Here is a 57,671-nt window from a genome sequence, read left to right as displayed (position 1 = left end):
TTCACGGCCGGCTTCGATGAACTCGTCCCAGGTTGTGGGGACGTCGATGCCGTGCTCATCGAAAATGTCCTTGCGGTACATCAGTCCGGTCGGGCCGGAGTCCTGCGGAATCGCATACAGGGTGCCGTCGAAGACCACGGACCCCCATGCGCTGGGCGTGAAGTGGTCCTCCAAGTGGCCTGCCACCTCGGTCAGGTCACTGAGACGGTTGTTGACGATGTGGCCTGGGAGCGAATGGACCGACATCTGCACCACATCGGGAGCGGTGCCGGCGTCGATCGCGGCGGGAATCTTGTCACCGTCGTCACCGGTCATCCGGAAGAAGTCGACCTGGATGTTCGGGTTCTCGTCGTTCCACTGTTCGACGGCTTCCTCCAGACCGGGCACCCAGCCCCAGAACTCGATGGTGACGGGGCCCTCATCGGCCGCGGTGCCGGAGTCGTCGTCGCCGGAGTTGTCGCTGCCACAGGCGGCGAGAAACAACGCCGATCCCGCGGACAGGACGAGCGCGGTTCCGAGTCGGCTCTTCAGGTTCAGTCCCATGCGTGATGTTCCTTTCTGATGCTCCACCCGAAGGTGGCTCGTGGCAGGGCGCGGCGGCCCTGCTCTGGTCAGGGCGTTCTTCCGGGCTCGCGGACGACGACGGCCTCGCCCGCCGCCACCGTGACCGGACCGTCCAGTTCCTGCCTCTTCAACACGTCGGTGCCGGTGAGGACGGCCGAGATCGGCTCGGAGGTGTGGTTGAACAAGAACAGGTAGTCGCGATTGCCCGCGCGGCGGCGGAGCACCTCGACGCCGCGGCCGGCCGCTTTGTGGACCGGCTCGACGCCGGCCTCGGTGCGGATCCTGTCGAGGTGCCGCTCCAACGCGTCGTCGGCCAGCCGGGTCGAGAAATAGTGAGCTACGCCGGCGCCCAGACGGTGGCGGGTAATGGCCGCCGACCCGGCTGGAATCACCGGGTGGGCTCCAGTGTCGTATCGTGCGACGGCCTCGGCCCCGGTGAGATGGACGAGCTCGCTCCAGGAACCGCACTCGCTCGCGTCGTCCAAGGTCAGGGAGTCTTCGGCGGCTAGTGGAACGTGTTCTTCGACCCGGATGCCGAGCGTGGCCGCGAAGGCACCTGTATAGCCGCCGGGCCGGACCCACAGGTGCTCGTCGGTAGTGCCTGAGAAGTGCCAGACGACCAGGTGCCCGCCGGCGCGCACGTATGCGCCGGCGGCCGCTGCTTGTGCGTCGCTGACGGCCAGCATGCTGGGGATCAGGATGAGGTCGTAGCGGCTGAGGTCGCCGTCGGGATCGACGACGTCGGCGTTGATGCCCAGATTCCAGAGGGCGGTATGAGCCCGGCGCACGGCTTCGAGGAAGCCGGTGTCGGATGACGGCATCGACCGGGTCTCCGCGGCCCACCAAGCGTCGGCCTGCCAGAAGATCGCCACCTTGTGGTCGTTGACCGGGCCCTGGGAAGGTGGCTCGGCGAGCTCGGCCAGCTTGGCCAGGTCCGCACCGAGTTCGGTGATCTCCCGGAAGATCCGGCTGTCCGGGCCGGCGTGGGGGACCATCGCCGAGTGGAAGAACTCGGCGCCTACCTGGGGAGAACGCCATTGGAAGAACAGCGAGCCGGTCGCGCCGCGTGCCAGGTACTGCAGTGTGTTCCGCCGCATCCGTCCCGGTTCTTTCACATGCATGCGGCCGCCGGCGTAGTCGTAGATGAGGCTGGTGGCCTGCTCCATGAGCAGCCACGGCCGGCCGTCGTTGAAGCTGCGGGCCAGGTCGGCGCCGAAGGCGACGTGGATTTCACCCTTCGGGCCGCGTTCGTCCAGGTAATGGTCGATCGACACCTGGTCGATCCGCCGGGCGAAGGCCCACTGGTCATAGTTGTTCCAGGTGGGCAGTATGAAGTTGGTGGTGATGGGGATGTCCGGCGTCGTCTCGCGGAGGATCGCCACCTGGTCGTCCAGGCATTGGGTGAGCACGTCGGCGCTGAAGCGTTTGAAGTCCAGTACCTGCCCGGGGTTGGGCAGGTACTGCGTGGCTTGCGGGGCGAAGATCTCTTCCCACCGGCCGTACCGTTGTGACCAGAAGGCGGTGTTCCACGTCCGGTTGACCACGTCGAGGCTGCCGTAGCGCTGCTGGAGCCATGCCCGGAACGCGTCGTCGGTGACGGGGCCGTAGGAGACGGTGCCGTACTCGTTGTGGACGTGCCACATGGCGAGAGCCGGGTGGGTGGCGTAGCGTTCGGCCATCGCGCGGGCGATTCTTCGGGCTGCGGCCCGGTACGCGGGTGCGGCGGGGTTGTAGGTGTCCCGGCTGCCGTGAATCAGCCGGACGCCCGCCGGGGTGACAGGCAGCGCTTCGGGGTGCGCGAGGGTGAACCAGGGCGGCGGCGACGCGGTGGGGGTGGCAAGGACGACACGGATGCCGTTCTCGTGGAGCAGGTCCATGATCCGGTCGAGCCAGCCAAAATCGTAGACACGCTCGGCCGGTTCCAGCATCGACCACGAGAAGACGCCGACTGTGGCGGTGTTGACACCGGCCGCCCGCATCAGCCGGACGTCCTCGTGCCAGGTCTCTTCCGGCCATTGCTCGGGGTTGTAGTCGCCGCCGAATGCGAGACGGTCGTGCCACCTGGCCAGCCGCTGGCCGCTGGGGTCAGCCGGCATTGTTGGCCGCCCGTGCGGCTACGACCCGGACGCTCGGGCGTCGAAACGTTTCGATGACTAGCATGCGGCTCTCCGTAGGTTGCTGCGGCTCAGTTGGTATGGGGGCGAGGAATGGACCGCGCCGGCGGCGGCCCGACGGAACCGTTCGCGAAGTAGCGCGGCGCGAGTAGTTCGACTACCGGCTCATGCCGTTTACTGAAAGTGGTCATCAAAAGGTCGATGGCGCGGTCTGATGTCTCTGCCGGGACCAGCGGTATGACATCAAGCGGCGGTGTGAACCGCGATGTGTCGAAGGTGGAAGCGGCCGAGATCACCGACAGCTCGGCTGGAATCCGTACGCCCCGGGCAGCGAGATGCTCCAGTGTGGTCACCTGGCTGGGTTCCGCACACTGCATCACCAGGCCGGTGGGGCGAGGTTCGGCCGCTAGTGCGGTGTCGATGGCAGCGCGTACGTCGACCGGGTTCTTGGACGACTCGACGAAGATGCAGTCGACGCTCCGGGCCGCGGCATGGGTCAGAAGGGCGTCCCGGAAACGTCGTGGATAGTTCGAGCCACGCTCGTAAACGGCATGCGGCTCGCCGAGCAGGGCAAGTGAGGTGTGTCCGTTGTCGGCCAGTTGGTCGACGGCCAGGCGAGCTGCCGCCTCGAAATCCAGGTCGACGCAGACGAGGCCTGCCGTGTTGCCGGGCACCCCGATCAACACGGCAGGGATGTCGAGGTCACGGATGAGATCGACGCGGTGGTCGTCGATGGCGACATCGAGGACGACGATGCCGTCCGCGAGCTTGCTCGAGGTGACCCGGCTCAGGCCTCCGGTCGCTTCCTCTTCGGTGAGCAGGATGACGTCGTAGTCGTATCGGCGCGCGGCTGTCACGACCGCAAGGACGAAGGCCATGTGAGCTGGCGCCGACGTCTCCGCATGCAGCGGGGCGGTCAGGGCGAGTAGTTGGGTTCGGCGTCCGGCGAGCATCCGTCCGCGGGCATTCGGCTGGTAGCCGAGTTCTTTCGCGGCCTTGGCGATCCGGGCCCGGGTGGCCTCGGAAACCGGGCGCTTACCACTGAGCGCGTAAGAGACGGTGCTGATCGACACGCCGGATACCCGCGCTACGTCGTGGATCGATGCCATGCCGAACACTCCATCGCCGAACGCCTGACCGCCGAACGCTTGACGCACATTATCGAAGCGTTTCGCCTACGTTTCGGAGGAACCTACGCCAGTTTGGCGTCGCGCGCAAGATAGTCGCGCAAGGGTTACTGGCTTTCAGGTCGCCGGCAAAGCCTGTGGCCTTGCCCTACGCATGTGGCGCAGGGCGCTGGGTGCACTCTCCTGAGGGTGGCGACGCGGACGGCGCTGAGGCCGCTCAGCGCGTCTTCTTCGCCCGGGCGGCGGAAGAGGTAAGCGGGAGGCCGTAATGTGGGATCGTTGTCACAATCCCCTCCTGGGGCCTGTCAGTGAGGTACCCGTATGCGAAGGAGCTCCGATGAACGAGGACTCGATGCCGGCGGCGTCTGTAAGTCCAGTCGCTGACCCGTCGTCACTGGAAACCCTGGCCCGGCCGCGCGGCGGCCTCGCCATGGTCGCCATGGACCAGCGCGAGAGCTTGCGGGCCATGTTCGAGCAGGTCACCGGTGATCGCCCGTCGACGAGCGAACTCACCGAGTTCAAGCTGGCTGTTGCCCGGGAACTCGGGCCGTGCGCGTCGGGCTTCTTGATCGACCGGGAGCTCGGCTTCGACGCTGTGCGCACGCAGGGGGTTCTCCCGGGATCGTGCGGGCTGATCCTCGCCGTCGATGCTCTCGAGCAGTCAGTTGGCGGGCCGGTGGAAGAGACGCGGCTCGACCCGGATGCGGTGGCTGCCGCGGGCGGATTCGACGGTGTCGCGGCGATCAAGTTGCTGGTGATCTGGCGCCGGGACAGCCTCCGTGAGCAGCGTGTCCGGCTGGCCCGCGACTTCATCGAGCTTGCTCGCAAGCACGGCGTGCTCAGCGTCCTGGAACCGGTGGTGCGCGCGACGCCTGCGGAGGCCGAGCGCGGTTGGGATCTCAACACCGCGATCCGTGAGGCCGCCGCGGAACTGTCTGCTCTGCGCCCAAGCCTCTACAAGGCGCAAGTCCCGAGTGCCGGGCGAGGTGAGCTGGCCGAGCTGGAGGACGAGTGCCGTGCACTCGACGAATCCGTCATCGGGCCATGGGTGGTTCTCTCCCAGGGGGTCCAGCTCGAGCGTTTCCCGGATGCCGTCGCTGCCGCGTGCCGGGCCGGTGCTTCCGGTTTTCTGGCCGGCCGGGCATTGTGGAGCGATGTTGTCGGGCGGCCGCTGGTCGAGCTCGAGCAAAGGTCATTGCCACGTCTGCGGCACCTTGTCGATGTGGTCGACGCGCATGCCCGCCCCTGGTGGCAAGCATGACGGGGCCGGCGCGCCGACTGGGTCTGGTGCACACCGTTCCAGCGCTGGCGCCCGTGTTTCATGATCTGATCCTCGACGCTGCCGGCCAGCTCGACGTGGCGGTCGAGCTGATTCATCTCACCGATCCGTGGCTGCTTCATGCGGCGATGTCCGCCGGTGTGACGCCGGACGTCCTGGTCCGGCTGGACTCACACGTCGCCCACCTTCGATCGCAAGGGGCCGCGGGCATTCTGGTGACATGCTCGTCGCTGGGGGAGGCGACCGAAGAGATCCCAGCGGCGCACAGCGGCACCCCGGTGATACGGATCGACCAGGCGATGGCCGACCACGCCGTCGAGCTGGCCGGCGACAATGGACGCATCGCCGTGCTCGCCACTGTGGACAGCACTATCGGCCCGACGGTGCGGCTGCTCAGACGTAGTGGCACGCAGGCAGGGATGGCCATGAGCATCGAGACCGAGACTCTCACCGCGGCCGGCCAGGCGCGCGCGGCCGGAGACGATCAGCGGCACGACGCGCTGGTTGTCCAGGCGGCCGTGCGGTGGGCCGTGCCGGAGCGGGCCGACGTCGTGGTGCTGGCGCAGGCTTCGATGGCCCACCTGGCGGACGAGGTGGCCGATGCGGGACGTGTCGCGGTGGTGAGTTCCCCGCGGCTGGCGGTGGGACGCCTGCTGGCCCGTCGCCACGTGTGAGACGGACTCCGTTTCAGATTCGTTACGTACATGCATTGACGCGAGTCACAGGCATGGGTACGTTCTCATATGAAATCGTTGCCACATTGTGGGCGCCGCACGCCAGGCGCCTCCCCAGACATGGAGGACAGCCCATGAGACCTGCACCCGTCCGGTGGTTGGTTCTGGTGGCGGCCGCAGGTTTGACCCTCGCGGCATGCGCCAGCGGTACCGGGAACGACAACGCCGGCGACAATGACAATCCGGACGACAGCACCGTTGAAGGCAGCTCTGCATTCGATCCGGACGCCGAGCTCAGCGGCAACATGACGATCATGGGCTTCGCTCTCGGTGATGAGATCGCCGAGATCCGCTACGACGACGCCGTAGCAGCCATCGAGCCGGTAGACGTCAGCCTGGCCGAGGGCGAACTGGACATCCAGCAGTTTCTCTCCGCGATGGCCACCGGCGAGCCGCCGGACCTGATCCGGCCCAACCGCGACCAGATCGGAACGTTCGCCTCCAGGGGCGCGATCATGCCGCTCAACGAGTGTGTCGACGGTGAGGGCATCGACGTCTCGATGTACCGCGAAGCCGCTGTCGAGCAGGTCACGTTCGAAGGCCAGCTCTACGCGATCCCCGAGTTCAACCAGGTGCAGATCACCATGGCGAACGCGGATCTGCTGGACGAGGCCGGTCTGACGCTGGACGACGTCGACGGATCCGACTGGGAGGCGATCGAGGCGGCCACCGAGGCGATGTACGAGCAGGACGGCGGCCGGCTTTCCGTCATCGGCTTCGACAGCAAACTCCCCGAGTTCCTCCCGCTGTGGGTTCGCGCCAACGGCGGGCAGCTGCTCTCCGACGACGGCAGGACGGCCCACCTTGATGACCCCAAGGTCGTGGAAGCGCTCGAGTGGGCCGTCGGCATCTATGAACTGCAGGGTGGCTTCGGCACCGTGAAGGCGGTCCGGGACTCCGCTGACTTCTTCGGCAACGGCAACCAGTTCGCCGCCGGCGAGCTGGGCGCCATGCAGTTCGAACAGTGGTACGTCAACGTGCTCAACGACGTCTCACCGGACGCACCACTGGCGTTCACCACGGCCAAGGACCGGCAGGGCCAGCCGATCGCCTACTCCTCCGGTTCCGCATGGGCCATCTCGGCCGACGCCGACAACCCGGAGGCGGCCTGCCGGTTCATCAAGACCATGACAGCCCCCGAAACCTGGATGAAAGCGGCGCAGGCACGGGCCGACGCGCGGGCCGAGGACGGCAAGCCGTTCACCGGGCTGCTCACCGGCAACGCCGTGGCCGACCAGGAGATCTACGACGCGTTGGTGGAGCCCAGCGGTGACGCCAAGTGGGACGCCGCGATCGAGGCCACGTACGAGGCCAACGAGCACACCACGAGTCTCCCCGCCAACCCGGCCGACGCGGAATTCAAGACCGCCTGGCAGGACGCCGTCAACCGGGTCCTGAACGGTCAGCAAGAGCCGCAGGCAGCGATGGAACAAGCCCAGCAGGAAGCGCAAAGCGCTCTCGACGAGGCTTGGGCCGCCTGGGACGAGGACTAACGGCATTGACAGCCACCACAGCCGCTTCGCCTGGAGCGCCGAGTGACACCTCGGCGCTCCGGGCGAAACGGATCAGCCGCAGGCGTAACACCCGCGCCGCCCTGCTGTTCATCAGCCCGTGGATCATCGGCTTCCTGGTCTTCACCGCATGGCCGATCATCTACAGCGGGTACCTGTCGCTGACCAACTACGACGTCATCAACGATCCCGAGTTCATCGGGCTCGACAACTACCAGCGCATGCTCGAGGACCCGAAAATTCGCCTTGCGCTGTGGAACACGTTCTACTTCACGGTCCTGCAGGTTCCGCTTTACGTGATGGTGTCGCTGGCGCTTGCCCTCCTGCTTTACAAGGCCGGCCGGTCGGCCGGCTTCTTCCGCACGGCGTTCTTCTTGCCGAAGATGACCCCGCCGGTGGCAGTCGGGATTCTTCTCCTGCTGCTGTTCAACGGGCAGGACGGCTTGATCAACACTGTGCTGGGCTGGGTCGGTATCGACGGCCCGGCGTGGACGACGGATCCCACGTGGGTGAAACCCGGCCTCATTCTGATCAGCTTGTGGTCGGTCGGCTCGTCGGTGATCATCTTGCTTGCGGCCTTGCAGAACGTGCCGCAGGAGATGTACGACTCCGCACGGGTCGACGGCGCGAACTGGTGGCAACAGACGTTCAAGATCACGCTGCCGATGATCAGCGGTGCGATCTTCTTCATCTTCATCGTGAACACCATCGCCGCGTTCCAGACATTCACCGAGGCCTATACCGCGTACTTCGGCGCGGGCAACACGACCTACAGCAATGACGCCGCGCTCTTCTACGTCATCTACCTGTTCCAGCAGGGCTTCGAGTTCCTCAACATGGGTTACGCGTCCGCCATGGCGTGGCTGCTGTTCCTCATCATCATGGTCTTCACCGCCGTGCAGATGACGATCAGCAAGCGCTTCGTCTACTACGAAGGGGAGCAGCGATGACGGCCGGCGCGATCGGGACCGAACACGTCGACGATGCCGGCGCGCCCGATGCCCCCAGGCCTGCGCAGGCGAGGGTTCCGCCGCGGCCGAAGAAGCGCAAGATCACGCTGAAGACGATCCTGCTCTTCACCGCGCTGGGCGCCGTCACGCTGGTGTTCATCTACCCGTTCATCTGGCTGCTCAGCGCGTCGTTCAAGCCGCAGGGTGAAGTCTTCGACAACAAGATCCTTCCCGAGACGTTCACCTTCGACAACTACATCAACGTCTGGCAGCAGGCGCCGATGTTGTTGTGGCTGTGGAACACCATCTTCGTCACGGTGCTGGCGGCCGTCGCGGTCACCATCTCGAGTGCGCTGGTGGCCTGGGGGTTCTCGTACTTCCGATTCCGGGGCCGGAACTTCCTGTTCGGCATCGTGCTCGCCACGATGATGCTGCCCGGCGCGGTGACGATGATTCCCCAGTTCCTCATCTGGAACAACCTGGGCATGGTCAACACGCTGACCCCGCTGTGGGCGCAGAATCTCTTCGGTAGCGCGTTCTACATCTTCCTGCTCCGGCAGTTCTTCCTCGGCCTGCCCCGGGACCTCTTCGACGCGGCCAAGATCGACGGCGCCAACAACTGGACGATCTTCGCCCGGGTCGCGGCTCCGTTGTGTAAACCGGCGCTGATCATCACGCTGATCTTTGAGTTCCAGGCCGCCTGGACCGATCTGATGCGGCCGCTGATCTATCTGCGCGACAGCGACAAGTTCACGGTGCCGCGGGGTTTGAAGTCGTTGCTCGATCAGTACGGATTCGGTGGCAACTGGCACTGGGAGATCGTGGTGACCGCGAGTGTGATCACCACTATTCCGATGATCATCTTGTTCTTCCTGGGGCAGCGGCACTTCGTCCAGGGCATCGCCACAACCGGCACCAAGGGGTGACGTGCCGGCTCTGCCAGGCCGAACGTGATGAAGACGACGATCGATCTCAGCGGTCCGGCCTGGTCCGTGCGCGAAGCTCTGGGTGACACCTGGCGGTGGTATGTCGACAAACCGGTGACCGCGCGAAACAACGTCGGGGAGGCCACCGCGAGGGCCGGGCTGGCGCCAGGCTGGTTACCCGCGCGCGTGCCTGGTTCCGTCATCGGCGACCTGTCTCGCGCCGGTGAGCTCCCCGATCCATACGTCGCGCGCAATTCGCGGTGCGCCGAGTGGGTCGCCGCCCGCTCCTGGGTGTATCGCCGCGAGTTCGGCGCACCGGCCCCGGCACCGGGAGAACGGGCCGTGCTGTGCTTCGACGGGGTTGATCCGGGTGCTCGCGTCTACGTCGACGCCGTCGAGGTGGGCACACTCGACGGGCTGTACCGGCCCGGCCGGTTCGACGTCACCGAACTCGTCGCCGATGGCGGTGCACACCGGCTCGCGGTGGTGATACCGCCGGCGCCTCCCGGCGAGCCCCAGGTAGGCCGCACGGACCGGGTGACACGGCACGCACCGCGCATGGGTTATGGCTGGGACTTTTGTCCACGACTCATCCACCAGGGCATCTGGCGCGATGTCCGCCTCGAGATCGGCACTGTGCATCTGAGCGATCTGCGCGTCCGAGCTGAGCTCGACGCGGATCTCGGGAGTAGCCGGGTTCATGTCGCTGCCGTGCTCGAGGCCGCGGACGGCGCGTCACCGGCCGTGAAAATCGCCGTTCGTGACCCGTACGGGGTCACGGTGGCCGACACGGATGCGAGTGTCGTCGACCTGGACGCCGACAAGAACAGTGTGGCGTCGCCTGCGCCGCGCTCCCACCGGTTCACCACGGTCGTACACGTGTCGGCGCCGTTGCTGTGGTGGCCGAAAGGGATGGGCGAGCAGCGGCTGTACACGGTGGAAGTACGGGTGTCCGATACGGCCGGCCAGGCTGTCCAGCACACGACCACGGTGGGTTTCCGGCACGTCGAGATGCGGCCCAATACCGGTGGTCCCGCTGGAGCCCTGCCCTACACCGCCGTGGTGAACCACCGCCCGATGGAGCTGATCGGCTGGAACTGGGCACCTGCGGACGCGCTCTACGGCGAGATCGATCAATCCAAGGTGGAGCACCTGATCGACCTGGCGGCACGTTGCGGTGCCAGGATCCTGCGGGTGTGGGGCGGCGGGCTGATCGAGACTGAACAGTTCTACGACGCCTGCGACCGCGCCGGGCTGTTTGTCTGGCAAGAGTTCTCTCAGTCCAGCTCCGGCATGCAGAGCGCGCCGTCAACGTCTCCCGGCTTCGTGGAGCACCTGCGCGAGGAGGCGCGTGTCGTCGTTCCCAGCCGCACCCATCACCCAGCTCTGCTGATGTGGGGCGGCGGAAACGAACTCGAGGACGACCACGGCCCCCTGAACGAGACCCGGTCGCTCGCGCTCACCGCCCTGCGCGACGAGGTGGCGCGCCTGGACCCTGGACGGCATTGGGTTCCGACGTCACCAACCGGGCCTGTGTTCCATAACCGGCTCGACGTGATCGACGTGCGGCCGGACGACATGCATGATGTTCACGGGCCTTGGGAGCATCAGGGACTTGAGGCGCACTACACGCTCTACAATCAGGGCCGGGCGCTGGCCCACACCGAGTTCGGCGTTGAGGGGATGGCCAACCGCAGGTTGTGGCGTTCGCTGGTGCCCGCCGCGGACCGTTGGCCGACCGGCCGCGACAACCCGGTTTATCGGCACCTGGGCGATTGGTGGAACAACACCGAAGTGGTCCAAGACTGCTTCGGCGGGCGCCTGCGTACGCCGGATCAGGTCCGGCGGGCCAGCCAGTTCCTCCAGGCCACCGGGCTGGCCTACGCGGTGGAAGCGGACCGGCGGCGCTGGCCCAGAAGCTCTATGGTCATTCCGTGGCAGCTGGCCGAGTCCTATCCGAACGGATGGTGCACGGCCGTCATCGATCATTCGGGTGAGCCCAAGCTTGCCTATCATGCGGTGGCCCGCGCCTATCTGCCTGAGCGGGTCACGGCGAGGGTGGACAGGATGGCGCACGACGGCGGCCACGCCGCCGTCGAAGCATGGATATGGTCCGAGCCTGGGCGTGCGGAAGGTGGACAGGTCACCGCCAAACTGCTGACCAGCGCAGGCGGGGAGGTGGCTGCAGAAAGCTGGTCCGTGCCGGGACGAGTCGACCAGCCGGGTGCCGCCGGAATGTTGATGGCCGATCTGGCGGGAGTGGGCGATCTCGGCGACCCGGTGCTGTTCTGGGACCTCGAATGGCGGGCGGCCGACTCGTCGTTGATCGACCGGGAGCGGGTCGTGCTGTCGTCCGGCCCGAACCTCGCTCCGATGCTGGACCTGGGCCGTGCCGAGCTACGGGTGGACGTCACGTCACGGAGCGACGATGCGAGCACTCTGGTGCGGGTGGAGCATGCCGGCGGCCCGGCCGTCGTCGGCCTTCAGCTCAGTGACGACCGACCTGCGGGACTTGCGGGCTGGGCCGTCGTCGACCTCGATCCTCGCCCGCTGTTACCCGGCGAAACGCGAGAATTCGCAGTCACGTGGCGCTCGGCCCCGCCATCCCGGCGACTGCTCCTGGAGTCCTGGAACACCGACCCCTTGATCGTGGAGGACATCGCATCATGACCGAATCGACCGGCACCACGGACGTGGCGTTCTCGCCGGGCTTTCTCTGGGGCGCCGCCACCTCGTCGTACCAGATCGAAGGAAGCCTCGATGCTGACGGCCGTGGGGAGTCTGTCTGGGACGTCTTCGCCCGGCGGCCAGGCGCGATCGAGGACGGCGGCGACGCCTCCGTGGCGTGCGACTCGTATCGGCGCTGGCCGGAGGATATCGACCTGATCAGCCGGATGAACCTCGGGGCGTACCGGTTCTCGGTGGCGTGGTCGCGGATCATGCCAGAGGGCCGGGGGCGGGTGGAGAAACGTGGACTCGATCACTACGAACGTTTCGTCGATGCACTGCTCGAACGGGACATCGTCCCGGTGCTCACGCTGAACCATTGGGACATGCCGCAAGCGCTGATGGCCGACGGCGGCTGGGCCGGGCGCTCCAGCGTCGACGCATTCGCCGAGTACACGGTGGCCGTCGCTGACCGGCTGGCAGACCGGGTGCAGTGGTGGATCACCCAGAACGAGCCATGGATCATCGCGCTGCTCGGCTACCGCCTGGGGCTGCACGCACCAGGTATTCGGGACCTTGGCGCGTCGGTGGCCGCGGGACATCACGTGATGCTGGCGCACGGGGCGGGAGCCGACGTCCTCCGGCGCTATCCGGGTGTTCAGGTCGGTGCGGCCTTGAACCTGCTGCCCTGCGTACCTGCGTCGGACGACGAGCGCGACGTCGCCGCGGCCTGGGCATCGGACGGTTACTGCAATCGCTGGCACCTCGATCCCTTGTTCGGCAAGGGGTACCCGGCCGACATGCGCGAGCACTACGAGCGGGCACTCGGACGGGAGCTCACCGAGATCCGTTCCGGCGACGAGGCCGCGATCGCCGGGCGCAGCGACTTCCTCGCGGTCAACTACTACACCCGCCGGGTGATGGCGGCGGCCGAGCCGGACGGCGCGGACCAGCCCTTCCCGTGGCGGGTGGTCTCGCCTCGGGAGCAGGTGCCGCGCACCGACGAAGGCACCGAGATCTCGCCCGGCACGTTCCGCGACCTGCTGCTCCGGCTGCACCGCGAGTACGACGGCGTACCCTTGATCATCGCGGAGAACGGCGGCATCTTCGCGGACACGCCGATGCACGACGGCCGGATCCGCGATGTCCGGCGGCAAACCTTCCTCCGTCAGCATGTGACCGCGATGGCCGAGGCGGCGGCGGCCGGGGCCGACGTCCGTGGCTACCTGCACTGGTCCCTGCTGGACAACTTCGAATGGGCACTCGGCTACCGGCCTCGGTTCGGCCTGGTCCACGTGGACTACCGCACCGGCGAGCGCACCATCAAGGACTCCGGACTCCTGTACGCCGAGCTGGCTCGCACCGGCCGGCTGCCTGCTGCGGGCTTCCTGCAGGGTGCCGCCGGCACCGCTCCGAGCAGCGTCAACCCCTGAAAGGCGCGGATCCAGATGCCACAGAGCGATCTCAGTATGCCCCGCGAGGCGACCCGGACGGAGAACAGCGGCGTCGAGTGGACCCGCTCGACGTCCGGTTTCACGGTCACCGGGGTGGCGTACGTTCTCGACATCGACCATGGCCAGCCGCGTGCCGTGCTCCAGGACCGGGCGGCCGACGGCCCCGGAAAGGTCTGGACCGAGCTCTCGCTGCTCGGCAGCCTCGACCTGATGGGCACCCGAGACGAGTCGTACGACATCCAGCCGGCGCGGATCGCCGACGCGTCCGAGGGCGCCGTCGAGTTCGTCGTCGAGATGGCCGGCCATACCTGGGCTGAGAAGGCTGTTCATGTGCGGTGTAGCGCCACCGAGGTGGTGTTGTGGATCGCGGCGTCCGGGCCGCGGGCCGGACGCCGCGACGCCGGAGCGAACCGGCTGGTCGAGGTCACGTTGCTGGGCGGACGGGCCATTCTTCCCAACGGCGCAGGCGGGACCTTCCGATCCTCGATCCGGTTCGCTTCGCTGTTCAGCCCTACGCCCACCGAGCCTGTTCACGTGGTACGCCCAGCCAGCGCGGCGTCGTCGCTCGGTGTCGTAGGTGATGCGTCACCGGGGCGCTTGCACGGCATCTTCTCGCCGCCGCCGCTGTGCTGGGCGCTGGGCGATCAACCCGCGACCGGCGCTGCCGACGTTCCCGACGGCCGTTGGTGGGGAATGTCTGTGCGTGCGCCGGTGGCCGAGCTCACGATGACCTCCGCCCAGTACAGCCCACTCGACGGCGGATTCTGTCTCCGTCTGGACTACGAGGGACACACCCGGATTGGCCCTGGTACCTGGCGTAGCCCGGAGGTGGTGCTGCGGCCGGCAGCCACGCCGTGGCAGGCGATCGCCGACTATCGCGACGACCTCGTCGCCCGTGACCTCGCGCCGGATCTACCGGAGCCGCCGCCCCGATGGTGGGCTGAACCGATCTTCTGCGGCTGGGGCGCACAATGCGCGCGCGCCGCCACGATGCACGCTGACGAGCCCGGATCCGACGGTGCCGGCTTGGTGGGCGGAGCGACCGTAGTGAAAGCGGCGGATCTTGCCCGCCAGGACGTGTACGACGAGTTTCTGTCCACCATGGGCAGGGCCGGCCTTGATCCAGGCACGATTGTGATCGACGACCGGTGGCAGGCGTCGTACGGGACAGCGACCATCGACCCGGCCAAGTGGCCGGACCTGCGAGGTTGGATCGCCGACCAGCACCAGGCCGGGCGCAAGGTCCTGTTGTGGTGGAAGGCATGGGACCCCGAAGGTGTCCCAGTCGAGGAATGTGTCCTGGATCCGGTCGGCCGGCCGGTGGCGGTCGACGTCGCGAACCCGGCATATCTCGACCGCTTGACCCGGATCGTGACACACCTTCTCGGCCCGGACGGACTTGACGCGGACGGGTTCAAGGTTGACTTCACCCAGCGAGCGCCCTCGGGGATGTCGCTGCGCGCACATGAGGGAACGTGGGGAATCGCAGCGCTGCACACGCTGCTAGGCACCATCCACCGCGCCGCGAAGGTGGCCAAACCGGACGCGTTGATCGTGACTCATACGCCGCACCCTTCGTTCGGGGACGTCTGTGACATGGTCCGGCTCAACGACGTGCTGGAATGGGATGCTGGCTGGGCCCAGGTGCCGGTGGTGGACCAGTTGCGTTTCCGGCACGCCGTCGTCGCCGCCAGCCTGCCCGGTCACCTGCTGGACACCGATCAGTGGCCCATGCCTGACCGCGCCTCATGGCGCGCATACGTCGAGGCCCAGGCCGCCCTGGGGGTCCCAGCGCTGTATTACCTGGAGGCCATTGACAACTCCGGAGAACCGCTGACCGCAGCCGACCTGGCCCTGGTGGCCCGGACGTGGAAGGAGTACCGCGATGAGCGGACATGACGTCGTGGTCTATGGCGCGACCTCAGGTGGCGTCTGCGCTGCTGTCGCCGCTGCCGAGGCAGGTGCCTCGGTGCTGCTGCTCGAACCCGGCCGCCACGTCGGCGGGATGACGTCAGGCGGGCTCGGCTACACCGACGTCGGCGACGTCCGGGTCGTGCAGGGCATGGCCGGGCGGCTGCGGCGGGCCATCGCCGAGCACTACGGCGTTGCCGTGGGCCACTATGCCGGACCCGAACCACACGTCGCCGAGAGCATCTACCTGCACTGGCTGGAGGCATCCGGCGTGGAGGTCTGGTTCGGATCGGTGCTGGGCGGCGTTCGATGTGCCGACGGGCGGATCACCGAGGTGGAACTCCTCGGCGGGCGACAGGTAGCCGGCGGGGTCTTCGTGGATGCCAGCTACGAAGGAGACCTGATGGCCGGGGCCGGTGTTTCCTACGCGGTCGGCCGTGAAAGTCGTGCCCTGTACGCAGAGATTCATGCCGGGCGGCAAGAACTGGTGCCCGGCCGGCACACCGTCCCCGCGTGGATCTCGCCGTTCGCTGGCGACGCCGAGGGCTTCGAAGGCGGGCCGATCGTGCCTCAGATCCACGATCGTGAACTGGACGACGTGGGCGAGGGCGACGGTGGTGTGATGTCCTACGGCTATCGGGTCTGCCTGACTCAGGCAGCGGACCGGATTCCCTTCACACCCAGTGAGAGCTACGACGACGCCTATTGGGAGCTCGGCCGGCGGATCTTCGACCGCTGGGACAAGGACGGACTAGAGGTCCGGGCCGGGCAGCTACTGGGCCTGGAACAGAACCTGCCCAACGGAAAATGTGACGGCAACTCGATCGGGCCGTTCTCACTGAGTGTCCTGGACGGATCCGCCTGGGAGTACCCAGAGGCCGACCCGGCCGGCCGGGAGCGGATCCGTCTGCATCACGTGAACCATGCCAGGGATTTCCTGTACTTCCTGGCCAACGACCTGGCGGTGCCGGCCGGCGTACGCGACGAGATATCCCGGTGGGGATTACCCGCCGACGAGTTCACCGACACCGATCACCTCCCGGACCAGCTGTACGTCCGGGAGGCCAGGCGGATGCTGGGTGAGTACATCCTGACCGAGCATGATCTGTTGGGTGTCGCGCCGCGCCGGCAGCATGACACCGTGGCGATGGGTTCGTACCACATCGACGTCCGTGAGGTGCAGCGTGTGTGGCGGTGGGTACACGAACACCCCCGTCCCATCGGCATGGTCTTCACCGAGGGATATTTGTCGGTGCCGGTGCGGCCGTACTCGATCCCGTACCGGTCGCTGGTGCCGCGCTACTCAGAATGCATCAACCTGATCGTGCCGGTCTGCCTGTCCGCGTCACATGTGGCGTTCTCGTCGGTGCGCATGGAGGTGCAGTACCAGATGCTGGGCCACGCCGCTGGGCTGGCGGCCGTCGAGGCATCCCGGTCAGGCCGACCGGTGCAGTCGATCGACGTTTCCCGGCTGCAGAACACCCTGCGAGATCAGGGCCAAGCGCTCGCTATCTAGTGTCACGGACCGGAAATCCGTGCGCCTGGATTTGATGCCCAGGCGGCGCCTCGCTGCGTAGCCGTCGTCGATCGATGCACCACATCGACCTCCTTCGGCGCCTTGCGATGCATCCACCTGGAAACCAACTCGGACGCGGACTTCCGGTCCGCGACACTAGCGCCCTGCGTGGGGAGTCGTTTATCGTCGGATCAGTAATGACAAGCACTGTTTATCCTGGTGAAGGTATTGAACAGAAACTTATGTTCGATTAACATTAAGGGTATGAGTCAGAGCCACGAAGACGCCGCGGTCCGGGTGAATACACCCGGACAAGCCGCGCGTGCGGTGGCTGATGATGTCGATGCGGCGTGGGTTCGGTTGATCGAATCGGAATTCGCCGGTGACGCTGAGTGCGGCGCCGAAGGCGTATCTGAGCCCGAGCGGCCGTGGACGGATCCGGAAGACTCGCTTGGGGCTTGCCCGAGTGATCCGGACGCAACAGCTGCACCGGGTGTGCGGGCCGGGCAGTTCGGCCTGGGGCCGGAGGCGGATAGCTCTCGGTTCGCCACGATGGTCCCGGGCACATCGCTGGCGATGGCGCTGGAGGCATTCCCGCTGTCCCAGTTGGATGTCCATGAGGTGGCTGACGCTGTGGCCGCGTGGGAACGGATCGTCGCCTGGGCGAGAGCCAAACAAGCCGAGGCAGCGGCCGAGCTGACTCGGCGTCCGGAAATCCGCCCGGACAATCCACACGGATTCGGGGCGTTGCATCCGGTCCCGGTGGCTGCGGGAGCGTTGTGTGCGGTGCGGCCGTGGACCAAGCCCCAAGCTGAAAAACTCGTCGACCACGCCGTCACTTTGGTGGAGGAATGCCCGAACGTGCATGCCGCGCTCGCCCAGGGTCGGCTGGATGAGTCCAAGGCCCGTATCTTGACGCGCACGTTGAACAAGTGTGGCCCAGGCGTCGCGGCCCTGATCGAGAAGGCCGTGTTGCCGTTCGTGCACGGCTGGACCGATGTGAAGCTGTCCCGCGTGGTCAACGAACTTCTCCACGAACTCGACGCCGCCGGTGCGAAACATCGGCACCGCGAAGCCCGTTCCCGCCGGGACGTGTGGGTCGAGCCGGCGGACGAAGGCATGGCCTGGCTCGTCGCCTACCTTCCCGCCGAAGAAGCGGCCGCCGTCCTGGCCGCCCTGAACGCTGTCGCCGACGCACGAGATGGGACCGATGGTCATGGCGCCGGTGGTGCTAGTGCCGACGGTGATGGCGCCCGCGGTGAAGGCGCCGGCGGTGAAGGCGCCGGCGGTGAAGACCCTGATATAGGTGCCCGCGCCGAGGACCCGGCCGCGTCACGTGACGCCGCCGCGCCAGCGGCGGGCTCGAAGCAGGGTTCTCGTACACGGGCGCAACGTCGGGCCGATGCGTTGGCGTCATTCGGGTGGTCTTCACTGGCCACAGGTCATCTTGGTGGACACGAATGCGCCGAGTGCGGCGCCGCTACCGGAACTCGGCTGGCCACTATGCATGGACGACCGGTCAGCGTGAATATCACCATTCCCATGACCGCCCTGCTCGGGCTGAGTGAACACCCCGCCCATCTCGACGGATACGGGCCGATCGACGCCGATGCCGCCCGGGCGTTGGCCGCTGCCGGTTTCTGGCGTTGGGTGGGCACCGCTCCGGCCGGTGGGCACGCCATCGATTACGGCACTACCCGATACTCGCCGCCGCAAGAGCTGGTGGACTTCGTTCTACTGCGAGACCGCGAGTGTATGGCACCCGGTTGTCATCGTCCGGCGATGCGGTGCGAGATCGACCATCGGCGGCCGTGGCCCTACGGACCGACATCGGCCTGCAATTGCTCTGCCCTGTGCAAACCCTGCCATATGCAGAAACACCGCGCCGGCTGGCACGTCAAAGATCTCGGCAACGGTCGCCAGCAATGGACCAGCCCCACTGGCCACACCAGTGTGGTCCAGATTCCCCGCATTGCGCCCGACGCGGCAGACACCCCCTCGCGCAACGGCAGCGATACCCAGCGTCACGGCGTTCACGACCCGCCGGGAAGTCCTCAACCGTCTGGGACCACTCCGCCCGACACCCCGCCCTTCTAAACGCATCAGCTCAGTGAACCGTGCGATGTCACCGAGACTCGAGCACGCTGGCGACGAACGGCGCGATGATGCCCTTCAGTACGTCCGCCTCGTGAGCTTGAGCTTCTACCAGGGCCTTCTCGGCCGTGGCCCGGGTCTCGGGCGAAGGCGATCTCAGATGATCCAGGGCGGCCAATCCGGCTTGCCCCATCGCCGCCTGTGCGTCAAGCCAGGGCCGGATCTCGGCGACCAGCCGGGCAGCGTCGTCGGTGGCCGGCTCTGGTGGCTGGACCATCACGGTGAACATCGCGCGCAACTCGTCTGAGGCCAACGCGGGTTCCCGACGCACGTCGTCGAACAGGGCGGACAGCCGAGGTTGGCGCGGCGCTGATGGCGGCCACGAGCTAGCCGCCTCGATCAGCATCTCGACCATGGCGCCACCGGCCAGGGCCGAGCGTACTCGGCGATGCGCGGCAACCGGATCGTAGGCGGACGGATCCCACGCCCACTCGGCTACCGTGGCGAGCGCGATCTCGGATGCGGCGGCCTGCGGCATGGGATTGGCCGTGATGCCCACTAGGGCCGACCCCGCGATGTCGGCGGTACGGCCGGTCAGCGGACCGAGGAAGAGCCGGGCCGGGTCGAAGTCATTGACCGGGAAGTTGTCCCAGAGCAGCAATCGGTGCCCATAGCTTTCCGCGGCCGCGTCGATGTCCTCGCGGCTGATCTCGCCGACGACGACGTCATGCCCGGTCCACCACACCAGTACCTCCGGAGGCAGTTCCTTGGCCAGGAATTGCCGGTACGGCGAAGGCTTGGTGCCCGCGTAGTCGGTCGGCACCATCAGTAGGGGCCCGTCGTTGCCGTGCCGGTCCAGCACAGCCTCGATGACGTGCCGGCACACGGAGGCGTGTGCGCGGGCGGATGAGCCTGGGGCCGCCCCGAACACGGAGACGTCCACGTCATGGGTCAGCTCCGGCTCGATGTCATCGAACAGCAGGCCGATGTGTCGCACACCGATCGCCCAGACCTGTTCCAGTTTGGCCACCAGCCGGTCGAGCTCCGCGGCATCGCTGTACACCATCGACAGGCCCGGTGAGATCGTGAAGACGAATCGCAGCTGAGCGGATTGGGCGGCGCGGACCAGTTCGGATAGCCGGGCCAGCTCGCGCTCCGGATACGGCTCGCGCCACCGCTCCCGGTGGAATGGGTCGTCTTTCGGCGCGTAGACGTAGGTGTTGAGGCCGTGCCGCTCGGCGAATCGCAGGTGCGCCAACCGGTCGGCATGCGACCACGGTGGTCCGTAGAAGCCTTCGATGGTGCCCCGCCAGTCCAGGGCGGGTGTGCCAGATGCCTTTCGCTGCATTGTGGGAACGATACCATTGAGCCATGTCTGCTGCAGTCGAGGAAGTGGCACCCGGGATCTTCCGAATCAGGGATACCTGCAACGTCTATGTGATCCGCAACGAGTCCGAAGGTGTAAGCCCGGCCACCGGCGTCGCCGTCGACTTCGGTGATGGCACGGTTCTCGATCACCTCGACGAGATGGGCATCGAGCGCCTGACGCACATTCTGATGACCCATCACCACCGCGATCAGGGCCAGGGACTGCCACGTGCGGTCGAAGCCGGTATCGAGATCCACGTTCCCCCGGTCGAACAGGACCTGTTCGCCGCAGTGGATCGGATGTGGGCCGGCCGCCCCATCGCCAACGACTACAACCTTCGCCAGGACAAGTTCTCTCTCCTGGACCCGGTCCCCATCGCGGGCACGGTCCCGGAGTACCGGATGGCCACTTACGGTGGCATCGACGTCCGGGTGCTGCCGACTCCGGGTCACACCACCGGGTCGGTGACGTACGTCGTCGCCCACCGGGGCCGGGAGATCGCGTTCACCGGTGACCTCATCTACGCGCCGGGGAAGGTGTGGTCGCTCGCGGCGACCCAGTGGTCCTACACCGAGAACGAGGGCCCCGCGATGGCCGTGCTCAGCTGCTTGCAGCTCATCGACGAGCCGCTGGACCTGCTGCTGCCGTCCCACGGCGAGCCGATGGACGACCCTCGGTCCGCGCTCAGCTTGCTGGCCGAGCGGATGGGTCGTTATGTCGACTCCCGGCGGCCGCACCCGTGGGACCTGCGCGACCGGCTGGATAATCCGTTCGTCGAGCTGACGCCGCATCTCTTGCTGAACCGGACCAGTAACGCGTGTTCGTATGTCCTGTTGTCCGACGCCGGAACCGCGATGGTGATCGACTACGGCTACGACATGACCACCGGGCTGCCCGCTGGCACCGACCGCGCGTCGAGGCGGCCGTGGCTGGCATCGCTGCCCGCGCTGCGGCGGCAGTACGGCGTAGAGAAGATCGAGGTCGCCCTGCCCACGCACTATCACGACGATCACGTCGCGGGGATGCCGCTGCTGCGCGAGGCGGAGGGCACGGAAGTATGGGCACCGGCGAATGTCGCGCCCATCCTCGAACATCCAGAACGTTACGACCTCCCGTGCCTCTGGTACGACCCCATTCCGGTCGACCGGGAGCTGCCCGTGGGGGCGGCTTTCCATTGGCGGGAGCACGCGATCACCGTGCATGAACTCCCTGGGCACACTCTCTATGCCGCGGGTTTCGAGTTCGAGGTGGACGGCGTCCGGGTGATGGTGACCGGCGATCAGCAAGATATCCAGGGCGTGCCCGGCGAGCGCCGGGAGATCCTGAACTACCAGTACCGAAACCTGTTCCGCATCCACGACTTCCAGGACAGCGCGGCGCTGTATCGCAAGGTCGCACCGGGGCTGATGGTCAGCGGGCACTGGAAGCACCGATGGGTCGACGACGCCTATCTCGACCTGCTCGCCGAACAAGCGGACGAGGTCGTGCACATCCATCATGAGCTGTTGCCGCTCGACGAGTTCGATCTCGGAGCCGACGGCAACGCTGTCACCATCCGGCCGTACCGCAGCTCAGTGCCGGCCGGGGGGCAAGTGCGCTTCGAGGTCACGGTGCGCAACCCGTTGCCCGGTGCCACGGACGCCGCGATTCATCCGGTGCTTCCCGAGGGGTGGTCTTCCGTCCCGGAGGTGGTGATCCTTAAGCTCGGACCGGGCGAGGTGACAACTGCCTCGGTTGATGTCGTAGCCGGTGATTCCGTGCAAGCACGGGCGCGGGTGGCGATGGATGTGACGTTCGGCCGTCTACGCTTGGGCCAGCATGCCGAGGCCTTGGTCAACGTCGTCCCGGCAGAGTAGTGCGCCGGGTGGGACCACTGGAGGCGAAGATGGCGCAGGATACGTACGACGGTTCCGTGGCGCCGGCTTCACCGGTGCGCCGGGCCACGATCAAGGATGTAGCCGAGGCCGCGGGGGTCTCGCGGTCTACGGCATCGCGAGCGCTGACCGGGCGTGGCTACGTCGCCGAAGGGGTCCGGTCGCGGGTCCTCAAGGCTGCGAAGAAGTTGCGGTACGTGCCGGACGCCACCGCACGGCACCTCAAGCAGCAGGTCAGTCTGTCGATCGGCGTCCTCGTGTCGGACCTGCGCAACTCGTTCTACGCCGAACTGGCCGCCGGCGCCGGTGAGGCCTCACGCGCCCACGGATACAGCATGATGCTCGCTGACGACGGCGGCTTGGTCGACGACGAAGCCAGCGCGGCCGAGGCGTTTGTGGCCCTGCGGGTAGCCGGTGTCGTCGTCACCCCGGTCTCCCGTGCCGTATCCGACTATCTGCGCCGGCACGGGATCCCCGTCGTGGAGGTCGACCGGCAGTTCGCCCCTGAAGAGTGCGACGCCGTGGTGGTCGACAACCGCGCCGCTGCACGCCGGGTGACCGAACAGCTCACGGAGCTCGGGCATCGCCGGATTGCCCTGTTCATCGACGAGACCGACTGGACGACCGGGCACGACCGGTATCGCGGATACCGGGAGGCTCTCGACGCCGCCGGGATCGAGGAGGACCCGTCTCTGGTCGTTTCCAGTGGCTGGGACGTCGAGACCGCCTACAACGCCGCGCTCCGGTTGCTCGGCACCGAGGACCGCCCCACCGCGGTGTTCGCCGCCAACAACGTGCTGGCCGAAGGCGTGTGGCGGGCGGCTGCCAAGGTGAAGCTGGGTATTCCGGCGGATCTAAGCGTCGTGAGCTTCGACGACGCGCCGTGGATGAGCATGGTGGAGCCCGGGGTCACGGCGGTGGCCCAGGACGCGTCCGCACTGGGCCGCGTGGCGGTCGAGCGGCTGATGCGGCGCATCGCCGACCCGGCTGATGCACCTGTGGCGGACGTGATCCCGGTGGAGATCATCCAGCGTGGATCCACCGCGCCGCCTCGAGAACGCGGATGACGCGAGCCTGCCCTTGACCCGTCGGATGCCGCCGCCGGATGTCGATTCCCATGTAGCGGTGATCGTGAGCAGATTACTGCCGCAGAACGACGACAGCGATCCGCTCACGATCACCTGATCACGGCAATAGATTGCTCACGATCACCGCCGAACAGGATGCAAGCACACGGCGTCGCCTGGGAACGATCCCGCGTGTTTGACCGGCGCGGAGGCGACCTCTAACATGTCGTGTGGGAACGATGTCACATCGGCCAGATGTTGCCAGCCGGTCCCTCCACAGGACCAACCGGAGGACGAATGAGCGCAGGAGAACCCGCCGTTTTGTCACTCGACATCGGCGGCACCAAACTCGCTGTGGGGGTGGTGACGTCCGACGGGGCTGTCCATGGCCTCCTGGTGGAACCGACCCGCCGGGAACAAGGCCCAGACGCGATCATCTCGAGGCTGTTCGGCATGGGGCGAAGCGCGATAGCGCGCGCAGGACTGGAGGTGGCCGCGGTCGGGATCTCCTGTGGCGGCCCGTTGGACAGCACTCGCGGCATTCTGCTCTCCCCGCCTCACCTTCCGGGATGGATCGATATTCCGCTCGGTGACATGGCGCGGGCCGAGTTCGGCGTGCCTGCGTTCCTGGAGAATGACGCCACGGCCGCCGCACTCGGCGAACACCGCTTCGGTGCCGGCAAAGGCGTGTCCACCATGCTTTATCTCACGATCTCGACCGGAGTTGGTGGTGGTTCCGTCATCCACGGCAAGCTGCATCGTGGCGCTGCCGGGAACGGCGGCGAACTCGGCCACGTGGTGGTCCGTCCGGGCGGGCGCATGTGCAGTTGCGGCCGCAGGGGATGCCTGGAGGCGTACGTCTCCGGGACCTCTATCGCCGAGCGCGCCGCGGAGGCGCTGGCCTCCGGCGAGGTGTCAACGCTGGCCGATGCCGATCCGTTGACCTCGGTGGAGGTGGCCGATGCAGCCCGCGCCGATGACCAGTTGGCGCGCAGGATCTGGGACGAGACCACAGACGTCCTGGGACAGGCCGTGACCGACCTGGTCAACATCTTCGAACCCGAGCTGGTCATCCTGGGCGGCGGAGTCACCCGGACCGGCTCGATGCTGCTGGAGCCCGTAGCCGAGGTGGTTGGCCGTGATGCCATGCCGCCTGCGGCCAAATCCGCGCAGGTGGTGCTGGCCGGACTGGGTGACGTGGTGTGCGTCGCCGGTGCCGGCGTCGTGGCATTCGACGCACTGACCGGAGCGAACCATGGTTGACAACGTCCGCACGTCCGGCTTGGACACGCCATCCGGCGAGGCCGGCATCGAAAGCCAGGTCGACGACCATATCCGCACGGCGCAGGCGTTGCCGGGCATGTTGCCAGCGATCCGCGCCGTGGCAGAACAGCTGTGCCGGCACTTCGCTGCCGGAGGAAGGCTGTATACGTTCGGCAACGGTGGCAGCGCCGCGGACGCACAACACTTCACCGGCGAACTGATCGGGCATTACAAGCGCGACCGCCGCCCGCTCCCCGCCGTCACGCTCACCACGGACGCTACCGTGGCGACGTGTATCGCGAACGACTACTCGTTCGACGACGTGTTCGCGCGGCAGGTGAGTGCGCTGGCCAGGCCCGGTGATGTGGTCGGCGCCTTCACCACGAGTGGGCGCTCGGCTAATATCGTCGCCGGTCTCGCCACTGCCCGGAAACAGGGCGCCACCACGGTGCTCTTCGGCGGCGGCGACGGCGGACCAGCACTCGAGCACGCCGATCACGCACTGCTGGCGCCGTCCACCACTACCGCGCGCATACAGGAAATGCACACGCTCATGCTGCATCTGATCAGCGAGATCGTCGATGTCTGGGCCGAGGAGGGACCGTCCTGATGACTACCGAGCGCCCGGTCGCGACACCGGACCGCACCCTGCACATGGTGGGCAACGCCCATCTCGACCCGGTCTGGTTGTGGCCATGGCAGGAGGGGTACCAGGAGGCGAGGGCGACGTTCTGGTCCGCCATCCATCGAATGGACGAGTACCCGGACTTCGTCTTCACCTGCGACCAGATGGTGCTGCTCTCCTGGGTGGAGGAGTCCGACCCCGAACTGTTCGAGCGGATCCGGGAACGGGTGGCCGAGGGCCGCTGGGTCAACACCGGGGGCTGGTGGGTGGAGCCGGACTGCAACATGCCCGGTGGCGAGTCGTTCGTCCGTCAAGGGCTCTACGGGCAGCGCTACCTGCACGAGCGTTTCGGGATCGTCTCGACGGTCGGCATGAACGTCGACCCCTTCGGGCACAATGCCATGCTCCCGCAGATCCTGCGTGGCCAGCGGATGGACTCCTACTGCTTCCTGCGCCCCGGACCGCACGAGAGTGAGCTCGACGGCACAGCGTTCTGGTGGGAGGCCCCGGACGGCAGCCGGGTTCTCGCGTACCGGATCCCGTTCGAGTACTGCAGCCCGCCCGGCGACGTCGCTCATCAGGCCGGGAAGGCATTGGCGCAGCTCGACCGTTCGCTCGGGGACGTGATGGTGTTCTACGGAGTGGGCAACCACGGCGGTGGTCCCACCAAGGCCAACATCGAGTCGATCTACCGATACGACCAGATGGGAACCTTCGGGAGGATGTCGATGTCTTCGCCGCGCCGCTACTTCGACGAACTGGTCGCGAGGAAGGGCGAGGCCGGAATGGCAGATCTGCCGGTATGGCGTGACGACCTGCAGCACCACGCCGCCGGCTGTTATTCGGCCCACTCCGGCATCAAGGCCTGGGTCCGCAGGACCCAGGCCGCGCTCCTCAGCGCTGAACGCTGGGCCGTCATCGGCTCGGTCACCGACGGGCTGAGCTATCCCCGGCGGGAACTCGACCACGGGTGGAAACAGCTGCTGTTCAACCAGTTTCACGACATCCTGCCCGGCTCGGCGATCGAACCTGCCTACGACGACGCCCGCGACCAGCTCGGCGAGGCCGTGGCGCTGTCCAAACGCATCATCACCCGAGTGCACAACGTCATAGCGCGGCAGGTGGATGTCCCAGCCGAGGACGGCACCCAGCCGGTCCTCGTGTTCAACCCGCATCCGTGGCAGGTGAGCACCGACGTCGAGCTGCAGTACGGCGTTCAGCCGACCGGCGTCCACGTCGTCGACGCCGACGGCCGGCAGACCCCGTCGCAGCCCACCCAGTCCGTGGCGACCACCAACGACAAAGGCCGCGGTGCCGCGGTGTTCCGCGCCGAGCTGCCTGCGCTGGGGTATCGCCTGTACCGGCTGCGCCCTGGATCCGCTCCCGCGGACATCCCGTGGAGCAACGAGGCGCCGGGGTTGCTCCGCGCGTCGCAGACCGTCCTCGAGAACGACATCCTGCGAGCGGAGTTCGACCCAGCCAGCGGCTGGCTGAACAGCCTCCTCGACAAACGGACCGGGACGGACGTCGTCGCCGGCGCCCGCGGCGAACACACCCAGATCTGCGAAGACCCGACCGACACCTGGGGACACCACGTGGTCTCCTACGCCGCTGCCGGGAAGGCCATGGACCTCACCGCCATGGTGCTACGTGAGGACGGCCCGGAACGCGCCCGGCTGCGCGTCGAACGCGAGTGGGGCCGCTCCACCCTGGTGGAAGAGTTCATCCTGCGGCAGGGCGCCGACGAGCTGGAAGTGCGCGTCACCCTCGACTGGCGGGAGCAGGCGCACCTGCTGAAGATGCGTTTCCCCACTGCGCTGGAGAATCCCACCGCCACCTACGAGATTCCGTTCGGCACGCTCGAGCGTCCGGTGGACGGAGCCGAAGAACCCGGCCAGTCGTGGGTGGATCTCACTGGGGAGATGACCACGTCCGGCGGGACCACCCGGCGCGCCGGCTTGGCCGTGATCAACAACGCCAAACACGGCTACGACGTCTCGCCGGGCGACGATTCCGCGACACCCAGCATCGGTATCACCGCGGTCCGCAGCCCGGTGTATTCGTGGCACGACCCGAAGCTCCTCGACGACGACGGCTTCTACTCCTTCCAGGACCAGGGCGTACAGCGATTCAGTTACCTGCTGGTCCCGCACGCCGGAGAATGGCGCGAGGCCGGGCTGGCCCGCCGCGCAGCACTGCTCGGGGCTCCGCCACGCGCCATGCTGGAGAGCTTCCACCCGGGAGCCCTCCCGGCCGAGCAGAGTTTCGCCGCCGACGGTGGTGGCCAGGTCATGATCACGGCGCTGAAGGGCTGGCAGGATGGTGACGCCGACACCCCGGAGGTAATCGTTCGGGCGGTGGAGACAACGGGTGCGCCGGCCTCCGCGCGGCTGCGGCTGCCGTTCATCGACCGCGTGATCGAATCTGGTTTCGGGCCTAGCCAGATCCGCACGTTCCGTGTTCCCCGCGACCCGGCGGCGCCGATAGTCGAAGTCGACCTGCTGGAGTGGGATATCGACGACGGTCCGGCCGCCGGCGGCGGCGAATGACCGTGCCGCACCGACCGGAGTCTCGACCGGAGTTGCGGATCGAGGCGCTGGATGCCTCGGGACAGCTTCTCGGGTCGGCCCGGGTCCCTGGCGATCAGGACCGGGCCGTGGCCGTCGCCGGTCCGTTCCGGGTCGAGGTGGCTGTCAGCTCTGGGCAGGCAGCTGCGTCGGAGATTGTCCTGGGCGTGGTGAATCAAGACGCGCAGCCGTTCACCGGGCACCTGCGGCTGGCGGTAGAGCTTTCCGGCACCCCGGATCCGTGGTGGCTGATCCCGGGCCTGTTCTACGGGGAGAACCGGCCCGAGGCCTGCGACCGGCGGTTTCCCAGGTTCGAGGTCGGTGCGAACGACCCGGACGGCATGGTCAGCGACCACTGGTCGTTCCGATCGGACCGGGCCGCTACTCCGGCGGTGTTCGTATGGAACGACCACGACGGCGTCGTTCTTCTGACCTCGGAGACCTTCGCGTGCGGGCTGACGGGGGTGGGGTTCTCCCACAGCGGCCAGACGGCCACAGCCCACGTGGTCTATCCGTACCGGGAGGCGCCTGTCACCTATTACGGCTCCGCCGAGCCGCGTCCCCCGGAGCGGGGACGGTACGTGTGGCAGCCCGGCGAGACGGTTCGGCTCAACGCCTCAGCCGGCAGGATCGGCGCGGACCGCCACGGATACGCGCGAGTGTTGCGGGAGGTATACGAACAGGCCCGGCACACGCATGTGGTGCAGCCGTGGATGCCGATCGCGGAGGCTGCCGACGTCGCCGGTGAAGGACTGGTGCGCTGGCACTACGATCCCGATCCGGGTGTGCTGCTGGAGACCGTCGGGTTCGACCGGGAAGTGAGCGGCCAGGACGGGCTGCGTGTCGATCGCCAGGCGATGCACGTCGGCTGGATCAGTGGGATCCCCTGGGCCTATGCACTCCTGGCGCATGCCCGGCGGGCCGGTGTTGCGAGTGATGACCAGCGGTCCGCGGCCATGAAGGTGATCGATTTCATCTGCGCGAACCTGTCTCCGTCGGGAACGTTCTGGGGAACCTGGTACCGGTCCAAGGGATGGTCCCAGAGCTGGACGCCGCTGAAAGGTGGACTGCACGCGCGTACCCTCGGCGAAGCCACCCTGTTTCTCGTCCGGGCCCTGGAGCTTGGCGATGACGTGCGCTCGGCCCGTCCGGTGTGGGTGAGCGCCGCACGATCCAACCTCGACGTGATCCGGGCGCGGCAGCGTGCCGACGGCAACCTCGGCTCAGTCCACCACGCAGAGGACGGCCGCGTCCTCTCGTGGGCAGGGGCGTCCGGTCTCACCTGGGTGGCGGCGCTGGCCGAGGCGGACAGGTTCGACGACGACGGCGGGTACCTCGCGGCGGCGGTCAGGGCCGGTGAGTACTACGCGCAGTTCGTCGACCGTGAGTTCATTCACGGCGCGCCGGAGGACGTCGACCTGGCGCCGACGTCGGAGGACGGGTATGCCGCAGTGATGGCCTACGTCGCCCTGCATCGCCGCACCGGTGAGGATCGCTGGCTCGACCTGGCCCGGCGGGCGGCGGACTGGATGCTGACCTTCCGCTACACGTACAACGTCGACTTCTCCGAACGGAGCATGCTGGGCGCCTACCGGTTCGCCAGCCGTGGCGCCGACCAAGCGTCGCCGTCCAACCAGCACCTGCACGCCTACGGGCTGATCTGCACCAAGGAAATGCTTGAACTTTCCCAGGCATCGGGCGACCCGCATTATCGGGCGCGCGCGGAGGAGGCCCTGGCGTGCTTCCGCCAGCTCGTCGCTCGCGAGGACGGCGAGGTGAACTCTTACCGGGGAATGATCACCGAGCGCTACTACCAGACCTCCTGTTTCCAGCCGAAGGGCATGCTGCTCACTCTTTCGCACGCATGGAGCGCAGGCGTGCTGTTGCTCGGCTGCGAGCAGATGCTCGCGGTCTCACTGAGCTGAACCGTGGATCCTGGCCCGTTTCAGGGATCTGATGGCGCGGTTGCCGCGGCGAGCACGTCAATGGTGCACCGTGTTCCTGGTGCACTCGCCAGGCGACGGTCCGCCGTGAGCAAGGTGGAGTCCAGGAGTTCGGCCAGCGCTACGTAGGCCGCGTCATAAACCGTGAGATTGTCCCGTAGCTCCCAGCACCGAGAGAGCAATGACCGATGCGGGGCCCGGCGGACCGGAATCGCCTCTAGATCATTAAGAGCCTGTCGGGCCCGGCGATCGTCGAGACGGCCGCTGACATACTGCCGCCGAAGTACCGACGCCACTTCGAGATCGATCAACTCCGGCGCCACGAGTCCATGGCCGCGCAGGCGCTCCCGTGCAAGGTCGCCGTCTGGTCCATCGTCGCCCAGTGCCACGACGAGGACGCTTGCGTCAACGACGAGCACGGTCATCGCGCAACGCTGCGACCGCGTCATTCACAGACACGGATCCTCCGGACCGTCCACTCGCGCGATCGAGCACCTCGTCGAGGGTCGGTTGGCTTGCTTCCTCGATCAGCCTGCTGCGTAGATACTCCTGAAGGGACTGGTGAGCGGCAGCGGCTCGCCGACGCAGGACGGAATGCGTCTCATCGGGAACGTCTTTGATCTGTACGCTAGGCATAGCGCCATTCTGGCGCCAGAAGCGCCAAAATGCAAGCGCTGTGGCCGGGTCAATTGAGATGATCGACGGGCGACTCTCATTACGGGAACGCGCCGAGGAGGCGCTGGCGTGCTTCCGCCAGCTCGTCGCCCGCGAGGACGGCGAGCGAGGTGAACTCGTATCGCGGCATGATCACCTCCCGGACGAAGACTGTCAGGTCTCTTGCTGCAGTGAGGTGAGGTTCGTGGCCTCCCGTAACACGATGTGCGGCGGTGGGCGCCGCGACGCGTCACGTGAGGCCGCGAACCCCCGGACTCAACTCAGCACTTCATCGAGCAAGCTTCGGATGTCAGCTCGCGGCAAGCGCGGCCTGCAGCATCGAGCGATGCCGCCGCATCCACGCTGCCGAGCGGGCCCGCCACGCAATCGCCCATACGGCGCCTGCCTGGCTGGACTCCGGCGTGACCCCTGCCTTGACGGCTTCGGCCGCTGAATCACGGATGGCGTACTCGATCATCCGAGTGACGAGGTCACCCCGCTCTGCTGTTGCCAGGCCGTAGCCGTCGACGAAGTGCCGCAGCTGTGCTGCCCGCGCGTTGGCGTCGGGCAGTTCGTGGCGCTCAGCGAGGTCGTCGTCGTGCAGTTGTGCATTCCACCACGCCGTGGCGGCGATCTCGTCGAGACGGTCGGTCGGGCCGGCCGTCTCCCAGTCGATGAACGCCACCGGCAAGCCGTCCCGGGCCACGATGTGCCATGGTCCCGCGTCGCGGTGACTGATGACACTCTCCGGACCGGAATCGTGGAACGGCCACGGATGCCAGATCGCCTCGCCGGGCGGACGGAAACTGGCGGTGGCCCGGTGGAGGTCACGTAGCATCTGCCCGGCGTGCCAGATCGCCTCGTCGGTCCAGGCGCGCGGATGGACGCTGTGGCCCTCGATATAGGTCACCACGGAACGTCCTTGCTGGTCGTACCCGTCACCTACGAGCCGCGGGCTACCACTGAATCCGGCATCCTCCAGGTGGCGGAGCAGGGCATGAACGGTCTCGGTCCAAGGCCCGGCAGGGCGCACAACAGTGTCGCCGTGCCGGAGCACGGAGGTTGGGTTGCCCTCAGCCCCGGGCAGGGGTTCGTATTGCGATGTCACTGGTACTCCTCGTGGTCGAAGAACATGACACCCATAGCGGTGTCACGTCGGAAGACTGCTCAGACGCGAGGAGACTGGACGGTGCCGCCCGCTGGTGATGGACACACAGCAGGCGTGGAGATCAAGCGGCCAGCTCCCGCGCCGAAGGGTGCATGCGGTGCTCGGCTGCGGCAAAGATCGTCATGATGACCTCCTAGATCGTGACTACGACGCTGCCACCGGCGCCTGCGGACCTGCAACCAGTTTTTCCAGTACTGACGAGTCAGATGGCGAGGAGCCGGGTGACGACGCACGTCACGGCACCGTGCCGGTCACGATGTGGCCGCGGAGCGGAGCGTGCAGGGAGCCACTCTGCGTGGCGAACGGCTCGAGCGCGGTGCGGGCGCGTTCTCTGATGCGGGTGTATGTCGCGTCGTCGATCTGAGTGATGAGTGGTGAACCCTCAACCTCGGTTGCGACCAGCTCGTCGGCCGACCGGAATCTCGCGGTCCCGAGATGCGTTCGGGCCACGACGTGCGTCAACCCCGCTGAGCTGAATAGCGCGCGCAGCTCGTCGAGATCGCCGCACGACCAGTACGTGTCGATGAGTACGGCAGCGGCCGCACCCGCCTCGTCGGCGACGATCGATGCGAGCTCCCGGTAGGCCGGTTGCTCGCCGATGCTGGCAGGGACGACGATCCCGACCGTGGAACCGCCCGTCGCCACCCGCGCCATCTCCCTGATGGCGCGGGCTCGGTCCGGCACGAACATCAGACCCATCTGGCAGAGCACGCGATCGAACGTGCGCTCGGGGAACGGGAGTTCCACGGCGTCGCCTTGGTGCCACTCGAGGTCCGGCCGCAAGCGATGTGCCACGGCCAGCATCGCCGCGTTGAGATCGAGTCCGACGATCGTGCCGGAGCCGATCCGATCCGCCACCGTCCTGGCAACGATGCCGGTGCCGCAGGCCACATCGAGTACCGCCTGCATGGGCGCGACATCCACGGCTTCGACCAAACGATCCGCCCATTCGGCGAAAATCGCCGGTACGAACTTGGACTCGTATACCTCGGCAGCGTCCAGAGAGATCTGGAAGGTTTCCGTCTCAGCCATGTCGTCCTCCTGGGTGGGCTGTAGCAGCGGTATTGCCGGCTTGGCCAGCATCGCGCTTGCCATGCCGCGAAAACATCGGTGCACATACCTATTCGCCCACCTATTCCCTGCCTCCCAGGCCGTGGCGGTGGCATGCTGTGTTCCACGATGACTAATGCGGCGGATCTGCTGGCCGCGGGCAAGATCGCGTTGGGTCACGGCGACTGGGCGCGGGCTCGCTCGCTGTTGTCCGATGCCCTCGAACTGGACGAAGCCGCCGAAACGCTGCACCACCTGGCCCGGGCGGTGGAATGGGCAGGTGACTATTCGGCCGCGGTCGGGTACTACGAGCGTGCGTTCGTCGCTTACCGAGCTCTGGGTGAGACCCGGTTGCCCGCACTCATCGCTGGGCGAGAACTGAGCTTTCTGCACGGCGCGGTCTATGGCAACGAAGCGGTGGCGGCTGGCTGGCTGGCCCGGGCACGGAGACTCGCCGCCGAATCAGGAGATTGTGTTGAGGCAGGCTGGGTAGAACTCGCCGAGGCCCTGGCGTCCGGTGACCCAGCCGAGATGCGAGGGCACGCGCAGGCAGCGGCCGCGATAGCCGACCGGTTCACGGATGCGGATCTGCGCTTCTGCGCGCTCGGGCACGAAGGCATGGCTCTTGTCCTCGCCGGCCGTGTCTCCGAAGGCATGGGGAAGCTGGACGAAGCAGCGGCCGCCGCGGCAGGTGGCGAAGTGTCCGACTACATCACGGTCGGCGAGATCTACTGCCACATGTTGGTGTGCTGTGAGCTGACCCTGGACGTCCGCCGTGCCCAGCAGTGGATGGCGCTCGCGACGTCGTTCGGCTCCCTCTCCAACGCACCCTGGGTATCGGCGATCTGCCGGACCCACTACGGGGGCGTTCTCACTGCGGCAGGACGGTGGGACGATGCGGAACGCGAGCTCGAGTCCTCGATCGCACTGTACGACGACAGTTACGCTGCGCTGCGCTCCAGCGCCATGGTGCGCCTCGCGGACCTGCGGGTTCGGCAGGGCAGGTACGACGAGGCGGCCAGACTCCTGGCCGGCTTCGAATTCGACTCCTATGCTGCGTGCCCCCTGGCCCGCCTGCACCTGGTTCGGGGCGAAGCCGACGTCGCCCGGCGTATCCTGTGGCGTCGCCTCGGCAACGCGGGCGAACATCCGAGGCAGGTTCCGGAACTCGCGCTGCTGGTGGAAGTGGAGGTCCGGGCCGGTCGCCTCCCTGATGCTCGTGCCATCGGCCGGCGGCTGGAGCAGATCGCGGCGCGGACGGATATGCCCCGTGTTGGCGCGCTGAGCGAGTATGCGGCTGGCATCATCTGCGCCGCGGCCGACGAGCCGGAGGAAGCACTCGGCCATCTCGAAACGGCATTGCCTCAGTTCGCCATGGCCGGGCTCCCGCTGGAGGAAGCCCGGACCAGGCTCGCGATCTCGCAGCTCATCGCCGCCAGCGCACCTGACGTAGCAGTGTCCGAGGCACGGGCCGCGCTACGGGTGTTCGACACGCTCGCGGCGGCCGCCGACGCGGACGCGACCGCCCATCACCTGCGGAGTCTGGGCGAGCCCGGGCGGGCGGCGCCCCGCGGTGAGGGAACACTCACGCGACGGGAGAAGGAGGTACTGGCCCACATCGCCGAAGGCCTGACCAACGGTGAGATCGCACAACGGCTCTACATCAGCAGGCGGACAGTGGAACACCACGTCAGCCGCATCTTCGCCAAGCTGGGCGTTGACACACGCGCGCAGGCAGCGGCGTATGTGCTGCGACAGCGCCTGTGAGTCGGCAGAGGCCCGGCTTTCAGTACGCCCGGGTGCGGGTGGGTGTCACTCGGATCACGGCGGAGAAGGTGGACAGCACATCCTCGGGCGGTACCCCGTAGTCGCGGATCTCGTCGGCATATCTTTCCACGTAGGCGGTGGTCTCGCCGTCGTCGTCCGGACCGGAGTCGATAACGGCGGTGCCTTCGAAGGTGAGCACGCCGCCGTCTTCGGCGTCGTTCTTGATGTCCAGGTGCAGCGCAACCCTGGGGTTGTGCCGGATGTTCTGGACTTTTGGGTCGCCGGGCTTGCTGCGGATCAAGAACCGGGCCCCGTCCCATAGGAAACCGACCGGCGAGGATTGCGGCTGCCCTCCGGCACTGACCGTGGTGAGCCGGATGGTTTTCTCGTCCTGGAGCCGCTGCTCCGCGCTGGCTCCGGTCTTGTCCTCGAGGTTGGGCAGATTCGTGCTCTGGTTCATGCTGCGCTCCTCTCCGGCTGGTCGATCACGGTTCCATCTTCCACACTGGGATGACGATCGGCTGCTGGTCAGCTGTTGGTCACCGGACAACGCCCGCCAGCGGTGATCGAGCCGTCAGCCTGGTCCAGGAGGTAAGCGTGAACGTTGTGCGACCACGAATCCGCAAGTTCCGGATCGCCGATGTGAACAGCTGGGCGCAGCTCGGCGACGATGAGCTCTATTTGCAGAACGTCGTCAACGATGCTCGGGAAGGCCAGCTGACCATTGGATTCGGCCGGGTCGGCACGGGAGTGTCGTTCGAATCCCGGTTTCCGTACGACGAGGTCGTCGTCGTGATCAGAGGAGCGGTGACCTATCAGATCGACGGCGCTGCACGCACCGCCCGGGCGGGAGATGTCGCCTACTACCCGGCTGACGCACCCGTAGTAGGCCGGTTCGATGAGCACACCGAGGCGGTCTACATCATCTGCCCGCCGCATTGGCAGCTCACGGATTCGGACTGGGAATCGATCGGGTCCAGCCAGGTGCCGTTCGCAGAGCCACCTGCCACGAGCCAGGAACAGGCTCGGGTGTTCGGCGTCGGCCAGTACACCTTGGATCAGATGGGTGACCTCGAGTACTACTCGACCGCGGTGGTGGACGAGCCCGGCCGCGAGCTGAGCGTCAAGTTTGAACGGGTCGGCCAAGGGGTGTCGGGTGAACACTTCTTCCCCTACGAAGAAGTCCACGTCGTACTCAAGGGCATCCTGACGATCCGCACCGAGAATGAAACGATCAGTGTCGAGCCGGGTGAGGTCGTGCACCTTCCGATGCGAGCACGGGCCGTCGTGCAGGCCGACGCCGATGTCGAGATGGTCTCCGTGACCCACCCGCCACACTGGCATATCCGAGCCGTCGCGACATGAAACCCGGGCGGGCCGCGACGCGTCCCGGGTCAGAACGCGTCGGTGAGGATGTTCTCGATGTCGGCCGGTGTCAGCGGACGGGGATTCGTGGCTGCTGAGTGGTCCTTGAGCGCACCGTCGACGATGGCCGGGATCGCTTCACGGGGCAGGCCCATGGCCGACAACGATCGCGGCAGGCCGAGGGCATCGTTAAGGCGGTCGAAGTGCGCGGCGAGGTCGTCCTGCCCGGACAAGCCGACCGCGCGCCGTAATGCGACATACTTCTCCGGCGCGGCCGGCTCGTTGAACCGCAGCACGTGCGGCATCAGCACCGCGTTGAGCATTCCGTGGTGCAGCGCGGGTGTCTCGAGTCCGCCCGCGGGATGAGAGATCGCGTGAATGGCGCCGAGGCCCTTCTGAAAGGTGAGTCCGCCTTGCAGGGCTGCCATCATCATTTCCCGGCGTGCGGTCAGATTCCTCCCGTCAGCGGCGGCCAGCTCGATGTGCTCGGTGGCGCGGCGCAGCCCGTCGAGTGCGATGGCTTCAGCGGGCGGATTGTCGCGCGGACTGAGGTACGTCTCCACGCAGTGGCTGATCGCGTCGATGCCGGTGGCCGCGGTGAGAGCGGGGGGAAGCCCGTAGGTGAGTTCGGGGTCGCAGACGGCCCGTTTCGGGATGAGATGCGCTGAGATGAAGCCGAGCTTGCGCCCGTCCGACAGCGTGACGAGGGCGGCGCGGCCAACCTCGCTGCCGGTGCCCGCGGTGGTGGGGACGGCGACGACCGGCGCGACCGCGGCGGTGATCCGCGGCGTGCCGCCAAGTGTGGCCGCGAAGGTCTCGAGCGGAGCGTCGTGGGTGGCCATCAGGGCGATCGCCTTGGCGAGATCGATCGGCGAGCCGCCCCCGATGGCGACCAGGCCGTCTGCGCCGCATTCCCGGTAGCGCGCCAGGGCGGCGGCGGCCGCCTGTTCGGTCGGGTTGGACGGGGTCTCGTCGAACACCTCGGCGACCTGGGTAGCCGGCAATCCCGCGAGCGTGTGCTCGACCAGCCCCGCGTCTCTGACTCCGCGGTCAGTGACGACGAGCGCCCGCTTGATGCCGAGCTCGTGAAGGTCGTCGGCGAGGGCACCGACCGCCCCTTCGCCGAACCGGATGGTGGTCAGGTAGTTGATCACCGAGACCGTCATCGATGCGTTCTCCTCACTGCTGGACGTCGTCGTTGGTCAGGTCGGATTATGCTCCCAGGCAACCGACGGCGACCCCTCAGTACCTTCGGCCTAGTCATATCAGCTCGCCCGTGCTACAAAAGTAGCGACGCGCGTCAGGTGGACGTCGCGATCAGCGAGGCCGCCACCGGTAGGAGGACATCATGATCACGTGCCGGACGTGCGCGGTCGAATACGAGGAACCACTTCCCGATGTGTGCCCGATCTGCGCGGACGAACGCCAGTACGTTCCGGCGACCGGCCAGGCATGGGCCACTCTCGAAGATCGTCGCCGCGAGGGCGCTGTTATCGAGATCCGGCAACGTACACCCGTTTTATGGGGGCTACAGGCCGCCGGCGTCGGCATCGGGCAGCAGATGTTGTTGCTGCGGACACCTCAGGGCAATCTGCTCTGGGACCCGATCGGCTATATCGACGACGAAGCCGTGGACTGGGTGCGGGGCCAGGGGCCGGTGCTTGCTATCGCCGCCAGTCATCCACACATGTACGGAGTCCAGGTCGAATGGTCCCGTGCGCTCGGTGGCGTGCCAGTCATGGTGAACGAGGCTGATCAGGAGTGGCTGGGCCGCCGTGATCCAGCCGTCGCATTGTGGTCGCGGCGTCATGAGGTCACGCCCGGGCTGACGTTGTATCAGGTGGGTGGTCATTTTCCGGGCAGTGCAGTCGCTCACTGGACAGACGACGACGGTGTGCTGCTGGCGGGCGACACCATCATGGTGAACCCGGACCGGGTGACTACCAGTTTCCAGCGCAGCTACCCGAACCGGCTACCGCTCTCAGCTGCCGTGGTGACTCGGGTAGCCGACCAGATCAAGCCACTGCGATTCCAGCAGATCTGGAGCAACTTCGACAACGCCATCACCTCCGACGCCGATCTTGCTGTCCAGCGATCGGCTGACCGGCACGTCGCGTGGGTCCGCGGCGATTTCGATCACCTCACCTGACCGCGCGCCCGGTGCGGAGAATGCCGATCCTGGCTGGTCTTCTGCCAGGTGAACACGTGCTTATCGGGTGCTTCACGAGGTAGGTTGGACGGTAACCGTCCTATGCGGGAGGCCGAGCGGATGCCGTGGATTGCGTGGTTGATACTAGCCGCGGCGTTGGGTGTCGCGGAGTTCTTTACGCTGACGCTGGCTTTCGGGCTGCTGGCAGCCGCTGCTGTCGTCGCGGCCGTCGTCGCCGGTATCGGCGCGCCCTTCTTGCTGCAGGTTCTCGCCTTTGCTGTGACCGGAGCCGTGGGTCTGTTGGTGGTGCGGCCGATCGCCAGGCGGCACATGGCTCAACCGCCGGTGGTGAGCGAAGGAAGCGATGCCTTGGTGGGGAAGAAGGCAGTGGTCGTCAAGGAGGTGACCGCATCGGGCGGGCTCATCAAGCTCTCGGGCGAGGAATGGACGGCTCGTGCGCTCGACGAGTATCAGTCGATACCGGTCGGGACCCTTGTCGATGTCATGGAGATCGATGGCGCGACCGCCGTCGTCTATCCCCGGGAACTCTTACCGTGAACATAGATCGCTAGCACGGAGGCAGAACAGATATGGAACTCTTGGTGCCACTGATCGTCGCGGCTGTGGTTGTGGCCTTCCTGGTAATTTCCACCGTCCGGGTGGTTCCGCAGGCGCGCCGGTACAACATCGAGCGGTTCGGCCGTTACCGGACGACGTTGCAGCCCGGCCTGAATTTCATCGTGCCGCTGGCGGATCGGGTCAACACCCGGCTGGACGTCCGTGAGCAGGTGTTCTCGTCCAGGCCGCAGCCGGTGATCACCGAAGACAACCTGGTCGTCAACATCGACACGGTGCTGTACTACCAGATCACCGATCCGCGTGCCGCGGCCTACGAGGTCGCCGATTACCTTCAGGCGATCGATCAACTGACCATCACCACCCTGCGTAACGTCATCGGAAGCATGGATCTGGAGCGCACCCTCACCTCACGTGAGGAGATCAACACCCAGCTGCGCAACGTGCTCGACGACGCCACTGGCAAATGGGGGATCCGGGTCAACCGGGTGGAGATCAAGGCCATCGATCCGCCGGCCACCATCAAGGAGGCCATGGAGAAGCAGATGCGCGCCGAGCGAGACAAGCGCGCCGCTATTTTGCACGCCGAAGGAGACCGGCAGGCCAAGATCCTGACCGCCGAGGGTACGCAGCAGCAGAAGATCCTCGAAGCTCAGGGTGATCAGCAGGCGGCCATTCTGCGGGCAGACGGTGAAGCGAAGGCTGTCGAGCGAGTCTTCCAGGCCGTACATCAGAACAACGCCGACCCGAAGGTGCTTGCTTACAAGTACCTGGAAACTTTGCCGCATCTGGCCGAGGGCGACAACAACACCTTCTGGGTGATCCCAGGGGAACTCACACAGGCGGTTCGCACCGTGACCGACGCCTTCGGCGACTATTCCAAGATGGGCACGCCTAAGGTGGCCCGAGAAGACGGCCAGGGGTCGGACGGCGCCGGGGAAGACTCGGGTACTCGTGAGCTGACATCCAGTGACCAGCTGTCGACGGACGCCGCGACCGCTGCCGACGAGGTTGCCAGATTGGCGGAGGCGGCGGTCAAGGACGCCAAGGCCGACGCCGCGGCCGCTGAGGGCAAGCCGACGCCGAAACTGGACGACGAAACCCTCGAGAGCTGATCGCTTCCCAACCGGCAACGCCGAGGATGCAACCGACACCCTCTCTGAAGTGTCGTCATCGGTAGCAGAACCATGACGACACGAGGGGGTGTCAGCATGCTGACACGACGTTCAGCCGGACACGTGATCGCCGGGGCAGTCGCGGTCTCGTTATTCGCCACCGGCGCCGTGGCGAGCACCGACAGTGCCCTAGAAACGGGCGTCGCGCCGATCCAGATCGATTTCGGTGATCTCGAGCAAGGGCGGCAACTCACCCTGCCGTGGTTCGCCGACGGGGCTTTCCATCGCTACAACGTGAGCTGGGACGCCGAGACAGACCCGATGGTCGCGTTCATTGCCACGTACGACGGATCCCCGGCCGGTCCGACGACCCGCTGGGTCGGGCTCACCGACCCGGCCGACGACGATCTCCACCTGGTGAAGTACGAGCTGGACAATGACGGCAAAGTCGTTTCAGAGCTGGTCAGGCAGGGCGATCTGAGTCACCTTGTGGCCACGGCGGACGGAAGGTACTTCGCTTACGCGAGGGACGGCGCCGATGTCTTTCTCTCCACCCCGAGTGGTGGCCAGCTGCTGTCGGGCAAGGACGCGCATCCGGCCGGCTTCTCGGACGGCTTGCTCGTCATCAACGAGACATACGACGGCGAGCCCTCTGTCCACCTGTACGACTACCTCTGTGATGACGACTTCGAGCCCGAAACCTGCCGGACATCTCGGATCGACGGCGTACTCGGTGTGACGACGACCAGCGACCCGACGGGGCTGATCGCCGTGACCGGCGAGGACGAGGAAGGTGAGTGGTACTCCGCGATTCTCGACACCAGCCACGACAACCGGGAGGTCTGGCGTAGCAACGAACGGCGCATCGAGAGCTTCTCGCCGAACGGGGCCTATGCCGCCACCGTGGACATCCGCAGCGACGGCCTTGGCCACACCGACGTCGAGATCATTGGAGCGTGGAGTGGCGAGACGTTGCTGCGTGCCGAGATGGAGGTGTCGCAACGCCTCGCCTGGGAGCCGGCCACGACGATCTCGCCAGGCAACCAGCTGGTCTTCGATGCGTGGGACGACGGTGAGCAGGCTCTGGTCCGTTGTGACGTCAGCACCGGCTGCGAGCTCGCCACCACTCCGGTGCCGGCCGACGATCCGGTCGAGCTGCCGCCGCATCTGCTGGTCACTCAGTGAGCGCGGGGCGACGCGGTAGCCTCTCAGCCGTCGGAGCCAGCACTGGCGGCGGCACATGGGCGGGCTGGGGCCGGTTGACGTTCACGAGACTGATGCGTGTGCATACTCGGCCGTTCCGCCGCGCGTGGTGTCGCCGGCGGGGGAAGCGGGATGACTGACCCGCAACGCCCGCAGCGCCACGGCCCAGGCGATCAGCTGGTCGAGGGTCTCGGTCAGCGCGTCTTCATGGTGCACACGCGGCGCGAAGCGGCCGTGTTCGTCGACGTCGTCGTCGAGTGAAAGAGCGACGGTGGCGCGGACGTCCGCCATGCGTAATTCGCCGAGGATGACACGTAGTTGCTGTACGGCGCGTACTCCACCCTGTGCGCCGTACCCGACGAACCCGGCCGCTTTGTCGTTCCATTCGGCGTAGAGGTAGTCGAGTGCGTTCTTCAGCGCGCCGGAGACGGAGTTGTTGTACTCCGGCGTGACAAAGACGAATCCGTCGAACGACGCGATGGTCGCTGCCCACGCCTGGGTGTGCGGCTGGCGGTATTCCCCGGCCATCGGCGGTACCGGCTCGTCGAGCAGGGGCAGGCCGAAGTCGGCGATGTCGAGCACAGTGAACTCGGCGTCATCGCGTTTAGACGCGTGAGCGTGGACCCACTGGGCCACGACCTCCGCGTAGCGACCCGGACGGGTACTGCCGACGACGATTGCGATTCTGGTCATGTTGGTTGTCCCTTCCAGTCTGGGTGTTCTGACGGCCGGTGGTGTCGGCTGCGCTCCTTGGCGACCGTCTCGCGTACGGCGGGGGCGATCTCGTGGGCGAGCCGATCGATGGTGTCCGGACCGTCGATCTCGAAGTTGAAGGTGCTGATCCCATCGCTGAGGACCAATTCGACGAGCTGGTCCACCGTCAGTTCCACGCCGGGGTTGAGCAGCCGTCTGATGTCGCGGGGCGAGCGGCCGGCCTCTTCAGCGGCCTCGTCGATGATGGTGTTGCCGATGGTGAGATCGCCGGGCTGCATGGCGGGCAGCGATGGTAACCAGCCGTCGGCGACCCGGCCGGTCAGCCGGAGCATCCGTGGTTTGTACGCACCGATCCAGATGCCGATATCGTGTGCTGGTCGCGGACCCCGTTTGGCGCCGCGCACCTGGTAGTGCTGACCTTCGACGTTTACGCCGCCGCGGGTGTCGGTGTCCCAGATTTCGCGGATGATCTGGATCCCCTCAGCGAGTGCGGTGACGGCTGTGCCGGGTGAACGAGGCGGGCCGCCCATGGCCTCGATGGCGTCGAAGTAATGGCCGGCGCCGAGGCCGAGCTCGAACCGTCCGCCGCTGAGCAGATCCAGGCTGGCAGAGCTACGCGCCAGCATGGCCGGTGGTCGCATCGGGATCGGGTGCACGCTGGCGGCCAGCCGGATCCGGGAGGTACGGGCCGCCACATAGCTGAGCAGCGTCCATGTGTCCAGATAGGCCGGCTGGTATGGATGGTCCATGAACGCCACCAGCTCCAGGCCGGCTCGGTCGGCGAGCTCGGCGAGCCGGACAGTGGTGGCCGGGTGCTGGCTCGGTGAGTCGAGACCCGCGCCGAACATCAGGTCGTGGCCGTAGTCAGGCATCGCTGGGCTCCTCGTGGGTTGACGGGCGTCGTGGCCGGATCTCAGTTATCTATACTCCGGACGCTATAGCGCACATGGTGGACGAGCAATGCGTGAGGCCCGCGAATAGATACGCCATCGTCTCGGTCGGGGGAGAAATGTAGACTCAAGGCCATGGATATCTTGAGTGACGTGATCTCCGCCGTACGGACGGGGCGTCCTGAAGCCGTGCGCGTCGAGTGGCACTCACCGTGGGGCATGCGCTTCCCCGCGGATCCAGGCACGGCGGGGTTCATGGTCGTTTTGCAGGGTTCCTGCTGGCTCATCCAGACCTACGACGAGCCCGTTCCGCTCGGCCCGGGTGACGTCCTGTTCTCCCCGCGTGGCGACGGCTACGCCATGGCTGACACGCCGAGCAGTCAACTGGCTGATCCGCCCGGCGAGCTCCTCGCCGACGCAGATCTGTCCGCCTCGGCCTCGTTTGGTGACGCCCTCGGCGGGGTGTCCACGGTCACGCTTTGCGGTGGCTACCGTCTCGACCCGCAGCGGACCCACCCGTTGCTGCGCGACCTGCCGGCGACCATCCACGTGCCCGCGCGGGTAGGGCGTCATCCTGAACTGCGGGCGGCCGTGGACATCCTGGGTGCCGAGATCGCCGGCTCGCGGCTCGGCGCGGATGCAATCATGCCGGTCGCGCTGGATATGTTGCTGCTCTACCTCCTGCGAGCCTGGTTCGAGGAGCGGCCGGCGCGCCAGGCCGGGTCCGGCTGGGCCGATGCGCTGGCAGATCCGGCCGTGAGTGCCGCCTTGAATGCGATCCACCGGGAGCCCGCGCAGCCGTGGACCGTCCAGACCCTCGCCGACGAGGCGCGGCTCTCCCGGGCTGCCTTCTCGCGCCGGTTCGCAACCTTGACCGGACAGCCGCCAATGACGTATCTGACCTGGTGGAGACTGACTATCGCGGCGGAGTTGCTGCGCGAGTCCGGGGCATCGCTCGGTCAGGTCGCCACCCGCGTCGGATATGCCTCGGAGTTCGCGTTCGCCAATGCCTTCAAGCGGCAGCACGGTGTCGCGCCGGGCAAGTTCCGGCGCCAAAGCCGCGACTCGGCGCCGGTCGCAGGTCAGCGACCGTCAGCCGTCAATACCTGACGGCGTACATGGCATCCGGTAACTAGCGCACGGGCCTTCAGTTCATGCCGAGATACGCCTGGACGGCCCGCGGATCTTTCAGCAGCTGTGCCGCCGGGCCGGAATGGGCCAGCGTGCCCATGTCCAGTACGTAGCCGGTGTCAGCGGCGCGAAAACGGCCGGCCGGTGGCGCCGGCGTATCGCACATCCCTGGTTTTCCGATCCGGGACGTCTGCCTGCGGCCGGTGTGACGCACCCCACCTAGTTATATTGAGAATCATTCCTTATAGTCAGCATGTTCCGATACCGCTCTCTTGGGCCGGTACGGCACCGCCCGGGCATGACCACCCCGAGAATCTGGTTAGGAGCCATCAGGCTGATGCAGCGTCACACCATCCGCGCGGTGACGGGAGGGGCGGGCGCAGCGGCACTCTTGAGTGCGTTGGTTATTGCGCCGGTGTCCGCGCCTTTGACCGCCAATGCCGATATCGGTCCGCCCCCGGACGCCAACGAGCGGCGAGTACTGGCCAACGAGCACGTCGACGCGATCAACGTCGGCTTGGACGGAACACAGCTGACCGTCAACTCGAAGATCAGCCCACCCGTTGAGTTCGTCGAGCCGGAAGAGTTGATCTTCCAGCTGTCCGATCTCGGTTACGTCGAAGGGTTACCGGACCGATTCGTCGAGTTCATCGGTACCGATCGCGCGTGGGTCGTGCCTCAGACGCAGAACCACGACGTGATCTGGGCCGGCTGGAGCACTGAAGAACTCGCCTCCGGCATGGTGGACGATAACAAGGTCGACATCACGCTGGCCGATGTGCACGGTCCGGGTGACGTCGAGGTATGGCAGACCGTCGGCTTCGGAGACATCAGACGGATATTCAGCTCCGACGAGGAATACAAGACGCTGTCGCAGACCGTCAACGCCCATGTGCATGCGAACTGGGCGTTCACCGAGCCCGGTGTTTACACCCTCACGTTCGTGGTGTCGGCCACCATCGGTGGTGAGCATGTCGCATCCGACCCGGTCGATTTCACGTGGACAGTCGGAGGTGCGCCTGGAGAGCTGCCGGAGCCGGCGGCATCGGTTACGGCACTGGACGCACCGTCGTCGGTGTCGCCAGGTGAGGAGTTCTCGCTGACTGCCTTGGTGAGCACCGACACCGGCGTTGACGCACCCCCGGCTCCCGGCGGCTACGTGGAGTTCCACAGCGGTGGCGAAGCCCTTGGCTGGAGCGCGATCATCGACGGCGAGGCAGGCCTGCCCGTGTCGTTCGATGACGCCGGCGAGTACGAGATCACGGCGGCCTACACGCCGCAAGAGCCCCAGTTCTACACCGGGTCGGAGTCCAATCCGCACGTTCTCGTCGTCGAGGAGTCACACGAACCGATCGAGACAACCCTGACGATCGCCGGGCTCGCGGGCGAATACCGGCCGGGTGACACGATCGAGCTGAGCGCCGTGCAAGATCCACCAACCGAATTGGACGACTATCACTGGTTCGGCCGGGTGGCCGGCGAGGAGCAGTTCGTCGAGGTGGGCGCCGGTGCTTCTTTCGAGACCGTGGCGAGTCCGCAACTGGACGGCGCTCAGTACTACGTGGAGCTGTACGGTCATGACCACGAGGTCGTGGCCACCTCCCAGCCGGTCACCATCGTCGTCGACGATCAGGACGACCCACCGGGGAACGAGGGCCCGCCCGACGACGACCCGCCGGGTGAATGTGAGGATCCCCGGACCGTCCTGACCAACGAACACACCGACCTGCTGACGCCGATCCTCGACGGTACCGAGCTTGAGCTGTGGGCCAAGGTCGGCTCGTCGGCAGACCACACCTTCTACCAGCCGGAGGATCTGCTGGTGCAGGTCAAGGATCCGGAGGCGGCCGCTAGTGCTCCAGGAGGCGACAACTACGCCTTCCTGGGCGAGGCCGGCGACCCGTTGTGGGTGATCCCGCAGACCCAGGATCCTGACGTCGTATGGGCAGGTTGGTCTACCGAAGAACTGCCCTCCGGCGCGTTCGACGGAAACGCCGTCGAGATGATCTTGCATGATGTCGATGGCCCAGGCGAGGTCGAAGTTTTCCAGACCGCCGGCCTGGGTGAGGCCCCGAGGCGGATCTTCAGCTCGGTAGATGCGCTCGACCCGCTGAGCCAGCGGGTCGGCCAGCACGTACATGCCAACTGGGCGTTCACCGCGCTTGGCGAATACACCATGACGTTCGAGGTGGCGGGCACGCTCGCCGATGGTGGCGACGTCTCCACTGGGCACGTGGACTTCGCCTTCGTTGTGGGTGACATCGACTGCGACCCCGACGACCCCGGTGACGAAAACGGTGGTGACGACAACGGCGCGGATGAGAACGGCGGCGATGTGTCGGGAGGTGACGACGGCACGGATACCGGTGGTGACGACGGCACGGATACCGGTGGTGACGACGGCACGGACGCCGGTGGTGACGACGGCACGGACGCCGGTGGTGACGACGGCACCGACGAGAACGGCGGAGACACGAGCGGAGATGCCGACGGTGCGGACACTGGAGGCGCCGCGGGGGGTGACGCGTCCGGGGGCGAAAATGGCTCCGGACCCAAACCCACGACCAAACCAACCACCGGGATCTGCCCTCCAGGCACGGTCCCATCCGGTTCGCAGTCGGCCGATGGCGCACCGCCTGCGAGTTCCACGCCGGGAGCCGGCGCTGACGACGAGAACGGCGAAGAAAACGGTGAGGGAACCGGTGGGGAGACCGGTGGCGGCGACGAAGACGACGACTCCGACGAGCGCCCCTCGGGTGACCCGGTGGTGCTCACCAACGAGCACGTCGACCTGATCTCCCCGCGGCTGAGCGGATCGACCCTGTCGTTGGAGGCGAAGGTCGGCTCGTCGGTCGATCACACCTTCTACGACCCCGCCGACGTCCTGGTGCAGGTGAAGCCGGAAGCGCAGAGCACAATCCCGGACGGCGACGCTTATGCGTTCCTCGGCGATGCCGGGGACGCCATCTGGCTGATCCCGGAGACGCAGAACCTGGAGATCGTCTGGGCCGGGTGGTCAACGGAGGAACTGAGCTCGGGCGACTTCCAAGGCGACGCCGTGAACATGCGGATGGTCGACGTCGACGGACCGGGAACGCTGGAGGTGTTCCAGACGGCGGGGTTCGGTGACGTGAACCGGATCTTCAGCTCGGAGGACTCGCTGGACGCCCGCCGTCAGGGAGTCGGCCAGCATGTCCACGCGAACTGGGCTTTCTCCGCCGAGGGAAGCTACACGGTGACATTCGAGGTCAGCGGCACGCTGGCGGATGGCACGAGTGTGTCGACCGGAGCGGTCGAGTACTCCTTCGTCGTCGGTGCCATGTCGGGAGCGAACCAGGTGTCGCTGGCCGACTCCGCGCCCAGCGTGAACTCGACGACTTTGCGCCCGGCGTACCTGCCCTCGGCCGCCGTTCCAGCCGCGCACCAGCCGCAGGATGGGCGAATCTCCATGCCTGCCGCCAGTACAGCGCTGGTCTCGGTCTCGCGGTCCGCTCCGGTCTCGCGGTCCGCTCCGGTGTCGCGGTCCGCTCCGGTGTCGGCGTCCACTCCGGGCCCGGCGTCGACGCCAAGCCCGGCGTCTACGCCAGGCCCGACGTCTGCTCCGGCTTCCGAGTCCAGCCCGAGCCCAACTACAGCCGGTGCTCCGGTAGCACAGGCGGGGAGAGGTGAAGACTGCGTGCTGGCGCGAACGGGCACCGACGGCGTCAGCGGGTTGGTCCTGTTCGGTGGCCTGATGCTCGTAGCCGGTTCGGCGGCTCTGTACGCGTACCGTCGCCGCGGCGTCACACTGCTGTCCGGGTGATCAACGCGTGGCAGAAAGGAGCGCCGGCGTGACACGCGCCTGGTCGGCCTGTCAGGGCCTCATCGCGGGCGTCACGGCGGCGCTCGTGGTCGCCGGGTGCGGGGCGGAGGTGTTGAGTACTCACGACGAGCGGGTCCAGGTCATCACTACCACGGGGATTCTCGCTGACCTGGCCCGTAACGTCGGGGGCGATCGGGTGAACGTCGAGTCGCTGGTACCGGACGGCGCCGACCCGCACACCTACGAGCCGAGCCTGCGAGACATCCGCAATGTGGTGTACGCCGACCTCGCTTTCAGCAACTACATGCTCTTGGAAGAGCAGAGCATCATCAAGGCGCTGGACGCGAATCTAGCCGGCGATGCACCGAACGTCTCCCTGGCTGAAGGCGCGGTGAAGTACGCCGCTGAGGTCATCCCGCTGGTGGAGAACATCTCCCTGGACACCATCTGGCTCGGGATGCGAGTCCGTGGAACGGGCCAGGAGTACGGCGCCACCCGGGCATCCGAGGTGTATCTCGCGGGCATTGACGTCGAGGGTCCCGGGGATCTGATGACATACCTGACGGAGGCGTTCGGCAACCCCACCGTCTACGTGGATTCCAGTGACGGTTTCGACCCGTCCAACGGCTACCGCGATGACACCGCCATCCTGCCTCCCGACGCGCATACGCACATGAGCTGGGCCTTCACCGAGCCTGGTATTTACCAGCTCACAATGCGGGCCAGCCTTGCCGTGACACCGGAATCGCGCCCGGTCTCGTTCGGTGAGCAGACCTTCACCTTCGCTGTCGGAGTGGACCCGCACTCGGTGCCGGATATGGAAGGCGCGACCATACTGAGTTCGGGCCACGCCGATGTCACAGTCGACATCGACGAGGGCGAGCTGTACTTGTTCGCCGATCCGCACGGCGGTGGTGACGTGAACCAGGAGGTGTATGACCCCGCTGAGACCGTGATCGAAGTGCCCAACCGGGCATTGCACGACATCCCAGCGGAGTCCGAGTTTCGATTCCTCGGCCGCCCCGGTGAGCAGGTTTTTCAGCTCCCACAGGCGGTGCTGGGCAAACATGTCCATGGCGAGATCGATCCGCACCTCTGGCAGAACGTGCGCAACGTGATCTCGTATGTGCAACTGATGCGCGACACGCTGATCGACGTGGATCCGCAGGGTGCTCGCGAGTACCGCGCGAACGCAAACGAGTACATCGAAGAGCTCGAGGAGCTAGACGACTACGTGCGGGACACCATCGCGGAGATCCCGGAAGCCCGGCGGCACCTGATCACCACCCATGACGCTTTCGGTTACCTCGGTGCGGCTTACGAGGTGCAGATCTCGGGCGTCGTCACCCCGAATCCGTCCACCGAGCCGAGCCTGGCAGATCGCCGCCGGCTGACCGAGACGATCCGCAATCTGGAGATCCCCGCGGTCTTCCTCGAGCCCAATCTGGTGGCACGAGCCTCGACGCTCACCGAGGTTGCGGATGCCGAAAGTGTCGCGGTGTGCACGCTATACGGCGATTCCTTCGACGACGTCGTGACCAATTACGTCGAGATGATGCGGTTCAACGCTGAATCGCTGAACCAGTGTCTGTCCGAGCCAGCTGAGAGAGACGAATGATCGATCAACGCGCAACAACCAACATCACCGGAGGCAACGCAGCGTGGGCACGGGCGGCGATGGCGTCGATGGCGGCGGCCGCTCTCCTGGTAGTGACCGGACCGGCGTCGTCGGCCGCTGACGATCCGGATCTTGAGCAAGAGATCGACAGTGATCAAGAGGTATCCACTGAGACGGCGGTGTTGGACGACGGCCATGTCGACATGGGGCCACGGTATGTCGACGACGAGTGGACGTTCCTCATCCACGACGACACCGCTGAGCCACCGGTCTGGCGCTGGATGGAGGACACGGTGTTCCAGGTGAGCGACGCCGCCCGCCTGGCCGTCCCGGACAACGACGCCTATGCGTTCCTGCCCGCGGAGCCGGGCACAGAGGTGCACGTGGTGCCGCAGGCACAACAGCCCGGGGTGGTGTGGCTGGGCTGGAACACACAGGATCCCGCCGTGATGGAGACCGTCGACCGAGGCGTCACCCTGCGGCTGCGGAGGGTTGAAGGCCCCGGGGAGATGGTCATGTTCCTGCAGAGCGGCGATCTCGGTGACCCCGAGCCGCTTTGGGACAGTCGCGAAGAATACCCGCAGGACGTGTGGGTCGAGAACAACACCCATACCCATGCGAACTGGGTGTTCTCCGAGCCAGGGGTCTACCTCGTGGAGGTGGAGGCCACCGCCGATCTCGTGACCGGCGAGACCGAATCGGCGGTAGAGGTGATGCGGCTCGCGGTCGGCAATGAGACCAGCACCGATGAAGCGCTCAATGCCGAGTACGTGCTGACGCAGGACGCCGCGCTGGACGATCCAGGGGCAGAGTCCGGAGACGGCGAAGCCAGCGGTGATGCCGAGGACACCGGCGGCGGTGTGGCGACCGGTCTGTTGATCGCCGTTGCCGGCGGGGTGGCCCTGCTCATCGCCTTGGCAGTGGTCGTGTTCCGGGGCCGGCGTGCGAAGGCGCGAGCGGCTGAGTTGTCCGCTGCCGAGGCGAGTTCGGAGCGCGCCCGGTGAGTGTTCTTGAGGTCGAGAACCTGAGCGTGGATCTCGGCGGCCGCCCGGTTCTGCGGGATATCGAGCTGCGCGTCGACGTCGGCGAGTTCGTCGGCCTGATCGGTCCGAACGGTGCTGGCAAGACGACACTGCTGCGGTCCATCCTTGCGCTGATCCGCGCTGCGTCCGGCCAGGTGCTCGTCGAAGGACGGACCGCGAAACCAGGACGTTCGCGCCTCGGCTATGTGCCGCAGCGGCACGAATTCGCCTGGGACTTTCCGATCTCGGTGGAGAACACCGTGATGAGCGGCCGGGCCGGCCGGATCGGTCTGTTCCGGCGGCCGGGCGTGGCCGACTGGCGCGCCGCGACAGAGGCGATGGAACGGGTCCAGATCGCCGATTTGCGCACCCGCCCGGTAGGTGAGCTGTCCGGTGGGCAACGACAACGAGTGCTCGTGGCCCGGGCACTGGCACTCCAGCCGAGCATCTTGCTACTGGACGAGCCTTTCACCGGACTCGACATGCCCACCCAGGAGCTGCTGAACGACCTGTTTTACCAGCTCTCATGCGAGGACAAAGCCGTGCTGATGACCACCCACGACCTCGTCTTGGCGCTCGAGTCATGCACGCGGCTCGCCCTGCTCAACGGGACGATTATCGCCGACGCCTCGCCGGGCGAGCTGGAAGATCACGACGTGTGGAAGCGCACCTTCGGCGTCGGAGAGAACAGCCCGCTGATGAAGATCCTGAAGGTGGCCTGAGCATGTCGATCCCCGAGTTCCTGACCGACCTGTTCAATCCGGATCTCGCCTTTCTGCCGAAGGCCATGCTGATCGCGGTGATGTCGAGCATCGTCTGCGGCGTGGTCGGCTGTTACGTGGTGCTGCGGGGAATGGCGTTCATCGGTCACGCCGTCGCCCACGCGGTCTTTCCCGGCTTGGCCGTCGCATTCGTCCTGCAGGGCAGCCTTGTGCTGGGCGGTGCCGTCGCCGGTGTCGTGACCGCGTTGCTGATGGTGATCTTCTCCCAGAACCGCCGGATCAAAGAGGACTCCATCATCGGGGTCCTGCACGTTGCCGCGTTCGCCGTGGGGATCGTCATCATCTCCCAGGCGCCGGGTTATGCCGGGTCGCTGCAGCAGTTCCTGTTCGGGTCCATTACTGGCATTCCCGACGAAGACCTGTATCTGGTCGGCATCACCGGAGTGTCGGTACTCGCCATCGTGTTCCTGCTGCACAAGGAGTTCGTCGCGGTCAGTTTGGACCGGGAGATGGCGCGGTCGATGGGGCTGAAGGTGTTCTGGCTGGACATCGCCCTGTATGTGATGGTCACGGTGGCCATCGTGATCGCGGTGCAAACCATCGGCAACATCCTCGTCCTGGCACTTCTCCTCACCCCGGCCGCGACCGCCCGCCTGCTCACCGATCGTCTTGCCGTGATGATGCTATTGGCGCCGGTGATCGGCGGATCGTCGGCGATCGTCGGTCTGTATCTGTCATGGAGCTACGATCTCCCCGTCGGTGGCACCATCGTGCTGGTTTTGACCGCCGTCTTCCTGCTGGCTTGGACGTTCGCGCCGCGCCACGGCGCCGTCGCTCGATCGTCGGCGCGAGTGCGGAAGGTGCTCTCGGTGAATCGCGACGCCGACGATTACCAGGCCGACGCCGAACGCCTCCGCGAAGGTCGGGATCTGAGTGAGCACGACGATGCCGATCAAAGTGGCGGTGGCGGGCAGGATCGAGACCAGCAGCGCGTACGTGGCACGCGCGAGCCGGGCCATGGCGAGCTGGTCACAGAGGTAAGGGATGACCGATGAGGTGATGCCGACACCTACGCCGGCGGCCAGCGCGATCGGGTCGGCGAATACCGGCGCGGCGCTCGGAATGCCAACCGGCATGGCGACCACGGCCGCGACGAGCATGGCGACGGCCAGGCCGTCGATGCCCTTGACCGCGGAATTCCGCGCCACCCGGTGCGCGAGGACGATGTAAAGGGTGAATAGCACAGCATTGGCGAAGGCGAATGCTATGCCGATGGGCTCTGCCACCAGCCGAACATCGGTCAGGAGGTAGACCCCGGCGACAGCGGCGAGGAGCGCGACCGCGTTACGGGGAGTGCGGGCGGCGACGGCCGCCAGCACGATGACGGGGAGGAACTCGATGGCGGCCACCGTCCCCAGTGGCAGCCGGTCGAGGGCGAGGTAGAAGCAGCTGTTCATAACGGCGAGAACCGCTCCCCAGGCCATCAGCAGCATGCGTACGCCATGGGAGAGTCCGGCCCAGATTCGCCAGGGCCGCCTCCACATCGCGAAGATCAGCGCGGCGGCGGCGATCCGCAGCCAGGCGACACCCAGGACGTCTACACGGGCGAACAGGAGCACGGCGAACGCCGGGCCGAGGTAGTGGAATATGGCGCTGACCACGAAATAGGCATGGGGAGGGATTCGCGCCGTCAAGCGCTTGCCAGCTTCTCCCGGCGTGCGCAGGGCGTCGGTTTCCGTCATACTCAATACTTGAATGTGGCGTCCCTAATGTACATCTCATGCAGAGTGTGAGTGGAGTGCCATGGCTTCGAAACGGTCAGCGCGGCCCCCGAACGGCTTTCAGAACGGAAGGTCATTGCTTGACGAGCCGAACCGCCGCATCTTGGATGCGCTTTCGGCGGAACCGCGGATCACCGTCTCGGAACTGGCCCGGCGGATTGGCATGTCGGCCCCGGCCGTTCGTGAGCGTGTCGCGCGACTGGAGGAGGGTGGCGTGATCCGCGGGTATCGTCTGGACGTCGACCCAGCGGCCATTGGCCTGCCGGTATCCGCATGGGTGCGCATCAAGCCTGGTCCAGGTCAGCTGGCCAAGATCGCTGAGGTGGCGGAGAGGTTGCCCGAAGTCAGCGAGTGCCATCGGATCAGCGGAGAGGACTGCTTCTTGCTGAAGATCCATGTGCCGGAGATCGAGGCGCTCGAGCAGATCCTCGACCAGTTTCTCCTCTACGGGCAGACCACCAGCTCTTTCGTCGTGTCAACACCTGTCCGGCCAAGGGCGCCGAGGCCGTCCACGTGGTGATTGATCACCAGGTTGATGGGTGCGGCGTGCTCGCGCGCGTTCTCGTCGAGAGCTAATCGGAATTCCTTCCGTTTCTGGGAATGCGCACGCGTTGCCCTGAGTTGATCTCGGGTGAAAGCGGTGCCGTCACCGAGTCGACGTGAATGGAAAGCAGGCCACGCATGAGCGGTTTCAACGACAAGATCATCGAAGAGTTCCGGGCGAACGGCGGAAAGGTCGGGGGTGACTTCGAGGGGGCGCCCATGCTGCTGCTCACCACGACGGGCGCCAAGACCGGCCTGCTCAGGACGTCTCCGCTGGTGTATACCCGTGACGGCGACCGGTTCGTCGTCATCGCTTCCAACGGCGGCGCTGACTCGCATCCGGCCTGGTACTTCAACATCGTGGCCAATCCGGTCGTCACGGTGGAGGTGGGTACCGAGAAGCTCGAAGCCAAGGCAAATATTGCCGGGCCGGCGGAGCGTGACCGGCTGTTCGCCGCGCAGGCTGAACTGATGCCGGGGTTCAAGGAATACGAGGCCAAAACCGACCGGGTGATCCCGGTTGTGACGCTTGAGCGCGTCAGCTGACGGAACACGGGCGCCGGGGCCGCACGTGCTCCGGCTGGTGGTGACGTGGCCGTTGTGACGCGCCGGTCACGTCACCCTGAGCAACTTGTGCTGCTCGGCATCGGAGCGATCCGGGCGGACATGCCACTTGATCTCGATGATGTTGTGGTCGGGATCGTCGGTGGGGGTGAGGGTGAATTCCTCGGCGTGTCCAGCGGGGAACTCTTTGAACGATGCACTCTTGCCGAGTCGGTGCGCCCTGAACTTCACGCTGTAGGCCGCGCCCGTGCCTCGGTTGCGTAGTTCGTACGTCGTGTCCGTCAGTTGCCGGAGGGTGAAGGCGACCTGTTCCCGGCCGGCGGTCCGGTCACGGCCAGAGCCGGCCGGAGCGGCCTCATTGGCATGTTGCACACCGTGCGAGGAGTCGTGGGCGTGGTTGGCCTGACCTCCCGGCCGCGCTGCCCGGCGGGCCTGCCGGAGCGCGGCAGCAGCGAGCGCGAGGGCAGCTATCGAGATGACCAGTGCAACCAGTTCCACGTCTGAAAACATACCGCTTCTCGTCTCGGATCGAGGACTTTTCGGGCGAGGATTTCGGGTCGTCGGTGCTCAGGGCCGGCTGAGCGCCAAGGGTCCCGATTTGGGGCTTGACGCTTCACTGGGGACGCTTAATATGAAATCAACATGTCGGGTGATGAAACTTGTTGAGGGGATCGGATCATGGCCCTCGGATATCGATCGTTCTTGAGTGTTGATACCGGTCAGTCGCTCATCGAGGCTGTCATCGCCCAGATGAGCAGATGGGTGGCAAGCAAGCAGCTCGATGTGCCAGCGGACACGCCAGGCCGATACGTGCTCGGAGACAACGACGTGATCACTGTGCTGATGGACCGGGATCAGCACGGTTGGACGTATCGGTGGCGGCGGCACCATCCGTTCGCCCAGGGTGCCCGCGAGATGCACCGGACGACGGTGACGGCCGTCGAGCACCCAGACACACCGGGTTGGTTGTGGACCGAGATCGAGCTACCGAACGACAGCGACCTGGATCCCACTGGGCCCACCAGGTTCATGTCGGTGCCGGCCTTTCTCCGCTCGCTCATCGGTGAATTGTCCTGCCACGATGGCCGAACCCCGATCACCGCGGAGCCGCAGTGGCTGGCGCTGAGCCATCTGCCGGATCTCATGGACTATCTGGCTGACGATCTACGACGGGGGCCGGTGTACGTGGCCAGCCAGGAGCATCGCGATACACGTGAGTTCGAGATATGGGTGCGCGACGTCACCAAGGAACTCGTCGGTCTCGGAACGGTGTTCCTCGTCGGAGGCGTGGTCGAGGACGCATTCAACGAGATGGTGGGCCCAATGCACGCCGTACACCCCGGCACCATCCGCACGTATCTGCCGAGCTTGAACCTCGACGATCCCGAAGACCCCAGGCGCCACCGCACTCTGGGCAAGGATCGGATCGGCTACAGCTCGGCGCGCCAGCTCGGGCACGTTCTCGGGCTGTCGCAGCGAGACCAAGCCGCCCGCGCGGCACTGCCGGCCGAGGCACTCGTCGTCAACCAGCTCATGGCCGACAAAGAGCGTGCGGTACGGGACCAAGCGCGTCCGGCCGGTAGGCGCGCGTATCGGCGGTCCACTGCGCCGTCCTTCGCCACCAGTCAGCACAATGACGCCACGATCCTTCGCGCACTGCAGAGTCTCGAGGAAGAGATCAGGGCATTACGCGACCGGCTGAACGGAGCCTCCGCGAACGGCCAGCGGCGTTTGAATCCGCTCTAGGAGCTGCTGCCCACATTGCCCTCGGGCGGCACTCGCTCGTCCTGCGGCGGCGGTCCTGGAGGAGTGCCGTCCCCGAAGGGACGCTCGCCCAGATTCTCTCGGTGGTGAGGCTCCAGCCAGTTCGTCAGCTCCGGCCCCTTGGGAACGATCTGGGTCGGATTGATACCGGTGTGCACGCGATAGTAGTGCTCTTTGATCTGCGGGAAGTCGATGGTGTCGCCGAATCCCGGGGTCTGGAACAGGTCCCGCGCATACGCCCAGAGCGCCGGCATCTCCGTCAGCTTGTTGCGGTTGCACTTGAAATGCCCGTGGTACACCGAATCGAAGCGCACCAGGGTGGTGAACAACCTGATGTCGGCCTCCGTGATCGTGCCGCCTACCAGGTAGCGCTGGTCGGTCAGCCGGGTCTCCAGCCAGTCGAGGCGGGCGAACAGAGCGTCGTAGGCTCGCTCGTAGCTCTCCTGTGATCCGGCAAACCCGCACCGGTACACCCCGTTGTTGACGTCGGTGAAGACGAGTTCGTTGATCTCGTCGATTTCGTCGCGCAGTTTCTCCGGGTACAAGTCCGGGGCGCCGTCGCGGTGGTATCTGGTCCACTCGGTGGTGAAGTCCAGAGTGATCTGTCGGAAGTCGTTGGTCACCACTTGGCCGCTCGGCACGTCGACGACGGCCGGCACGGTGATGCCGCGCGAATAGTCGGGGAACCGGGCGAAGTAGGCGTCCTGCAGCCGGGGTATCCGCAGGACCGGGTCGACGCCGCCGGGGTCGAGATCGAAGGTCCAGCTACGTTCGTCATGTACTGGCCCGCACAAGCCCAGGGACAGCACCGGCTCGAGGCCCAGGAGCCGGCGCACGATGACGGCGCGGTTGGCCCATGGGCAAGCGCGGGCCGCGACCAAGCGGTATCGGTCCGTTTCCACCGGGTAGCCATCGCGGCCATCCGCCGTGACGCGGGTGGTGATGTACCTCATGTCACGGGTGTACTCACCACGCGGGGAAACGTCCTCCGACGTGTTGGTCTGGTCGCCGGACTCATGAGAAGTCATGCAATCTCCCGCTTCTACGTGCATTACCTTGACACTCATGAGCGTGGCGGATTCACCAACCGCTGTCCACCGGACGACGCCACGTCCGTTGGACGGCAGCGAAACAGCGGCCGGTACGGGCGTCCTTCATCGTGGCGTCGACTGGGAACAGTGGTCCAGGCCGGGGCCGACCCGCAAGCAGCAGGCCAACGACGTCTGGATCGGGTTGGCGGTGGTGCTCGGCGCTGTCGTCACCACGCTGCTCGTCAACAGCATGGGTGCGTTCATCTTCGATGGCGCGCCGTCGCTGACCGAGCAGTTGGCCTGGGGGATCGGGCTGACCGTTCCGCTGGTGGTGCGGCGCCGCTTCCCGGCGGCCGTTGTGCTCATCGTCGCAGTTGTCTTCGTCGCGGCGCAGATCCGCGAGAACGGCGACAACCTGATTCCGTCGATAGCGCTCTTCTTCGCCATCTACACGCTCGGTGCGTGGGGCGGCGATCGGATGCGGGCTCGATGGGTGCGGATCGGCGTCATCGTGGCGATGTTCTGCTGGCTCGGGTATTCGCTCGTCGACTCGTTGCAAGCCGAACCCGACCGGGCTTTCCCAGCGGCGGCCGGGCCACTGGATCCGGTCCTGGCTGCCACGCTCTACTCCATCGGTTTCAACCTGTTGTTCTTCCTGTCCGCGTACTTCTTCGGCAGCGCCGGCTGGGAGTCCGCCCGCCGCCGTTACGAACTGGAGCTTCAGGGTGAACAGCTCCGGCAGTCTCAGGAGGAGAACGCGCGGCAGGCGGTGATCGCCGAACGACTGCGGATCGCGCGAGACTTGCATGACGTGGTCGCACATCACGTTTCGGTGATGGGGGTGCAGGCCACGGCGGCCCGGCGAGTACTTGCTTCAGATTATGACCTGGCGAGCAACGCGCTGGGCGCGGTCGAACGGACAGCCCGGACCGCGGTGACGGAGCTGCGAGGCTTGCTGGGCGTGTTGCGCACCGACCCGCACGGCCGAGCCGAATCCGGCGACGACACCGGTTCACACCTCTCGTCACCTGGGCTTGAACAGTTGCCCCATCTGGTGGCGGAGGCGCAAAGCGCCGGGCTGCAGGTCGACTATGCGGTCTATGGGGAGCCCAGGACGGTGCCGGATGCGCTCGCGTTGTCTGCTTACCGGATTGTCCAAGAGGCGCTGACGAACACCGTGAAACACGCTGCCGCCAGCAATGTCGCGCTGCGAGTCCGGTTTCTGGAGTATCTACTGGAAATCGACGTGGCCGATGACGGCCGGGGCCGTCCGCCGAGCCGCGCGGAGGAGAGTGGAGGCGGGCTGGGCCTGCTCGGAATGCGCGAGCGGGTCGCTGTCCACGGTGGCGAGCTCGAAGTAGGGCCGAGAGCGGGCGGTGGGTTCATGGTCCGCGCGAGAATGCCGTTGGCGCCCGACGCCGACAACCACCACAGCGCCGGTGAGCTGCCGCAAACACCGGCGGAGGCACGATGAACGAGGACCCCAT

The 57,671-nt window shown here is 66.4% G+C and carries 48 protein-coding genes and 1 pseudogene (2 of these 49 cut by a window edge); 33 read left to right on the top strand and 16 right to left on the bottom strand.

Annotation, left to right across the window (positions count from 1 at the left end; translation table 11 throughout):
- The 3 genes from F7O44_RS25950 to F7O44_RS25940 form a co-directional block, all read right to left on the bottom strand.
- Positions 1-543 carry the start of an ABC transporter substrate-binding protein gene (locus F7O44_RS25950; protein ID WP_162453222.1) on the bottom strand. It extends 768 nt beyond the left edge of the window, so the window shows 543 of its 1,311 coding nt (coding positions 1-543); its start codon is at positions 541-543; its stop codon lies off the left edge, out of view.
- Between the two features lie 68 nt (positions 544-611).
- Positions 612-2,660 (bottom strand): beta-galactosidase, encoded by a 2,049-nt coding sequence (locus F7O44_RS25945; RefSeq protein ID WP_162453221.1) that lies wholly within the window; start codon positions 2,658-2,660, stop codon positions 612-614.
- A gap of 89 nt (positions 2,661-2,749) precedes the next feature.
- On the bottom strand, positions 2,750-3,787 hold the full coding sequence (locus tag F7O44_RS25940; RefSeq protein ID WP_162453220.1) for a LacI family DNA-binding transcriptional regulator: 1,038 nt from the start codon (positions 3,785-3,787) through the stop codon (positions 2,750-2,752).
- Between the two features lie 355 nt (positions 3,788-4,142).
- Here F7O44_RS25940 and F7O44_RS25935 point away from each other — a divergent pair, with 355 nt between their 5' ends.
- The 10 genes from F7O44_RS25935 to F7O44_RS25890 all read left to right on the top strand — a co-directional run bounded on the left by F7O44_RS25935 (position 4,143) and on the right by F7O44_RS25890 (position 18,850).
- Complete coding sequence (locus F7O44_RS25935) at positions 4,143-5,066, top strand: hypothetical protein (RefSeq protein ID WP_222851708.1); 924 nt, start codon at positions 4,143-4,145, stop codon at positions 5,064-5,066.
- The gene (locus tag F7O44_RS25930; RefSeq protein WP_162453219.1) at positions 5,063-5,758 is read left to right on the top strand and encodes an aspartate/glutamate racemase family protein; all 696 of its coding nucleotides are present in this window, start codon (positions 5,063-5,065) and stop codon (positions 5,756-5,758) included. The genes F7O44_RS25935 and F7O44_RS25930 overlap by 4 nt, the downstream gene beginning before the upstream one ends.
- Before the next feature lie 134 nt (positions 5,759-5,892).
- Positions 5,893-7,311 carry an extracellular solute-binding protein gene (locus F7O44_RS25925; RefSeq protein WP_162453218.1) on the top strand — a complete coding sequence of 473 codons (1,419 nt, stop codon included), beginning with the start codon at positions 5,893-5,895 and terminating at the stop codon, positions 7,309-7,311.
- Between the two features lie 5 nt (positions 7,312-7,316).
- Positions 7,317-8,279, top strand: coding sequence for a carbohydrate ABC transporter permease (locus tag F7O44_RS25920; protein ID WP_222851707.1), 963 nt, complete (start codon positions 7,317-7,319; stop codon positions 8,277-8,279).
- The gene (locus F7O44_RS25915; protein WP_174255990.1) at positions 8,276-9,205 is read left to right on the top strand and encodes a carbohydrate ABC transporter permease; all 930 of its coding nucleotides are present in this window, start codon (positions 8,276-8,278) and stop codon (positions 9,203-9,205) included. Before F7O44_RS25920 ends, F7O44_RS25915 begins: the two co-directional genes overlap by 4 nt.
- A 27-nt stretch (positions 9,206-9,232) precedes the next feature.
- Positions 9,233-11,875 (top strand): glycoside hydrolase family 2 protein, encoded by a 2,643-nt coding sequence (locus F7O44_RS25910; RefSeq protein ID WP_162453217.1) that lies wholly within the window; start codon positions 9,233-9,235, stop codon positions 11,873-11,875.
- Positions 11,872-13,305 carry a GH1 family beta-glucosidase gene (locus F7O44_RS25905; protein ID WP_162453216.1) on the top strand — a complete coding sequence of 478 codons (1,434 nt, stop codon included), beginning with the start codon at positions 11,872-11,874 and terminating at the stop codon, positions 13,303-13,305. Before F7O44_RS25910 ends, F7O44_RS25905 begins: the two co-directional genes overlap by 4 nt.
- A gap of 15 nt (positions 13,306-13,320) precedes the next feature.
- A complete protein-coding gene (locus F7O44_RS25900) occupies positions 13,321-15,225 on the top strand; it encodes an alpha-amylase family protein (protein WP_162453215.1) in 1,905 nt (634 codons plus the stop codon).
- A complete protein-coding gene (locus F7O44_RS25895) occupies positions 15,212-16,753 on the top strand; it encodes an FAD-dependent oxidoreductase (protein WP_162453214.1) in 1,542 nt (513 codons plus the stop codon). The genes F7O44_RS25900 and F7O44_RS25895 overlap by 14 nt, the downstream gene beginning before the upstream one ends.
- A 264-nt stretch (positions 16,754-17,017) precedes the next feature.
- Entirely contained in the window at positions 17,018-18,850 is a 1,833-nt protein-coding gene (locus F7O44_RS25890; RefSeq protein ID WP_162453213.1) for an HNH endonuclease signature motif containing protein, read from the top strand.
- 28 nt (positions 18,851-18,878) lie between these two features.
- On the opposite strand, the gene F7O44_RS25885 is transcribed toward F7O44_RS25890, so the two are convergent.
- Positions 18,879-20,195 (bottom strand): protein O-GlcNAcase, encoded by a 1,317-nt coding sequence (locus tag F7O44_RS25885; protein WP_162453212.1) that lies wholly within the window; start codon positions 20,193-20,195, stop codon positions 18,879-18,881.
- Positions 20,196-20,218: 23 nt separating this feature from the next.
- On the opposite strand from F7O44_RS25885, the gene F7O44_RS25880 reads away from it, so the two are divergent.
- The 6 genes from F7O44_RS25880 (at position 20,219) to F7O44_RS25855 (ending at position 29,537) form a co-directional block, all read left to right on the top strand.
- Positions 20,219-22,072, top strand: a complete 1,854-nt coding sequence (locus tag F7O44_RS25880) for an MBL fold metallo-hydrolase (protein ID WP_162453211.1) — start codon at positions 20,219-20,221, stop codon at positions 22,070-22,072.
- A 29-nt stretch (positions 22,073-22,101) separates the two neighbouring features.
- A complete protein-coding gene (locus F7O44_RS25875) occupies positions 22,102-23,157 on the top strand; it encodes a LacI family DNA-binding transcriptional regulator (protein WP_162453210.1) in 1,056 nt (351 codons plus the stop codon).
- A 297-nt stretch (positions 23,158-23,454) separates the two neighbouring features.
- Positions 23,455-24,420: an ROK family protein gene (locus F7O44_RS25870; protein ID WP_162453209.1), complete on the top strand. Its 966-nt coding sequence runs from the start codon at positions 23,455-23,457 to the stop codon at positions 24,418-24,420.
- Between the two features lie 97 nt (positions 24,421-24,517).
- Positions 24,518-25,030: a D-sedoheptulose-7-phosphate isomerase gene (locus F7O44_RS25865; RefSeq protein ID WP_425501444.1), complete on the top strand. Its 513-nt coding sequence runs from the start codon at positions 24,518-24,520 to the stop codon at positions 25,028-25,030.
- Positions 25,030-27,594 (top strand): alpha-mannosidase, encoded by a 2,565-nt coding sequence (locus F7O44_RS25860; RefSeq protein ID WP_162453207.1) that lies wholly within the window; start codon positions 25,030-25,032, stop codon positions 27,592-27,594. The genes F7O44_RS25865 and F7O44_RS25860 overlap by 1 nt, the downstream gene beginning before the upstream one ends.
- Positions 27,591-29,537, top strand: a complete 1,947-nt coding sequence (locus F7O44_RS25855) for a YyaL domain-containing protein (protein WP_162453206.1) — start codon at positions 27,591-27,593, stop codon at positions 29,535-29,537. Before F7O44_RS25860 ends, F7O44_RS25855 begins: the two co-directional genes overlap by 4 nt.
- 20 nt (positions 29,538-29,557) lie before the next feature.
- Here F7O44_RS25855 and F7O44_RS25850 read toward each other — a convergent pair whose 3' ends face one another.
- The 4 genes from F7O44_RS25850 to F7O44_RS25835 form a co-directional block, all read right to left on the bottom strand.
- Complete coding sequence (locus F7O44_RS25850) at positions 29,558-29,980, bottom strand: type II toxin-antitoxin system VapC family toxin (RefSeq protein ID WP_187361637.1); 423 nt, start codon at positions 29,978-29,980, stop codon at positions 29,558-29,560.
- The gene (locus F7O44_RS25845) at positions 29,961-30,191 is read right to left on the bottom strand and encodes a FitA-like ribbon-helix-helix domain-containing protein (RefSeq protein ID WP_162453205.1); all 231 of its coding nucleotides are present in this window, start codon (positions 30,189-30,191) and stop codon (positions 29,961-29,963) included. The genes F7O44_RS25850 and F7O44_RS25845 overlap by 20 nt, the downstream gene beginning before the upstream one ends.
- Positions 30,192-30,519: 328 nt before the next feature.
- The gene (locus F7O44_RS25840) at positions 30,520-31,317 is read right to left on the bottom strand and encodes a phosphotransferase (RefSeq protein ID WP_222851706.1); all 798 of its coding nucleotides are present in this window, start codon (positions 31,315-31,317) and stop codon (positions 30,520-30,522) included.
- Between the two features lie 294 nt (positions 31,318-31,611).
- A complete protein-coding gene (locus F7O44_RS25835) occupies positions 31,612-32,472 on the bottom strand; it encodes a class I SAM-dependent methyltransferase (RefSeq protein WP_222851705.1) in 861 nt (286 codons plus the stop codon).
- 84 nt (positions 32,473-32,556) lie between these two features.
- Here F7O44_RS25835 and F7O44_RS25830 point away from each other — a divergent pair, with 84 nt between their 5' ends.
- Positions 32,557-34,194 carry a LuxR C-terminal-related transcriptional regulator gene (locus F7O44_RS25830; RefSeq protein WP_162453204.1) on the top strand — a complete coding sequence of 546 codons (1,638 nt, stop codon included), beginning with the start codon at positions 32,557-32,559 and terminating at the stop codon, positions 34,192-34,194.
- 19 nt (positions 34,195-34,213) lie between these two features.
- Here F7O44_RS25830 and F7O44_RS25825 read toward each other — a convergent pair whose 3' ends face one another.
- Complete coding sequence (locus F7O44_RS25825; RefSeq protein ID WP_162453203.1) at positions 34,214-34,654, bottom strand: pyridoxamine 5'-phosphate oxidase family protein; 441 nt, start codon at positions 34,652-34,654, stop codon at positions 34,214-34,216.
- A 137-nt stretch (positions 34,655-34,791) separates the two neighbouring features.
- On the opposite strand from F7O44_RS25825, the gene F7O44_RS25820 reads away from it, so the two are divergent.
- Positions 34,792-35,559, top strand: a complete 768-nt coding sequence (locus F7O44_RS25820) for a cupin domain-containing protein (protein ID WP_162453202.1) — start codon at positions 34,792-34,794, stop codon at positions 35,557-35,559.
- A 29-nt stretch (positions 35,560-35,588) separates the two neighbouring features.
- Here the strand turns inward: F7O44_RS25820 and F7O44_RS25815 are convergent, their stop codons facing one another.
- Positions 35,589-36,725 (bottom strand): iron-containing alcohol dehydrogenase, encoded by a 1,137-nt coding sequence (locus F7O44_RS25815; RefSeq protein ID WP_162453201.1) that lies wholly within the window; start codon positions 36,723-36,725, stop codon positions 35,589-35,591.
- Positions 36,726-36,907: 182 nt separating this feature from the next.
- Between F7O44_RS25815 and F7O44_RS25810 the strand changes: the two genes are divergently transcribed.
- From F7O44_RS25810 to F7O44_RS25795, 4 genes are all read left to right on the top strand, one after another.
- Complete coding sequence (locus F7O44_RS25810) at positions 36,908-37,708, top strand: MBL fold metallo-hydrolase (RefSeq protein WP_162453200.1); 801 nt, start codon at positions 36,908-36,910, stop codon at positions 37,706-37,708.
- A 120-nt stretch (positions 37,709-37,828) separates the two neighbouring features.
- Positions 37,829-38,266 carry an NfeD family protein gene (locus tag F7O44_RS25805; RefSeq protein ID WP_162453273.1) on the top strand — a complete coding sequence of 146 codons (438 nt, stop codon included), beginning with the start codon at positions 37,829-37,831 and terminating at the stop codon, positions 38,264-38,266.
- Between the two features lie 32 nt (positions 38,267-38,298).
- Positions 38,299-39,399 carry an SPFH domain-containing protein gene (locus F7O44_RS25800; RefSeq protein ID WP_162453199.1) on the top strand — a complete coding sequence of 367 codons (1,101 nt, stop codon included), beginning with the start codon at positions 38,299-38,301 and terminating at the stop codon, positions 39,397-39,399.
- A gap of 96 nt (positions 39,400-39,495) precedes the next feature.
- Complete coding sequence (locus F7O44_RS25795; RefSeq protein ID WP_162453198.1) at positions 39,496-40,584, top strand: hypothetical protein; 1,089 nt, start codon at positions 39,496-39,498, stop codon at positions 40,582-40,584.
- Between the two features lie 81 nt (positions 40,585-40,665).
- Here F7O44_RS25795 and F7O44_RS25790 read toward each other — a convergent pair whose 3' ends face one another.
- Both F7O44_RS25790 and F7O44_RS25785 read right to left on the bottom strand, forming a co-directional pair.
- A complete protein-coding gene (locus F7O44_RS25790) occupies positions 40,666-41,295 on the bottom strand; it encodes an NADPH-dependent FMN reductase (protein ID WP_162453197.1) in 630 nt (209 codons plus the stop codon).
- Positions 41,292-42,188, bottom strand: coding sequence for an LLM class flavin-dependent oxidoreductase (locus F7O44_RS25785; protein WP_162453196.1), 897 nt, complete (start codon positions 42,186-42,188; stop codon positions 41,292-41,294). Before F7O44_RS25785 ends, F7O44_RS25790 begins: the two co-directional genes overlap by 4 nt.
- 153 nt (positions 42,189-42,341) lie before the next feature.
- Between F7O44_RS25785 and F7O44_RS25780 the strand changes: the two genes are divergently transcribed.
- Entirely contained in the window at positions 42,342-43,316 is a 975-nt protein-coding gene (locus F7O44_RS25780) for an AraC family transcriptional regulator (RefSeq protein WP_162453195.1), read from the top strand.
- Between the two features lie 37 nt (positions 43,317-43,353).
- On the opposite strand, the gene F7O44_RS25775 is transcribed toward F7O44_RS25780, so the two are convergent.
- Complete coding sequence (locus F7O44_RS25775) at positions 43,354-43,503, bottom strand: hypothetical protein (protein ID WP_162453194.1); 150 nt, start codon at positions 43,501-43,503, stop codon at positions 43,354-43,356.
- Positions 43,504-43,674: 171 nt separating this feature from the next.
- Here F7O44_RS25775 and F7O44_RS25770 point away from each other — a divergent pair, with 171 nt between their 5' ends.
- From F7O44_RS25770 to F7O44_RS25750, 5 genes and pseudogenes are all read left to right on the top strand, one after another.
- Positions 43,675-47,139: a choice-of-anchor M domain-containing protein gene (locus F7O44_RS25770; RefSeq protein ID WP_162453193.1), complete on the top strand. Its 3,465-nt coding sequence runs from the start codon at positions 43,675-43,677 to the stop codon at positions 47,137-47,139.
- A gap of 28 nt (positions 47,140-47,167) precedes the next feature.
- Entirely contained in the window at positions 47,168-48,757 is a 1,590-nt protein-coding gene (locus F7O44_RS25765; protein ID WP_162453192.1) for an anchored repeat ABC transporter, substrate-binding protein, read from the top strand.
- A complete protein-coding gene (locus tag F7O44_RS25760) occupies positions 48,754-49,761 on the top strand; it encodes a choice-of-anchor M domain-containing protein (protein ID WP_222851703.1) in 1,008 nt (335 codons plus the stop codon). Before F7O44_RS25765 ends, F7O44_RS25760 begins: the two co-directional genes overlap by 4 nt.
- The gene (locus F7O44_RS25755) at positions 49,758-50,501 is read left to right on the top strand and encodes an anchored repeat-type ABC transporter ATP-binding subunit (RefSeq protein ID WP_162453191.1); all 744 of its coding nucleotides are present in this window, start codon (positions 49,758-49,760) and stop codon (positions 50,499-50,501) included. The genes F7O44_RS25760 and F7O44_RS25755 overlap by 4 nt, the downstream gene beginning before the upstream one ends.
- 2 nt (positions 50,502-50,503) lie before the next feature.
- Positions 50,504-51,256, top strand: a pseudogene (locus F7O44_RS25750) (anchored repeat-type ABC transporter permease subunit); the annotation flags it as partial.
- Here the strand turns inward: F7O44_RS25750 and F7O44_RS29790 are convergent.
- The gene (locus tag F7O44_RS29790) at positions 51,236-52,243 is read right to left on the bottom strand and encodes an EamA family transporter (RefSeq protein ID WP_222851702.1); all 1,008 of its coding nucleotides are present in this window, start codon (positions 52,241-52,243) and stop codon (positions 51,236-51,238) included. The pseudogene F7O44_RS25750 and the gene F7O44_RS29790 overlap by 21 nt on opposite strands.
- Positions 52,244-52,304: 61 nt before the next feature.
- Here F7O44_RS29790 and F7O44_RS25745 point away from each other — a divergent pair, with 61 nt between their 5' ends.
- Positions 52,305-52,802, top strand: a complete 498-nt coding sequence (locus F7O44_RS25745; protein WP_162453189.1) for an Lrp/AsnC family transcriptional regulator — start codon at positions 52,305-52,307, stop codon at positions 52,800-52,802.
- Positions 52,803-52,963: 161 nt separating this feature from the next.
- On the top strand, positions 52,964-53,371 hold the full coding sequence (locus F7O44_RS25740; protein ID WP_162453188.1) for a nitroreductase family deazaflavin-dependent oxidoreductase: 408 nt from the start codon (positions 52,964-52,966) through the stop codon (positions 53,369-53,371).
- A 66-nt stretch (positions 53,372-53,437) separates the two neighbouring features.
- Here the strand turns inward: F7O44_RS25740 and F7O44_RS25735 are convergent, their stop codons facing one another.
- Positions 53,438-53,887 (bottom strand): hypothetical protein, encoded by a 450-nt coding sequence (locus F7O44_RS25735; RefSeq protein WP_162453187.1) that lies wholly within the window; start codon positions 53,885-53,887, stop codon positions 53,438-53,440.
- A 204-nt stretch (positions 53,888-54,091) separates the two neighbouring features.
- On the opposite strand from F7O44_RS25735, the gene F7O44_RS25730 reads away from it, so the two are divergent.
- Positions 54,092-55,135 (top strand): hypothetical protein, encoded by a 1,044-nt coding sequence (locus tag F7O44_RS25730; protein ID WP_162453186.1) that lies wholly within the window; start codon positions 54,092-54,094, stop codon positions 55,133-55,135.
- Here the strand turns inward: F7O44_RS25730 and F7O44_RS25725 are convergent.
- Positions 55,132-56,181 carry a glutathione S-transferase family protein gene (locus F7O44_RS25725; RefSeq protein ID WP_162453185.1) on the bottom strand — a complete coding sequence of 350 codons (1,050 nt, stop codon included), beginning with the start codon at positions 56,179-56,181 and terminating at the stop codon, positions 55,132-55,134. The genes F7O44_RS25730 and F7O44_RS25725 overlap by 4 nt on opposite strands.
- Before the next feature lie 37 nt (positions 56,182-56,218).
- On the opposite strand from F7O44_RS25725, the gene F7O44_RS25720 reads away from it, so the two are divergent.
- A complete protein-coding gene (locus F7O44_RS25720; RefSeq protein WP_162453184.1) occupies positions 56,219-57,658 on the top strand; it encodes a sensor histidine kinase in 1,440 nt (479 codons plus the stop codon).
- Positions 57,655-57,671: the beginning of a response regulator gene (locus tag F7O44_RS25715; RefSeq protein ID WP_162453183.1), read on the top strand. Its footprint extends 703 nt past the window's final position; 17 of the gene's 720 nt are visible here — the first part of the coding sequence; it begins with the start codon at positions 57,655-57,657; the stop codon falls past the right edge of the window. Before F7O44_RS25720 ends, F7O44_RS25715 begins: the two co-directional genes overlap by 4 nt.

The organism is Phytoactinopolyspora mesophila (assembly GCF_010122465.1).
Lineage (GTDB): Bacteria > Actinomycetota > Actinomycetes > Jiangellales > Jiangellaceae > Phytoactinopolyspora > Phytoactinopolyspora mesophila.
The sequence above is the reverse complement of the archived record's forward strand: the minus strand, read 5'-3'. Positions and strand labels throughout refer to the sequence as shown.

Excerpts from the sequence above, each read along its gene's own strand:
- F7O44_RS25945 (WP_162453221.1), bottom strand. The coding sequence starts at position 2,660 with ATGCCGGCTGACCCCAGCGGCCAGCGGCTGGCCAGGTGGCACGACCGT.
- F7O44_RS25940 (WP_162453220.1), bottom strand. The coding sequence starts at position 3,787 with ATGGCATCGATCCACGACGTAGCGCGGGTATCCGGCGTGTCGATCAGC.
- F7O44_RS25935 (WP_222851708.1), top strand. The coding sequence starts at position 4,143 with ATGAACGAGGACTCGATGCCGGCGGCGTCTGTAAGTCCAGTCGCTGAC.
- F7O44_RS25930 (WP_162453219.1), top strand. The coding sequence starts at position 5,063 with ATGACGGGGCCGGCGCGCCGACTGGGTCTGGTGCACACCGTTCCAGCG.
- F7O44_RS25925 (WP_162453218.1), top strand. The coding sequence starts at position 5,893 with ATGAGACCTGCACCCGTCCGGTGGTTGGTTCTGGTGGCGGCCGCAGGT.
- F7O44_RS25915 (WP_174255990.1), top strand. The coding sequence starts at position 8,276 with ATGACGGCCGGCGCGATCGGGACCGAACACGTCGACGATGCCGGCGCG.
- F7O44_RS25910 (WP_162453217.1), top strand. The coding sequence starts at position 9,233 with ATGAAGACGACGATCGATCTCAGCGGTCCGGCCTGGTCCGTGCGCGAA.
- F7O44_RS25905 (WP_162453216.1), top strand. The coding sequence starts at position 11,872 with ATGACCGAATCGACCGGCACCACGGACGTGGCGTTCTCGCCGGGCTTT.
- F7O44_RS25900 (WP_162453215.1), top strand. The coding sequence starts at position 13,321 with ATGCCACAGAGCGATCTCAGTATGCCCCGCGAGGCGACCCGGACGGAG.
- F7O44_RS25895 (WP_162453214.1), top strand. The coding sequence starts at position 15,212 with ATGAGCGGACATGACGTCGTGGTCTATGGCGCGACCTCAGGTGGCGTC.
- F7O44_RS25890 (WP_162453213.1), top strand. The coding sequence starts at position 17,018 with ATGAGTCAGAGCCACGAAGACGCCGCGGTCCGGGTGAATACACCCGGA.
- F7O44_RS25885 (WP_162453212.1), bottom strand. The coding sequence starts at position 20,195 with ATGCAGCGAAAGGCATCTGGCACACCCGCCCTGGACTGGCGGGGCACC.
- F7O44_RS25880 (WP_162453211.1), top strand. The coding sequence starts at position 20,219 with ATGTCTGCTGCAGTCGAGGAAGTGGCACCCGGGATCTTCCGAATCAGG.
- F7O44_RS25875 (WP_162453210.1), top strand. The coding sequence starts at position 22,102 with ATGGCGCAGGATACGTACGACGGTTCCGTGGCGCCGGCTTCACCGGTG.
- F7O44_RS25870 (WP_162453209.1), top strand. The coding sequence starts at position 23,455 with ATGAGCGCAGGAGAACCCGCCGTTTTGTCACTCGACATCGGCGGCACC.
- F7O44_RS25865 (WP_425501444.1), top strand. The coding sequence starts at position 24,518 with ATGTTGCCAGCGATCCGCGCCGTGGCAGAACAGCTGTGCCGGCACTTC.
- F7O44_RS25860 (WP_162453207.1), top strand. The coding sequence starts at position 25,030 with ATGACTACCGAGCGCCCGGTCGCGACACCGGACCGCACCCTGCACATG.
- F7O44_RS25855 (WP_162453206.1), top strand. The coding sequence starts at position 27,591 with ATGACCGTGCCGCACCGACCGGAGTCTCGACCGGAGTTGCGGATCGAG.
- F7O44_RS25850 (WP_187361637.1), bottom strand. The coding sequence starts at position 29,980 with ATGACCGTGCTCGTCGTTGACGCAAGCGTCCTCGTCGTGGCACTGGGC.
- F7O44_RS25845 (WP_162453205.1), bottom strand. The coding sequence starts at position 30,191 with ATGCCTAGCGTACAGATCAAAGACGTTCCCGATGAGACGCATTCCGTC.
- F7O44_RS25835 (WP_222851705.1), bottom strand. The coding sequence starts at position 32,472 with ATGGCAAGCGCGATGCTGGCCAAGCCGGCAATACCGCTGCTACAGCCC.
- F7O44_RS25830 (WP_162453204.1), top strand. The coding sequence starts at position 32,557 with ATGACTAATGCGGCGGATCTGCTGGCCGCGGGCAAGATCGCGTTGGGT.
- F7O44_RS25825 (WP_162453203.1), bottom strand. The coding sequence starts at position 34,654 with ATGAACCAGAGCACGAATCTGCCCAACCTCGAGGACAAGACCGGAGCC.
- F7O44_RS25815 (WP_162453201.1), bottom strand. The coding sequence starts at position 36,725 with ATGACGGTCTCGGTGATCAACTACCTGACCACCATCCGGTTCGGCGAA.
- F7O44_RS25810 (WP_162453200.1), top strand. The coding sequence starts at position 36,908 with ATGATCACGTGCCGGACGTGCGCGGTCGAATACGAGGAACCACTTCCC.
- F7O44_RS25805 (WP_162453273.1), top strand. The coding sequence starts at position 37,829 with ATGCCGTGGATTGCGTGGTTGATACTAGCCGCGGCGTTGGGTGTCGCG.
- F7O44_RS25800 (WP_162453199.1), top strand. The coding sequence starts at position 38,299 with ATGGAACTCTTGGTGCCACTGATCGTCGCGGCTGTGGTTGTGGCCTTC.
- F7O44_RS25795 (WP_162453198.1), top strand. The coding sequence starts at position 39,496 with ATGCTGACACGACGTTCAGCCGGACACGTGATCGCCGGGGCAGTCGCG.
- F7O44_RS25790 (WP_162453197.1), bottom strand. The coding sequence starts at position 41,295 with ATGACCAGAATCGCAATCGTCGTCGGCAGTACCCGTCCGGGTCGCTAC.
- F7O44_RS25785 (WP_162453196.1), bottom strand. The coding sequence starts at position 42,188 with ATGCCTGACTACGGCCACGACCTGATGTTCGGCGCGGGTCTCGACTCA.
- F7O44_RS25780 (WP_162453195.1), top strand. The coding sequence starts at position 42,342 with ATGGATATCTTGAGTGACGTGATCTCCGCCGTACGGACGGGGCGTCCT.
- F7O44_RS25775 (WP_162453194.1), bottom strand. The coding sequence starts at position 43,503 with ATGTGCGATACGCCGGCGCCACCGGCCGGCCGTTTTCGCGCCGCTGAC.
- F7O44_RS25770 (WP_162453193.1), top strand. The coding sequence starts at position 43,675 with ATGCAGCGTCACACCATCCGCGCGGTGACGGGAGGGGCGGGCGCAGCG.
- F7O44_RS25760 (WP_222851703.1), top strand. The coding sequence starts at position 48,754 with ATGATCGATCAACGCGCAACAACCAACATCACCGGAGGCAACGCAGCG.
- F7O44_RS29790 (WP_222851702.1), bottom strand. The coding sequence starts at position 52,243 with ATGACGGAAACCGACGCCCTGCGCACGCCGGGAGAAGCTGGCAAGCGC.
- F7O44_RS25745 (WP_162453189.1), top strand. The coding sequence starts at position 52,305 with ATGGCTTCGAAACGGTCAGCGCGGCCCCCGAACGGCTTTCAGAACGGA.
- F7O44_RS25740 (WP_162453188.1), top strand. The coding sequence starts at position 52,964 with ATGAGCGGTTTCAACGACAAGATCATCGAAGAGTTCCGGGCGAACGGC.
- F7O44_RS25725 (WP_162453185.1), bottom strand. The coding sequence starts at position 56,181 with ATGACTTCTCATGAGTCCGGCGACCAGACCAACACGTCGGAGGACGTT.
- F7O44_RS25720 (WP_162453184.1), top strand. The coding sequence starts at position 56,219 with ATGAGCGTGGCGGATTCACCAACCGCTGTCCACCGGACGACGCCACGT.